The 49,131-nt window shown below is 49.3% G+C and carries 48 protein-coding genes (1 of these 48 only partly in view); 28 read left to right on the top strand and 20 right to left on the bottom strand.

Translation table 11 applies throughout. The features are described 5' to 3' along the window. The 4 genes from ACM5Q9_RS12255 to ACM5Q9_RS12240 form a co-directional block, all read left to right on the top strand. The coding region (locus ACM5Q9_RS12255) for a TnsA endonuclease C-terminal domain-containing protein (RefSeq protein ID WP_418145027.1) at positions 1–389 on the top strand (389 nt) is incomplete at its 5' end. Further along, a complete protein-coding gene (locus ACM5Q9_RS12250; protein ID WP_418145026.1) occupies positions 379–2,529 on the top strand; it encodes a Mu transposase C-terminal domain-containing protein in 2,151 nt (716 codons plus the stop codon). The genes ACM5Q9_RS12255 and ACM5Q9_RS12250, both read left to right, overlap by 11 nt. Positions 2,530–2,545: 16 nt before the next feature. Continuing rightward, a complete protein-coding gene (locus ACM5Q9_RS12245) occupies positions 2,546–4,183 on the top strand; it encodes a TniB family NTP-binding protein (protein WP_418145025.1) in 1,638 nt (545 codons plus the stop codon). Continuing rightward, positions 4,176–5,105: a TnsD family Tn7-like transposition protein gene (locus ACM5Q9_RS12240; RefSeq protein ID WP_418145024.1), complete on the top strand. Its 930-nt coding sequence runs from the start codon at positions 4,176–4,178 to the stop codon at positions 5,103–5,105. The genes ACM5Q9_RS12245 and ACM5Q9_RS12240 overlap by 8 nt, the downstream gene beginning before the upstream one ends. Positions 5,106–5,159: 54 nt before the next feature. On the opposite strand, the gene ACM5Q9_RS12235 is transcribed toward ACM5Q9_RS12240, so the two are convergent. From ACM5Q9_RS12235 to ACM5Q9_RS12220, 4 genes are read right to left on the bottom strand one after another with little or no spacing between them, the layout of a single operon-like run. After that, complete coding sequence (locus ACM5Q9_RS12235; protein ID WP_418145023.1) at positions 5,160–5,687, bottom strand: Mov34/MPN/PAD-1 family protein; 528 nt, start codon at positions 5,685–5,687, stop codon at positions 5,160–5,162. Next, positions 5,684–7,477, bottom strand: a complete 1,794-nt coding sequence (locus ACM5Q9_RS12230; RefSeq protein ID WP_418145022.1) for a ThiF family adenylyltransferase — start codon at positions 7,475–7,477, stop codon at positions 5,684–5,686. The genes ACM5Q9_RS12235 and ACM5Q9_RS12230 overlap by 4 nt, the downstream gene beginning before the upstream one ends. Continuing rightward, a complete protein-coding gene (locus ACM5Q9_RS12225) occupies positions 7,474–8,700 on the bottom strand; it encodes a nucleotidyltransferase (protein WP_418145021.1) in 1,227 nt (408 codons plus the stop codon). The genes ACM5Q9_RS12230 and ACM5Q9_RS12225 overlap by 4 nt, the downstream gene beginning before the upstream one ends. A 13-nt stretch (positions 8,701–8,713) precedes the next feature. Continuing rightward, entirely contained in the window at positions 8,714–10,360 is a 1,647-nt protein-coding gene (locus tag ACM5Q9_RS12220; RefSeq protein WP_418145020.1) for an SAVED domain-containing protein, read from the bottom strand. A gap of 301 nt (positions 10,361–10,661) precedes the next feature. Here ACM5Q9_RS12220 and ACM5Q9_RS12215 point away from each other — a divergent pair, with 301 nt between their 5' ends. Next, on the top strand, positions 10,662–11,714 hold the full coding sequence (locus tag ACM5Q9_RS12215; protein WP_418145019.1) for a transposase: 1,053 nt from the start codon (positions 10,662–10,664) through the stop codon (positions 11,712–11,714). Between the two features lie 486 nt (positions 11,715–12,200). Beyond that, positions 12,201–12,677: a hypothetical protein gene (locus ACM5Q9_RS12210; protein WP_418145018.1), complete on the top strand. Its 477-nt coding sequence runs from the start codon at positions 12,201–12,203 to the stop codon at positions 12,675–12,677. Between the two features lie 253 nt (positions 12,678–12,930). Here the strand turns inward: ACM5Q9_RS12210 and hemL are convergent, their stop codons facing one another. The 3 genes from hemL to thiD are packed head-to-tail and all read right to left on the bottom strand — an operon-like array spanning position 12,931 to position 15,663. Next, positions 12,931–14,208, bottom strand: coding sequence for a glutamate-1-semialdehyde 2,1-aminomutase (gene hemL / locus ACM5Q9_RS12205; RefSeq protein ID WP_418145017.1), 1,278 nt, complete (start codon positions 14,206–14,208; stop codon positions 12,931–12,933). Positions 14,209–14,213: 5 nt separating this feature from the next. Then, positions 14,214–14,876 (bottom strand): thiamine phosphate synthase, encoded by a 663-nt coding sequence (thiE, locus tag ACM5Q9_RS12200; protein ID WP_418145016.1) that lies wholly within the window; start codon positions 14,874–14,876, stop codon positions 14,214–14,216. Next, positions 14,869–15,663, bottom strand: a complete 795-nt coding sequence (thiD, locus tag ACM5Q9_RS12195) for a bifunctional hydroxymethylpyrimidine kinase/phosphomethylpyrimidine kinase (protein ID WP_418145015.1) — start codon at positions 15,661–15,663, stop codon at positions 14,869–14,871. Before thiD ends, thiE begins: the two co-directional genes overlap by 8 nt. A gap of 126 nt (positions 15,664–15,789) precedes the next feature. Between thiD and ACM5Q9_RS12190 the strand changes: the two genes are divergently transcribed. Genes ACM5Q9_RS12190 through ACM5Q9_RS12160 form a run of 7 tightly spaced genes read left to right on the top strand, consistent with a single transcriptional unit; the run spans position 15,790 to position 20,520 of the window. Next, a complete protein-coding gene (locus ACM5Q9_RS12190) occupies positions 15,790–15,954 on the top strand; it encodes a rubredoxin (protein WP_169293587.1) in 165 nt (54 codons plus the stop codon). Between the two features lie 36 nt (positions 15,955–15,990). Then, positions 15,991–16,572 carry a YqgE/AlgH family protein gene (locus ACM5Q9_RS12185; RefSeq protein ID WP_418145014.1) on the top strand — a complete coding sequence of 194 codons (582 nt, stop codon included), beginning with the start codon at positions 15,991–15,993 and terminating at the stop codon, positions 16,570–16,572. Next, complete coding sequence (ruvX, locus tag ACM5Q9_RS12180; protein ID WP_418145013.1) at positions 16,565–16,960, top strand: Holliday junction resolvase RuvX; 396 nt, start codon at positions 16,565–16,567, stop codon at positions 16,958–16,960. Before ACM5Q9_RS12185 ends, ruvX begins: the two co-directional genes overlap by 8 nt. Positions 16,961–17,002: 42 nt before the next feature. Beyond that, positions 17,003–17,527 carry a bifunctional pyr operon transcriptional regulator/uracil phosphoribosyltransferase PyrR gene (pyrR, locus tag ACM5Q9_RS12175; RefSeq protein WP_418145012.1) on the top strand — a complete coding sequence of 175 codons (525 nt, stop codon included), beginning with the start codon at positions 17,003–17,005 and terminating at the stop codon, positions 17,525–17,527. Then, a complete protein-coding gene (locus ACM5Q9_RS12170) occupies positions 17,520–18,473 on the top strand; it encodes an aspartate carbamoyltransferase catalytic subunit (RefSeq protein ID WP_418145011.1) in 954 nt (317 codons plus the stop codon). The genes pyrR and ACM5Q9_RS12170 overlap by 8 nt, the downstream gene beginning before the upstream one ends. Then, positions 18,470–19,765 carry a dihydroorotase gene (locus ACM5Q9_RS12165; RefSeq protein ID WP_418145010.1) on the top strand — a complete coding sequence of 432 codons (1,296 nt, stop codon included), beginning with the start codon at positions 18,470–18,472 and terminating at the stop codon, positions 19,763–19,765. Before ACM5Q9_RS12170 ends, ACM5Q9_RS12165 begins: the two co-directional genes overlap by 4 nt. After that, a complete protein-coding gene (locus tag ACM5Q9_RS12160) occupies positions 19,765–20,520 on the top strand; it encodes a lysophospholipid acyltransferase family protein (protein ID WP_418145030.1) in 756 nt (251 codons plus the stop codon). The genes ACM5Q9_RS12165 and ACM5Q9_RS12160 overlap by 1 nt, the downstream gene beginning before the upstream one ends. Before the next feature lie 86 nt (positions 20,521–20,606). On the opposite strand, the gene ACM5Q9_RS12155 is transcribed toward ACM5Q9_RS12160, so the two are convergent. The 7 genes from ACM5Q9_RS12155 to mpl all read right to left on the bottom strand — a co-directional run bounded on the left by ACM5Q9_RS12155 (position 20,607) and on the right by mpl (position 28,301). After that, positions 20,607–21,416, bottom strand: a complete 810-nt coding sequence (locus ACM5Q9_RS12155; RefSeq protein ID WP_418145009.1) for a symmetrical bis(5'-nucleosyl)-tetraphosphatase — start codon at positions 21,414–21,416, stop codon at positions 20,607–20,609. Positions 21,417–21,428: 12 nt separating this feature from the next. After that, positions 21,429–22,604, bottom strand: a complete 1,176-nt coding sequence (lptG, locus tag ACM5Q9_RS12150; protein WP_418145008.1) for an LPS export ABC transporter permease LptG — start codon at positions 22,602–22,604, stop codon at positions 21,429–21,431. A 154-nt stretch (positions 22,605–22,758) separates the two neighbouring features. Next, positions 22,759–23,541, bottom strand: a complete 783-nt coding sequence (gene mtgA, locus ACM5Q9_RS12145; protein ID WP_418145007.1) for a monofunctional biosynthetic peptidoglycan transglycosylase — start codon at positions 23,539–23,541, stop codon at positions 22,759–22,761. Next, positions 23,541–24,389, bottom strand: a complete 849-nt coding sequence (aroE, locus tag ACM5Q9_RS12140) for a shikimate dehydrogenase (protein WP_418145006.1) — start codon at positions 24,387–24,389, stop codon at positions 23,541–23,543. Before aroE ends, mtgA begins: the two co-directional genes overlap by 1 nt. After that, a complete protein-coding gene (locus ACM5Q9_RS12135; RefSeq protein ID WP_418145005.1) occupies positions 24,386–26,308 on the bottom strand; it encodes a ribonuclease catalytic domain-containing protein in 1,923 nt (640 codons plus the stop codon). Before ACM5Q9_RS12135 ends, aroE begins: the two co-directional genes overlap by 4 nt. A gap of 12 nt (positions 26,309–26,320) precedes the next feature. Beyond that, positions 26,321–26,902 (bottom strand): YqiA/YcfP family alpha/beta fold hydrolase, encoded by a 582-nt coding sequence (locus ACM5Q9_RS12130; RefSeq protein ID WP_418145004.1) that lies wholly within the window; start codon positions 26,900–26,902, stop codon positions 26,321–26,323. Positions 26,903–26,924: 22 nt separating this feature from the next. Then, entirely contained in the window at positions 26,925–28,301 is a 1,377-nt protein-coding gene (gene mpl / locus ACM5Q9_RS12125; protein ID WP_418145003.1) for a UDP-N-acetylmuramate:L-alanyl-gamma-D-glutamyl-meso-diaminopimelate ligase, read from the bottom strand. A 143-nt stretch (positions 28,302–28,444) separates the two neighbouring features. Between mpl and ACM5Q9_RS12120 the strand changes: the two genes are divergently transcribed. The 7 genes from ACM5Q9_RS12120 to ACM5Q9_RS12090 all read left to right on the top strand — a co-directional run bounded on the left by ACM5Q9_RS12120 (position 28,445) and on the right by ACM5Q9_RS12090 (position 34,311). Beyond that, positions 28,445–28,978, top strand: a complete 534-nt coding sequence (locus tag ACM5Q9_RS12120) for a TlpA family protein disulfide reductase (protein ID WP_418145002.1) — start codon at positions 28,445–28,447, stop codon at positions 28,976–28,978. Positions 28,979–29,067: 89 nt separating this feature from the next. After that, positions 29,068–29,508 carry a type II 3-dehydroquinate dehydratase gene (aroQ, locus tag ACM5Q9_RS12115; protein WP_418145001.1) on the top strand — a complete coding sequence of 147 codons (441 nt, stop codon included), beginning with the start codon at positions 29,068–29,070 and terminating at the stop codon, positions 29,506–29,508. Positions 29,509–29,565: 57 nt separating this feature from the next. Then, positions 29,566–30,018, top strand: coding sequence for an acetyl-CoA carboxylase biotin carboxyl carrier protein (gene accB, locus ACM5Q9_RS12110; RefSeq protein ID WP_418145000.1), 453 nt, complete (start codon positions 29,566–29,568; stop codon positions 30,016–30,018). 1 nt (position 30,019) lies between these two features. Continuing rightward, complete coding sequence (accC, locus tag ACM5Q9_RS12105; protein WP_418144999.1) at positions 30,020–31,372, top strand: acetyl-CoA carboxylase biotin carboxylase subunit; 1,353 nt, start codon at positions 30,020–30,022, stop codon at positions 31,370–31,372. 65 nt (positions 31,373–31,437) lie between these two features. Then, positions 31,438–32,355 carry a 50S ribosomal protein L11 methyltransferase gene (gene prmA, locus ACM5Q9_RS12100; protein ID WP_418144998.1) on the top strand — a complete coding sequence of 306 codons (918 nt, stop codon included), beginning with the start codon at positions 31,438–31,440 and terminating at the stop codon, positions 32,353–32,355. An 18-nt stretch (positions 32,356–32,373) separates the two neighbouring features. After that, positions 32,374–33,354 (top strand): zinc-ribbon and DUF3426 domain-containing protein, encoded by a 981-nt coding sequence (locus ACM5Q9_RS12095; RefSeq protein WP_418144997.1) that lies wholly within the window; start codon positions 32,374–32,376, stop codon positions 33,352–33,354. A gap of 12 nt (positions 33,355–33,366) precedes the next feature. Continuing rightward, positions 33,367–34,311 carry a carbohydrate kinase family protein gene (locus ACM5Q9_RS12090; protein ID WP_418144996.1) on the top strand — a complete coding sequence of 315 codons (945 nt, stop codon included), beginning with the start codon at positions 33,367–33,369 and terminating at the stop codon, positions 34,309–34,311. A 2-nt stretch (positions 34,312–34,313) separates the two neighbouring features. Here ACM5Q9_RS12090 and ACM5Q9_RS12085 read toward each other — a convergent pair whose 3' ends face one another. The 3 genes from ACM5Q9_RS12085 to gltX form a co-directional block, all read right to left on the bottom strand. Further along, positions 34,314–34,865, bottom strand: coding sequence for a YggT family protein (locus tag ACM5Q9_RS12085; protein WP_418144995.1), 552 nt, complete (start codon positions 34,863–34,865; stop codon positions 34,314–34,316). Positions 34,866–34,936: 71 nt separating this feature from the next. After that, positions 34,937–35,770, bottom strand: a complete 834-nt coding sequence (locus ACM5Q9_RS12080) for a histone (RefSeq protein WP_418144994.1) — start codon at positions 35,768–35,770, stop codon at positions 34,937–34,939. An 802-nt stretch (positions 35,771–36,572) separates the two neighbouring features. After that, positions 36,573–37,976, bottom strand: a complete 1,404-nt coding sequence (gltX, locus tag ACM5Q9_RS12075) for a glutamate--tRNA ligase (RefSeq protein ID WP_418144993.1) — start codon at positions 37,974–37,976, stop codon at positions 36,573–36,575. A 111-nt stretch (positions 37,977–38,087) separates the two neighbouring features. On the opposite strand from gltX, the gene ACM5Q9_RS12070 reads away from it, so the two are divergent. Further along, positions 38,088–40,553, top strand: a complete 2,466-nt coding sequence (locus tag ACM5Q9_RS12070) for a GNAT family N-acetyltransferase (protein ID WP_418144992.1) — start codon at positions 38,088–38,090, stop codon at positions 40,551–40,553. On the opposite strand, the gene ACM5Q9_RS12065 is transcribed toward ACM5Q9_RS12070, so the two are convergent. Further along, complete coding sequence (locus tag ACM5Q9_RS12065) at positions 40,554–41,234, bottom strand: alpha/beta hydrolase (RefSeq protein WP_418144991.1); 681 nt, start codon at positions 41,232–41,234, stop codon at positions 40,554–40,556. Between the two features lie 6 nt (positions 41,235–41,240). Further along, positions 41,241–41,786 (bottom strand): ribosome biogenesis factor YjgA, encoded by a 546-nt coding sequence (yjgA, locus tag ACM5Q9_RS12060; RefSeq protein WP_418144990.1) that lies wholly within the window; start codon positions 41,784–41,786, stop codon positions 41,241–41,243. 93 nt (positions 41,787–41,879) lie between these two features. Here yjgA and pmbA point away from each other — a divergent pair, with 93 nt between their 5' ends. The 7 genes from pmbA (at position 41,880) to erpA (ending at position 48,006) form a co-directional block, all read left to right on the top strand. Next, positions 41,880–43,220, top strand: a complete 1,341-nt coding sequence (pmbA, locus tag ACM5Q9_RS12055) for a metalloprotease PmbA (protein WP_418144989.1) — start codon at positions 41,880–41,882, stop codon at positions 43,218–43,220. 129 nt (positions 43,221–43,349) lie between these two features. Beyond that, positions 43,350–44,453 carry a TRAP transporter substrate-binding protein gene (locus ACM5Q9_RS12050; protein ID WP_418144988.1) on the top strand — a complete coding sequence of 368 codons (1,104 nt, stop codon included), beginning with the start codon at positions 43,350–43,352 and terminating at the stop codon, positions 44,451–44,453. Between the two features lie 302 nt (positions 44,454–44,755). Next, positions 44,756–45,184: a 50S ribosomal protein L13 gene (rplM, locus tag ACM5Q9_RS12045; protein ID WP_418144987.1), complete on the top strand. Its 429-nt coding sequence runs from the start codon at positions 44,756–44,758 to the stop codon at positions 45,182–45,184. Positions 45,185–45,193: 9 nt separating this feature from the next. Continuing rightward, on the top strand, positions 45,194–45,586 hold the full coding sequence (gene rpsI, locus ACM5Q9_RS12040) for a 30S ribosomal protein S9 (RefSeq protein WP_169293614.1): 393 nt from the start codon (positions 45,194–45,196) through the stop codon (positions 45,584–45,586). 205 nt (positions 45,587–45,791) lie between these two features. Beyond that, positions 45,792–46,847 carry an N-acetyl-gamma-glutamyl-phosphate reductase gene (gene argC / locus ACM5Q9_RS12035; protein ID WP_418144986.1) on the top strand — a complete coding sequence of 352 codons (1,056 nt, stop codon included), beginning with the start codon at positions 45,792–45,794 and terminating at the stop codon, positions 46,845–46,847. 14 nt (positions 46,848–46,861) lie between these two features. Next, a complete protein-coding gene (locus tag ACM5Q9_RS12030; protein ID WP_418144985.1) occupies positions 46,862–47,554 on the top strand; it encodes a DUF6776 family protein in 693 nt (230 codons plus the stop codon). Positions 47,555–47,637: 83 nt separating this feature from the next. Beyond that, a complete protein-coding gene (gene erpA, locus ACM5Q9_RS12025; RefSeq protein ID WP_418144984.1) occupies positions 47,638–48,006 on the top strand; it encodes an iron-sulfur cluster insertion protein ErpA in 369 nt (122 codons plus the stop codon). 106 nt (positions 48,007–48,112) lie between these two features. On the opposite strand, the gene nadB is transcribed toward erpA, so the two are convergent. Beyond that, positions 48,113–49,131: the 3' portion of an L-aspartate oxidase gene (gene nadB, locus ACM5Q9_RS12020; protein WP_418144983.1), read on the bottom strand. The gene runs 640 nt beyond the window's last position; only the last 1,019 of its 1,659 coding nucleotides appear in the window; its start codon lies off the right edge, out of view — the gene reads right to left on this strand; its stop codon occupies positions 48,113–48,115.

Raw genomic sequence — 49,131 nt, 5'->3', positions numbered from 1 at the left:
AAGAAATCAATTGTCCACATCATTTGATTTATCACTCGCAGTTACCCAAAACTAAAATTGCTAATATTCAGTGGATTCGGGATGCTGAGCTAAAACCAAAAGAGCTCGAGCCTTACCCAAATTTTTACAATGATTTCCAGCGACGCATGGGTAATGAATTGTTGGGAGGGCAATGCAATCAAAAAGAGTTATTAGCTAGTTATTGTGCTGCTTTTGATAGCCGTTATGGATTGGAGCATGGCACTGGGATTCGTATTGCGCGTATGCTCATGCAAAACCGGGATCTGATCCCTGATTTATCCTCTCCTGATATATCGCAGGAGCCCTTGAATAATTTCATTATGACTTCTAAACAGCTACGTGTTGTGGGAGGTCGTGATGCTGTTTAAGAACGATATATTTTTGTGTAATGGCAGTCAAATGCGCCTGCTTCATATCAATGAAGCGGGGATCGCGTGGGTGATTAATCTTGACGATAAGCTGGCTTGGCCAGAAAAGTGGTATCACTCGCAAATTCAAGACTACAAGCTAATTACGCCATCAACCACAACACCCTTTAATCCTAGTGATGCAAGTTTGAGAAAATGCGAAAAATTGTGGGAGCGGCTACAAAAATTATTAGATCGATACGGTTTTTCTTTATTTGATCCTTCTTCCAGAAAAGCATGTCTTCAAGAGCATGCAAAAGAATATAAATGCTCTATTAATTCGCTTTATAAAGACCTTCGTCGCTATTGGCAACGAGGGCAGACAAAATTGGCTTTGTTACCTGATTACCATTTATCCGGCCGTCCTAAACCGGTAGGAAAAGAAGTGGAGGGAGAAGAAAAACAGATATACGCGACGGTTGGTAGGGGTAGGAAACCAAAGCAGCAGCGAACTATTTTTCAAGTGTCTGAGCAGGATTGCCATCATTTCCACCAAGTGATTAAAAAAGAGTATCTGACTAATCAACAAATTTCTGTCGTTGACGCCTATGCTTCAGTAGTAAACCGGTATTACCGGTTTGTGGATGGAAACGGTGAGTTCCATGTTTGTCCTCTCGGAGAGCGTCCCTCTTTGAGGCAATTCAGGCGCTTTTTGTATGAGCACTACAATATCGAAGATCGACAGAGGAAACGTGAGGGCGATTCGGATTACGAGCTCCTGCATCGAAAAAAATTGGGCACTATTATGGCGGACTGTCTAGGCGTGGGACACTATTACGAGATTGATGCCACCATCGCTGATATTTATCTGGTCTCCAGCACTGATCCAACAAAAATCATTGGTAAGCCAACGCTTTATTACATTATTGATCGAAAGTCGCGATTGATTAGTGGATTTTATTTTGGGCTTGAAAACGCGAGTTGGAATGGTGCTTTGCAAGCCATATTAAGCATTGCAGAGGATAAGCAAGCTCTTTGTGCCCGTTATGGCGTGAAATACGATCCTCAGGACTGGCCTGCTCATCAAGTATTTCCTATGGAATTTTTAGCTGATCGAGGAGACATGATTTCCCACGCAAGTACTAATATTGTCGAGGGGTTGCAGGTGGCTGTTACCAACTTACCAGGTAGGCGTCCGGATTGGAAACCGGTTGTTGAAGCAGGATTCCGCCAAGCGCACAATGCTATTCGCCCGATTGCGCCAGCATACGACCCACCCTCCAATGCAACTCGTCGTCGTGGCAAGCATTATGAAAAAGATGCTTGTTTGACTGTTAAAGATTTCGGTCATTTGATGCTAAATGTGATTATTGCGCATAACCGCAGGGTAATGGGTTCTTATCCGCTTGACATCAAAGAGTTGAATGATGGCGTAAGTCCTTCTCCCATCTCGCTCTGGAATCACGGCATTGTTTCACGGGCAGGGGTGCTGAGCCGGTTTGCAGAACATACGGTCCGCTTTGCATTGTTGAGGAAGAAAAAGGCTTATGTGACCGCCCAAGGTATTGAGTTTGATGGTTGCTATTATAGTTGCTCGCAAGCTATTGCTGAGAAGTGGTTTGAAAGAGCCCGTGTAAAACGATTTGCCGTAACGGTTTCGTACGATCCTCGATTGGTTGACTCTGTTTACATCCACCCGTTGGATGGAAAGTCAGAGCCAATTGTCGCCACGCTAACAGACCGAAGCAGAAAGTATGCTGGGTTTAGTTTTGAAGAAGTTGCCTATTATGAAAGTCTGCAGGCGGAGGTTCGATATCAAGCTGAGCACAGCGGCCTGGAAAATAGTATTCATCTGAAAAATACCACTCAGCCTATCATTAACAAGGCCAAAGCAAAACTTAAAAATCAGAACCTTAAAGTCTCACGCACTGCCCGTCGAGCGGATATCAAACCGGTCAGGGAAGAAGAGCGTAAGCAGGAGCGTCAGCATATGGCAAAAATTGACGGTGGTAAAAATGAGTTTGAAAAACGGCAACAGGATACTTTCGATCCAGGGGGCAACCACTTGAAAGTTGCTCAAGGAAATCAGCGGTCAAATAATTCGGCGCCTTCTATGAGTGATATGGTTAAGGCAGCCAAAGAGCGTATGAACAATCAATAATTAATAAAGAAGAAATATGAATTTACTACCACATTCTGTTATTGCCAGTTATACCGAGCAACGTATTCCCCAATTCAAGCAAAATCCGCTTATTGAGGCGCTTCCACCCAGTATGAGTGAGGCGGATTTACTAGATGCACTGACATTGAAGCCTGATTTTGATCCAGAGCAGAGAGAATGGCCTAGTTCTGACCGCATTATGATGCTTGAGAGCTTACAGAATTTCATGGTTCCGATGCAGAATCATCTGGAGCTAGGTCAGGCGCTGGATGCGATGATGCGGACCGGATATGTGGGTCGTGCACCGAAAACCGCTGGTCATGCGGCAGTTTTTCAATCAATTTATAAGAATCAAGCTATGGGGAAAAGTTTTGCACAAACGGCCAATACCCGTACACCGCAGATTTCAACTTCCTTAATCGGAATTTCCGGGATGGGTAAGACGACGACAGTAAATCGTTGGTGCGCCCATATTCCTAAAGTCATTTACCACCCGGATTTCAATTTATACCAAATTCCTTACTTGCATGTCGAGATGCCCAGCGATGGCTCATCAATAAAGGGATTGGCGCATGGAATTTTACAGAAAATTGATGAACTGATTCCCGACGCCAATTATTATCAGCACTATGCCGCGAGGGGTAAGCCAGGGGCAGATACATTGATGCGAAGTGTGGCACGTGTAATGAATCTGCATCTAGTTGGCTTACTGATTTGTGATGAGGTGCAAAATCTTGATAACGCCCGAAAAGGCGGGCAAACGGTTATGACTGAATTAGTATCCGCTTGCAATGACTTGAAAGTACCGATTCTTTTCATCGGCACTAATAAAGCCGCTAAGGTGCTAAGCATGGATTTTCGTCAATCTCGCAGAGCTAGTGGCCATGGGCTTGCTCCTTGGGATCGGTTGTATCCCGGCACAGCTGGTGAGCCCAGCGAATGGGATGATTTTCTGAGTATTTTATGGCAATACCAATGGGTTAAAAAGCCGGTTCCTCTGGATCCTACTTTTAGTCATTATATGTATGAATGCTCGCAAGGAATTATTGACTTGGCGATTAAGTTGTTTAGCGCTGCCCAGGCTCGGGTGATTCTGGATGGTACCGAAAAGCTGGTGCCTGATCTCATCGTAGAGATTTTTAAGGATCAGTTTAAATTGATGCATCCCATGGTGGAAGCGCTTAGAAGTAATAATTTGGAGGCTTTATGCCGGTTTGATGATATTGCACCGCTCAACCTTCAGCATCATTTGGAAAACGCGAATAGAAAACTCAATCTTCAATCCTCCCCTTTATTTTCCGTAAAAGCCAGTGACAGCACGTTTACGCCAAGACTGGTGACGGGCTTAACAGCAATGGGCTTTGATCCTGAAGAATCACATAAAGTTGCTGAAGAAATTGCTCAAAATAATCCTGATGCTAGTTTAGCCAAAGGTGTAAAAGAAGCAGTTGCTGAAATGACTATGCCTAAACCGATACGTAAGACACGCGATAAAAAAATAGAGCCTATACAAGCAGATTTATTCGATGAACGTCCCTTGGATTATCGGCGGGCTATCGCGCATGCTTCGGCAGCGGGTACTACAATTATGGAGCAGCTACGAATCCTAGATATGGCGCCAATGCTTGAGGATATTATTCCAATCGATGTTTAATTTATCTCGCCCATTTTGCGATGAGTTAGTAGGGAGTGCTCTTCACCGCTCGGCCTGGCAGTTAGGCTTGTCTTATAAGCGGTTAATGAAAGTGCTGAGTAGCACTTATGGCCTTACTCCCTCAGTAGGCATTACGCAAGATAAGGCACTGGCAAAAGCTTTTGGAATGGATCTTGAAGAGTTAATTCAATATCACACGCTTTTACCCTTTACCGTAACTTTTTTGAACGATATCGAGAAAGACCAAATACTGCGTGATTTTCTGAAACCATATAATAAACCGATGCATGCATTTTCTATTGTCAAGAAAACAATTAAAACAATGACTTGGCTGCATTTTTGTCCTATGTGTAATATCGAAAATTTGCAGCGTTATGGTGTTGCGTATTGGCGTAGAGCTCATCAACTTCCAGGGGTGTTGGTTTGTGATATTCATGGCACTCTGCTTTATAAAAGTGAAGTGAGTATCTATGAAAAAGGGTCACTCCCACCCCCTGACAAAGCCTCGGGTTGCTTGGTGAGTGGTTTTGGGCTATCAGCTCAAATACTACAAAGTATTGCCAGTACTTCAGTATCCGTTTTGAATAATGAATTGTTAATTAAAAAATGGCCTGAGCACTATAGCTATTTTGTGATTACGTCTGCCTATTGCTTCAAAAACCCTGCTATGAGCAGGCGTGTGATCTCTGTTGATTTACAGAGTTTTTATGGCGAGGATTATCTTCAAACTCTTGGTTTGTTTTTTCCACTGAATCAACTTCATAAATGGCCAACAAAGATGCTTCTGTCATCTAAAAAAAGTTTTTCTCCTCTTAAGCACATTTTAATGATTGTTTTTTTAAAAACAAAAATGTGTCAGTTAAGGATTGATGTTGAGGAGAGAAGCCTTACGGCTAGGAGGGAAATAAGCAAAATAAAGTAGTTGGTTGGCCGGTGTAGTTGAAAATATAATGTTACTGGTCGCATACGGTTATATCTAATCAGCCTTGTTGCTTTTCAGATTAATGTTATTTCTACTTAGCAAATTCAATGGATTGGCCTCATGTAATATGAGGCCATCGTGTATCCAGATTGCTAGGCCCGTTGGAAAAGGAGCTGTCCCCAAAATGGCAAATATGATACCGCTCAATTGCCTTTTTGCTGCATGCGCATAGTCAGATGCGAGCTCTAAGTCCTCGTGAGAAGGAGTTGGTATTGGTTCTGGATGCGAATGCCACAACCCAATGCAATGCAGACCTTTGGTGAACATATTCTTGCGTTCAGCCATCGCTGAACCGGGGGGAAATTGAACTCTTGTCCGTTGAGTCCTTGCCGGCTTTAATAGTGTGGCTTTATCAACAATTATAGTGTCGGACGTAAGATTTCTCGAGTACAACTGGCCCACGGACTCCGTTCCTTTTCGTGATATTTGAACGTGCTGGGCGAGAAATTGGGTGACATGTTCAGGGACCTCTAGTTTCCATTGAGCACGAGCAATTTGATATTGGAGTGAATTTTCAATCATGATGTAGCCATTATTGAGCTGTAGTCTCTGGTTTGCATAATAGAATCATAGCGGGAACCATTCAAAGGGACAATTTTACGCAAAGGAATTTGCCCTTTAACCGGGAGATTGTCGTAGAAGGCTTTAGTTCTCACCCAACTCCATATTGTCGCTTGGGTGCATTGGTCGTCGAGAGTCGCTAGGATTCGTTCTGTAGCGAATGCAGCGGCTTGATTGACATCAGCTGCCCCATAGGGATGAAAACCGACTCCACAAGCAGGTAACTCTACCTTGATGTTAAAACTGGAAAAATCTGCGGCATTAATTTTTTCATCTGCAGGGTCTGATGCTGGCCAAGGATTATCAGCAAAGGTTAGTACTACATGCGCAGCTGAACAGAATGGCTCAAGCCATGCGTGCAGGACGGGGGTATCGCTGAAGGCGAGTGGTCGCCATTGAGAAAGTATTGTCCTCACGTTACTCTCTCCGCTGCATTCTACAATCAAGTCGTATTTTTTATGATTCTCTATCTGTGCTAACCAATCAGCAACATTTGCTTGGTATCCAGTGGCTTGAACTCCCGGTATATTTTGACGAAGTCTGGCAGCCAGTGCTTCAGCTTTGGATTGCTCAAGTGCAGCGAAGCCAAGAACATGTCGACTGACATTGGGACTATCAAAGCTTTCATTGTCAACAATGTCGAGGTTCCCGACACCAGCACGGGCAAGCAACTCTACGATAGGACTTCCGAGGGATCCGCAGCCAATGACAAGCACCTTCTTCTGCTGTCTTTTTTGGAACGGTTCAGCCGCATGGTCCCGTGTAAGGCACCAAGAGGGATCTATCCGTGTTGATTCCACAGGAGCTACCGAAAAACCACTACCCTTTGATATAAGGTGTTGCAGTGGATCAGGTGTGATTTGGTAGCAAAAGGGCACAGAGTCTCGTATTAAAACGATAATAAAAGGAGGTGCACTGTGGTGGAACGAGGCACGAGAGCCTCTTTTATTTTTTTTGCTAGGAGATGTCTTCTGTAACCAGGAACTTAAGTCTATTGCGTTTGAGGTTAGCTGAGAAATGAGGCGTTTGAGATCTATGAAATCTTGCGGCCAGACTTGAGGAGTCCAAGGAGTATTTTTTGGGAGCGGTACGAATAGTGCCTTTCCTTGGATTAGGGTTCCTCTGTTCCATCCATGGCGGTTTGCGATGGATGCAGGATCACCATTTTTTAAAGTGACGATTTGCCGGGTAATCGGGGTGCTGCTATCTGGTTGTTTCTTAACATAAGCGATCACCTCTCCTTCCACGTAATTGGTGATTGGTTTGAGGTCAAGGTATGTCCAGGTTGTTGAGCGTAATTTGCTTGCGGGTTTTTTGTATGTAGCGCAATAATTATTCCAATAGGAAAGACATTCCTTTTGAAATTCCTCTTGCACACGTTGAGGATCTGAGCATATCGGAATCCATTGTTCTTCAAAGCTTTGTATAATTCGGCAAACGGCTAATTTAGGGTCAGTATAATCATTTGGACTAGAAGTATCTGGTAGGCAGATGCTTCCGTCGTGCTCGACGTGAGGAAGCTTTAGAAAAAAATCCTTGCTTACATGAATTCTAGGAGGCTTGGCTGGAAAATTAGGAGGAAGCCGCAACTGTACCTCGGTATTTCCCAATGGTGGGTAGGAGGAGCAAAGTACCCACGTGTTTTGTTTATGACTATGCTTTCGGACAAGCCCAGCCGCGTGAGTCTCAAACCATGTATGGACCGACTGAATAGCTGTTTGGAAAGGAGTGAGAGCGTCTTTTGAGATCAACCGAGGGTTCCTTTTGATCCAGAGGGCACTACAGTGTTCAGATTTAGGGTTGAGTCGACTGCAAGCAGACCTCTCAGAATACCTCGCGGGACTTCTTCTTTTTCAGCCTTAATTCGTTCCTTCCATGCTTCTACACCATCGTTACCGAAGACGCTTCTGATTCGATCCTCATCGGCTGATTTAACCTCACCGAGCAGTAGAGCCTCAAGGTCTTCCTCAAGCCGCTTGTGCCATTGTTTGAATTCTCGGGAACGAAGGCCTTCATCGCTATTCCACCTGTCTGCGAAGTTCTCTGTAGGTAGCGTGGGATTAGCAATGATATATTTTTCATCGCGCTTAACAATGTAGTTAGGCATATCTTCTACAACGGCCAAGACGACCTCAATAGCAGATGTGAAACTATTATGGCGAGTATTGTAAAGGTGCTCAAATGCCCGTGTGGCAAGGGTAACAATAATGATGGAAATCGGTTGTACTTCTTTGTGTCTCTCGTCCGCATTCCAGTAAATGTTAGTGCGGTGTAGCTTCATAAGCTGTATGGCTCTTCGCAAAATATCATCAAGGCCGATTGTTTCATTCGGTAAAGGCTCTATGTGGGCTTCAGCCTTATATATTTCGTCAATGGCTAGGCGTTGGAACGTGAAACGCTTATTTGCATGTTCACAGAACCATTCAGCATAGTCTTTTGGGTTGGTCGGAGACCAGCGCGTATCAGGGTCCCTGACTCGAAGTGACGCCCCTGTAACTCTAAAAGGGTCAGGAATCGCTGGTGTAACATCAAAGTAAAAAGACTTTCCGGGATACCTTAGGCGCCAGCAGCGACGTTTTTCCTCAGGTGAGCCTGTCACGGATTCGTTGCCTTTGAGCGCCTGTCCAAAATCCTTGAACATGACTTCAGGGTCTGGGTTTTGTTTGTAGAGATAATCAGGTAGCTCAACTACGATGTCAAGGTCAAATTTTTCATTACTCCGGGGGCGAATAGTAGTCAGAGTTCGCATGGACCCTTGTGAATATACCTGAACGTCAGTGTACTCAAGTTGAAGTTTGGTGGCAATCTGGTGGCCGAGACGCTCGTAAGCGGCTTCAGCGTCAGCACGTACGTCTTTCGGTAGTTCCAATCGACCTAGGAGTCGGCCTATTAACTCCTCCCATGATTGGGTGGAGTTGTGTGCCGTCAGACTCTGGATAATCCGTTCTGATAACTTTGATGGGTTTTGTATCATTGGAGGTAACTCCTTATGGTTGAAGGGAGCAGGTGATTCTCGTTGGCGTAAGTGCCGTAACTTGAGAAGAGGTGATTTCTATGGAGGGAAGGAATGGTGCTTGAGGACCCCCAGTGGCTTCATGGCATATGAAAGGAGCATGGTGTCTTGCTTGCATTTTTTGGCCAATGACAAAAGATGCAGTTGCGGGAGCTCCAACGAAAAGATGAATTTTTTTGGCCTTAAATTTATCTTGGAGAATTTGTAATGCGTCGTTAATTTTTTTGCCGAAATGCTGTAGGTCCTCAGGGTGCGAGATGATATTTTGGTTGGGTTTGTCCACAAATACTTCCATGGTAGGTAAGAGCCACTCACCTTTCTTGTGACAATGCTCTGGTAGCCTATTAGGGTCAATTACGAAGGTTAGTGAGATCAGAAGGCATGCTTCTTCGCTATCAGCAGGGGCGCTTTTGAGTTCTTGCAATTTGTACTTTTCTGGTGTTGGAATCGGTGCCGATGTTGGCCATGCCCATCGGGTAACCAAGTCCTCGCCGACCTTATCGCGATGCGGTTGGAAGAGGTGGATGCCCCCGTTATCGCCAAAGATATGTCCGGCCAGAATCAAAATGGATGTCAGGTGCAGAGGAAAAACAGCAATTTCATCCCTGCCTGCACCGTTACGGCTTGCTCCATTTAGGTAGCGCTGTATGAAAGGGATTTCTTGACGTAACTTCTCAAAAAGCGAGCCCCAATAGATATCGGTTTGATCCTTGTAGAGGTGGGATCCTGGCTGAAACAGCGTTTCTGGTTCATCCTTCGTACTACGTAGTTTGCTATTCCAAAGAGCTTCTTGCGCCTCCCTTGACGATAGGTATGCCACTTGATTTCCAAGATTGCCTAGTATTGCGTATGGCTTCACCTCCCGGTATTGCAGCGTGTCTAGTAAACGAGAAACCTCGGCGATACTGGCATCACGGATAGCGCGTAATTTTTTGGTGGGGTATTCGGTTGGATTGACACGGTCAATGAGTCGATGACAAGAATCGCATAAGAGCAGGAAATTACTAGGGTCATCAGCAAGGCGTGCTGACTCTTCTAAAGAACCTCGGGGACCATCAGGTGATGATGCAACGATATGAGCAAAATAACTGAAATTTCCTTGTCGGCCAGTAGATGCGTGTGTTCGCAGGTCAACTCCGCATCCTGGAAACTGGCACCGCCATGCAGCTTGAGCTGCAACTATTTGCCGAGTAGCGGAGGATGCTTCGGCTTGTCTCCCCTTTAACTTTGATGTAGTAAGCTTTTGAGCATTTTTTTGCCAATCGGTTATAGTCTTAAGAGTGGGGGTAGAAAACTCGTCACATAAAATGACCTGTGCCTCTGTTGGAAGAGTGGATCCGATTGACCACAATAGTCGTTTTTCTCTGAGAAGAGGTTTAACAGCTGTTTTCGTTTCTTCTCCAAAATCACCATGTCCAATGTCACGCCACTCAGAAGCTTGATTTCCTTGAATCAGGGCCCGAGCAGTAAAGCTGTTTGCCACAATAAGGACTTGTTCTTGTCCTGGCCACGTTTCACGGAGTCTCCCTGAAAAACTCACATCATCAAGTCCATCACTTTGGATAAGGCATAGTTCTACTACTTGTGGGGCCGAGTCTAGAGAAGATTGATGGTTGTCCATTTCTTTCTTTTTTATCCTATTCGATTTTACTGTTTATACAAACAGGGCATTTATTTTTTACACTATATATGGTTATTTTTTTAATGTCAATGACTATATATGGTGTTTTTTTTTGGATCTGGTGAAGATTTAAATGAGTAGAGGTCCTTAATACTTAAAAATTAGTTTTCTTTTAAGCTTTCGCGGGGGCTGAAAAGCTTTTGAATTTAATGTGCTCAAGCTAATCTACTCTTTCCAAAAAAAACGGCTCAACTCACCCCAAATTTTCCTATACAACTCTATTACCATCATGGAGAGCTGTATGGGTTTTACTTGGGCCTTGGGCACGTCAGCGGATGATCCGCATACAATTGAAATAATTGATGAGCAGAAACAGTTAAGTTATGTAGGGCTTGATGCTTTGGTAAAAGAAGGCGTCCCTGCCGCAAAGAAGATGACTCGTTTGGTATTTGAGGGGGAGCTTTCTTCTTTAATGCTGTGTGCCGCCCACTACTACCAGGATGGGATGGGCATTAAATTACCAGAGGGGGCCAATAATCGCCATGAGGTTTTTACCTTCAACACAGAGAATGGATTAACTGGTTATGTACCGGTGCTGGTTTTAATGCGAGCCTTTTTTAAGCCCCACAAATTTGTTCTGCCTGCCGTATTCACCCCAGTTGGCGTTGATTTGCTTTCTTTTGTGAACTATGCAGAGTCGCCGCCTACCGTTGTGGTTGATGACAATAATCTCAGGCAACATGGCAAGCACTGGCATTGTGGACCTAATAAAACCAAATTGTTGTATTGGTTACAAATCTCAAAATCGGCAAATGGAATGGCTCAATCGGTATACAAAAATGCCCTGAGAAATAAATTGGGATTGCTACTTCCAAAAGGGCAAGTGCGCATCATTTTTCATGGTCAAAAGGCGGGGGATAAGTTCTATGTTTCTAAAGCAACTTTAATTTCCGTGAGCATAAGTGCTGAAGATAGCATTGCTTGTAAAAATGAAGAAATTATTTTCCATGCAATGGCAGACCCAGCTCAGAAAGCAACTGCTTCCATACGTAATATCACTATTCCTTTGCATTTAGATGGGCAGTCTGCCGTAAGTGATGATGAATGGGCGGTTGTTGAGCCTTTATTGAAAAGAGAAAAAAATGGTAGACTACGTCTCCCTCAGAGGGAGTTGTTGAATGTTGTCTTAAATAAATTGGCTTCAGACGTGTCTTGGAAAAAGGTGGCAAGAGGCGATTTTTCAATTACTGATTTAACTGCCGCATTTCGTAGATGGACTACTACGGGCAGATTTGAACTGGTTTTAGATTGTTTGAGGGGAATGAGGAGCAATAATAGGGTGTCAGCTCGATAGCAGAATATGTGAAAAGTTGAATTTGAGCATCCTTCCAGGAAAGGAAGATCATATTTTATGTGCCCTTAATCACCACTTTCTTCCCCTGGCAGTAAATAAGGCCCCTTTTATCCCGATTTAATGCTTAGTCTGGGCTCTTAGAGATTTCGTGTTTAATGGCACAATAATATAAACGTATAGAAGCAAAAATGGCCGTATTATTTTATACGGCCATTTTTTATTAAAATCAGGTTTAAAACTCAGACCATAACTTTAATGTAACTTTCAAAAATTTCAGGAGACAACCCGGAGCAGAACTTTAATGTCACTTGAAAAGAGGGATTTCAAAATTTCCTTATAAATCAAACATCCTCAGAGCAGAACTTTAATGTCATTCACCAATCTGGCCAGTGACATTAAAGCGCTGCACTGCGACAAATAGTCCTGCTCTGGCCATTGGGTGACAATAAGTTATGTCCCGAAAGGGGATTGTTTTTATATGACTATATGTGTGACAGTTATGCGGATGCCCAAGACCGGAAAAACGGTATTTGTCCCATGAGTGCGGAATATATAGAGAAGGTCAATGAGAAGCGAAAACAGCAGGGCTTCCAACCACTGGATTCGGTGGGTATGGCTGTTTCAGACGAAACCATGCAAGCATGCCAACAAGAGGCTAGGGATGAGCTCAATAAGCGACGAACCCGGGTTGACGAAATTTTGTTTTATAAGTGGGATCCCATTGGGCTTTCCGGCTCAAATGGCCCCAGGGACGAATATTCTGCTTATGTGGCCGGAATAATAGAGCGGGTGTGCAAAAGAGCCTCTCCCGAAGCCCTCGCTAAACACCTGACCTATCTTTCTGCGGAAGTCATTGGGATCGGGGTAGATGAAGAACGGGATAAGTCCGTGGCTGAGTTGATCTATGCCGTGGTGCTTGGAATGGAATATTATCCGGATTATGAAGTGATTGCGATTGATTGAGTTGCTTATTCTTTAGCGTCATCTTCATCGGGTGATCGTTTCAGTTGTAGCCTGGTTTTTTAGTGCCACCTTTTGCCTCACCATCAAGCAGTCTGCTTGGCTTAACGACTCTTTATATGGGCTGAACGTGTCAGGCAAATCGTCAAAAGCAAGTGCAGAAACACAAAAATGACCGCATAAAATCATGCGGTCATTTTTGTTTGAAGCCGTGGGTGAGGTTTCAGGGCAGAACCTGAAACCTATTCACCACTAATTAAATAGCGGCAAAGGCCTTTTCAGCCGCTTCCAGCGTTTGCGCAATGATGCTGTCATCGTGTTTGGCCGATACAAAGCCCGCCTCAAACGCAGACGGTGCCAAATGAACGCCCTGGTCCAGCATGGCATGGAAAAATACCTTGAAAGCATCAATATTGGAGTCAGACACTTCAGCAAAGCTGGTCGGAATGCTTTCGCGGAAATACAGGCCGAACATGCCGCCTACCGAATCGGCGCAGAATGTGACGCCGGCTGCCTTGGCACGCTCGCTTAAGCCCTCAACCAGTTTTTTGGTTTGCGCGGCCAGGTTTTCATAAAAGCCGGGGCGACCCAGGATGTCCAAAGTGGCCAGGCCGGCGGCAACGGATACCGGGTTGCCGGAAAGCGTACCTGCCTGGTAAACCGCACCTAATGGTGCAATGTGTTTCATGACATCTGCACGGCCGCCGAAAGCGCCAACGGGCATGCCACCGCCAATGACTTTGGCCAGGGTGGTCAGGTCGGGGGTGACGCCGCTTAAGCCTTGCACGCCTTGCGGACCGGCACGGAAACCTGTCATGACTTCATCAAAAATCAGCAGGGCACCGTATTGCGTGCACAATTCACGCAGGCCTTGCAGGAAGCCGGGAGCTGGCTTGATCAGGTTCATGTTGCCGGCAATGGGCTCAACGATAATGCAGGCAATGTCATCGCCATGCTGTTTGAAGGCTTCACTAACGGCATCAAGGTCGTTGTAGTCAAGCACAATGGTGTGTGTCACGAACTCGGGCGGTACGCCAGCTGACGTGGGGTTGCCAAAGGTGAGCAGGCCAGAACCGGCTTTCACCAGCAGGCTGTCGGCATGACCATGGTAGCAGCCTTCAAATTTAATGATTTTGGCGCGACCGGTAGCGCCACGGGCCAGGCGAATGGCGCTCATGGTGGCTTCGGTGCCGGAACTGACCAAACGGACTTGTTCGATGGAAGGCAGGCGCTTGATAATGGCTTCTGCCAGCAGGGTTTCGCCTTCGGTGGGAGCACCGAAAGAAAGGCCATTAACGGCGGCGTCCTGAACGGCTTTGACAACTTCAGGGTGGGCATGCCCCACAATCGCAGGGCCCCATGAACCCAGGTAGTCAATATATTGCTTGCCATCGGCATCCCAGATATAAGCATCACGGGCTTTGCTGATGAATCGCGGTGTGCCGCCTACCGAGCGGAAGGCACGGACGGGCGAGTTGACACCGCCAGGAATTGATTTGGCGGCGCGGGTAAAGAGTTCTTCGTTACGTGACATGAGATTCAGTTTTCAAAAAGGTTGGAAAGGGCCTTGGCCGTATTGCGGATGTCGGCTTGTTCAAACAGGCCGGAAATAACAGAGATGCTGTCCGCACCGGCCTGGATGACGCTTTTGGCATTATGAATGTCGATGCCGCCAATACCAACCAGGGCGGGCCGTGGTGAGCGGTTTGGCAACAATTGCCTGGCAGCCGGAAAAAGATCCAGGGAAGCTTTTTCAGCCTCAGGTTTGACCCGTGAGTCAAACAGTGCGCCAAAGGCAACATAGTCCAGGTCTTGGGCAATGGCCTGTTGGGCTTTGTCCAGTTGATTGTAGCAGGACACGCCAATCAGCAACGGTGCCTGTCGGTTGTGGCTGGCGGCTTGTTGCCGTACAAACTCCGGTGCTGCGTCTTCGCGGCCCAGGTGAACGCCGTCTGCGTTAATCGCCAGCGCCAGCTCCCAGTCGTCATTAATGAAGAAAAGCGTATTGTGTTGCTTGCAGATGTCAGCGACCCTAGCGGCTTGCTTAAGGGCGATTTCAAACGGGGTGTTTTTGCGGCGCCATTGAAGGACGTTCATGCCACCTTCACAGGCCTGCTCAATGGCTTTATATAGTTTTTCGATGTCATCCCAGGCAGGGGTAATGCCATACAGGCCCCGGGGGAAACGCAGTTGTTCAGTCATGGTCAAATTGGTTCGGCATAGGTTTGCCCATGCCTAATGGGTAGCAGTGTTCAAGTATTGAGTGAGCATATTGTATTGCTTTTTCAGAGGCCTGCAAAACGGGTAGGCCTTTTGCCAGGTAACAGCAAATGGCTGCGCTCACAATGTCTCCAGCTTCAGGGTGACGGTTCGGGTAGGTGGCGGCAACTAATTGGGAGCTGTCTTGGCTATACAGGGTATTGGTGGTTTGCCGCTCATTGGCGGTTTGCCCCAGTAACAGGCAATGCCTGGTACCTTGCCCAAGCATGTCTTGGATAAAATCTTGTGTGTTGGTGTGGTCCTCGCCAGCCCACTGATTGATATAGGTGTGATCAAGGACCACCGTGTGAGCCTGGGGTAGCAACAAGTCCTTGACGGCATTGATGATGTCTTCTATGTCTTCGGGGTCAGGGTCGTTAAGCGCGTTGAAAAAAGTTTTGCCAAGATAAACCACCAAAGGTGCCGTATCGTAATCGGCTGCGATTTGGGCAATGATGCTGACCGTTTCCGTTGAGCAAAAGCCATTGGCATTGATGGCCTGGACGGCACAGTCTTCCAGCAGGCATCGCGCCTGATTGTTTAATACCTCCGGGTCAACCGGATGGATTGATTCGATGGCGACGGTATCTTGTACGGCCAGTGCCGTTATAGTGGCAAGCGGGTGGCATTCAAGACGGTTTGCGGTAATCGCTCCGGCAGGCAGGCCGGACCGTCCGCTAGGGTCAAAAACATTGAAAAATAATACGGTTGCGGGTAAGGAATTGGACACAATCTGGCTTTGTTTCTGTACTATTGAGATTATTGGATTGTAGCCATTTTCGATAAATTGAATCTCGGGAATGATTTCAAACTAAAATTAAGCTTTTATTTTCATTTATTGTTGGAAAGTATCTTTATGCGCACATGGATGTGTTTGATTTGTGGTTGGGTTTATGATGAAGAAGCCGGGTTGCCGGAAGAGGGTATTGCACCGGGAACCAAATGGGAAGATGTGCCGCCAAACTGGGTCTGTCCCGAGTGTGGTGCCCGCAAGGAAGATTTTGAAATGATGGAAATCTGATAAACAGTCAAAACGGCAAAATCCAGGGAGTCAATCATGGAAGAACAGTCAGTGTCCCCAGCCCCCGGCTTCATGAGCATGGCCAATCAGTTCCTGATGGCCATGCCTTCACAAAACGCCAACCTTTTTGAAGGTGGGGTGGTTTATGTTTGCGAGCATTCCGAACAGGGTGCCTTGGGTTTGCTGCTAAACCGGCCTACTGATCTGTCTGTGAAAACCCTGCTCGAACGGCTGGAGCTTGAAATCAATGAAGACCAGCCCAAGGGGGTGGTTTTTTATGGTGGTCCGGTCCAGACCGACCGGGGGTTTGTGTTGCATAGTCCGGTACGTAATTATCGCTCAAGTGTTGTCCTCGGAGACATGGCCCTGACAACTTCCCGTGATGTCCTTGAAGATGTGGCCAAGGGCAAAGGCCCCGAAAAAGTGTTCATATCGCTGGGTTATTCGGGCTGGAATGCCGGGCAACTGGAACAGGAAATCGCTGATAATGCCTGGCTCAATGTAGAGGCAGACATGTCTGTCATTTTTGATAAGGCACCAGCAGAACGCTACGTGGCGGCTTTGGCTTTGCTGGGCATAGAGCCCTCTTCCCTTTCCGGTGAAGCCGGACATGCCTGAACAGACCTTCCTGGCCTTTGATTTTGGCCTGAAAAAAATTGGCGTTGCAATTGGCAATAGCCTGACCAAAAGTGCCCGTCCGCTTTGTATTCTCAGGCCTGCAACCAAACAGGCCCGTTTCGAGCAAATTACCCAACTAATGAATGAATGGCAGCCCGATTGTGTCATCGTTGGTCTGCCACTTACGCTTGATGGCCAGGAACAGCCCGCTTCGCAGCAAAGCCGGCGGTTTGCCAACCAGCTTAACGGACGTTTTGCTGTCAGGGTCGAAATGGTGGATGAACGGGGCTCCAGCCTTGAGGCACAGGCGTATTTAGGCAACAATAATGATGACGATGCATTGGCCGCATCCATCATTTTGCAACGTTATTTCGATACGCTGGCGTAAAATAATAAACAAACATGATTTTGACAACTACAGGAAGAAATAATGGAGTTAACCCTACCTAGAGCAGAAGACTTGTATGCGAATATGAAAGCGGGCATTGAAGAGCTTCTTGGGAAACTTGATCCTGATTTGGTGCATCTGGTTGGTATTTATTCGGGGGGGGCCTGGCTGGTGGAAAGGTTGCAGAAAGACCTTAAGCTGGGCAATCCTTCCGGTGTGATCAATACCAGCCTGTACCGGGACGATTTTCATAAAATCGGCCTGCATTCACAAACTTTGCCCAGCTCCATCCCTTTTGAGGTAAATGGCAAACATATCATCATGGTGGATGATATTTTGTATACCGGACGCACCACCAGGGCTGCCATTAACGAGCTTTTTGATTACGGGCGACCGTCTTCCATTTCCCTGGCCGTATTAATCGACCGCGGCGGACGCGAATTGCCGGTGTCACCCAATGTATGCGGGGGGGTGATTCCACTTGAGAAAGGAACAAATTTTGTACTTTCACAAAATGAACAAAGATTATTTGATATTGATTTAAAAAAGGAAAACGTCGGTGCATAATCCTCAGCTTAATCGACACGGAGAGTTAACGCATTTACTGAGTACAGAGGGATTGCCCAAAGATATTCTTACTCACATACTTGATACGGCACAAACCTTTGTTCCCCTTGCAGAACGGGAAGTCAAGAAAGTGCCGCTGTTGCGTGGCAAAAGTGTTTTCAACCTTTTCTTCGAAAATTCAACACGCACCAGGACAACTTTTGAGATTGCGGCAAAGCGCTTGTCGGCAGATGTATTCAACCTGAATATCAATGCCTCATCTACGGCCAAAGGCGAGTCCCTGCTGGACACCATCAGTAATTTGACGGCCATGCAGGCCGATATTTTTGTGGTCAGGCACGAAGCCAGCGGTGCGCCTTATCTTATCGCCCAGCATGTCGAACCGCATATTCATGTGGTTAATGCGGGTGATGGCCGTCATGCACACCCCACCCAGGGTCTGCTTGATATGTACACGATCCGTCATTTCAAGAAAGACTTCTCCAATCTAACGGTCGCGATTGTCGGTGACATCTTGCATTCACGGGTTGCCCGCTCTGATATTCACGCGCTGACCACACTGGGGGCGGCCGAAATCCGTGCAATTGCTCCACTGACCCTGTTGCCGGGCGGACTTGAGCAAATGGGGGTTCGCGTATTTACCAGCATGGAACAAGGGCTGAAAGACGTGGATGTGATCATCATGCTGCGCCTTCAAAACGAGCGCATGAAAGGGGCGCTCTTGCCTTCTTCGCAAGAGTATTTCAAGCATTATGGCCTGACACGTGAAAAACTGGCTTATGCCAAACCTGATGCGATTGTCATGCATCCCGGTCCCATGAACCGCGGGGTTGAAATTGATTCCTCTGTTGCCGATGGCGATCAGGCGGTCATTCTGAACCAGGTGAATTTTGGTATTGCAGTCCGGATGGCTGTTATGAGTATTGTGGCAGGAGCTAGTCAGTGAAAATCTTGATTAAAAACGGTCGTTTGCTTGATCCCAAAAACGGCATTGACCAAATATGTGATATTTCAATCGCCTCCGGACGTGTGGTTGGTATTGGCCCGGTCGATCCGGCTTTCGAGGCAAAGCGGGTGATTGATGCCCAGGGCCTGGCGGTAGTGCCTGGCCTTATCGACTTGTCTGTCAGGTTGCGTGAGCCGGGTTTTGAGCACCGTGCAACGCTTGAGTCCGAGATGAATGCATCTTTGGCAGGCGGTGTGACCAGCCTGGTCATTCCTCCTGACACTGATCCGGTTCTTGATGAGCCGGGACTGGTTGAAATGTTGAAGCATCGCGCTAAACAGCTTAACCAGGCAAACCTGTATCCATTAGGTGCCATGACGCAGGGCTTGAAGGGCGAAATCATTACTGAAATGGCCGAGTTGACCGAAGCCGGCTGCGTGGCTTTCTCCCAGGCGGTGCATCCGCTGATTGATTACGGCGTGCTGTACAGAACCATGCTGTATGCCAAAACTTTCGACTATACCTTGTGGTTGTATCCCTTTGATGCCTCGTTGTCCAAAGGTGGTGTGGCGGCCAGTGGCGCGTTTGCTTCCCGTACGGGTCTGGCTGGCGTTCCGGTGCAGGCCGAGACCATTGCCTTGCATGTCCTTTTTGAATTGCAAAAAAGTACTGGCGTGCGTTTGCACCTTTGCCGAGTTTCAAGTGCGGCCGGGCTGGATCTGGTGCGCAAGGCCAAGGCAGAAGGCTTGCCAGTAACTTGTGATGTCTCTATCAACCAGATTCATCTGATTGACCAGGATATCGGGTTCTTTGACAGTAACTATCGACTGGATCCACCACTTCGTTCACAGCGTGACCGTGATGCGATTCGTCAGGGCCTGGTGGATGGCACGATTGATGCCATTTGTTCCGACCATACGCCTGTTGATGACGATGGCAAATTACTGCCGTTTTCCGAGGCAGAGCAGGGCGCAACCGGTGTGGAACTGTTGTTCTCGCTGGTTTATAAATGGGCCATTGAAACCAAAACGCCCCTGTTGGATGCGTTGGCCAAAATCACTACCCAACCTGCGGATATTCTGTTGTCCGGTGCCCCGGCCTTGCCACCTTGCGGTCATTTGGAAATTGGTGCGCCTGCCGATCTGGCCCTGGTTGATCTTGATGCTGAATGGGTGGTTAATCGTGAATCGATTTTCAGCCAGAGCTGCCATACCCCATTTTTTGGTTATGAATTGCCAGCCAAGGTCAAAATGACATTGGTGGGTGGACGGGTTGTGTGGGAGTCAGCTTGATTTTTCGTTTTATCCGCTTTGGCATTAGGGCTCCCGCACTGATCCTGTTACTGGCGTTTGGGATATGCACTTCATTCCTGTTGTTTCCATTACTTAAACAGGCAGCGCGCGACAGCATCATCCGGTACTGGTCGTGCTGCCTGATGAAGGTTTGTGGCGTGCGGGTTATTGTTGAAGGGCAGCCCATCCTGAAAGGTGCAGTTATGTGGGTGGCCAACCATGTTTCATGGATTGATATTTTCATCCTGAACTGTTGCCGTAGCACCTCGTTCATTGCCAAAAGTGAAATCAGGAAATGGCCGGTGATTGGCTGGTTGGTGGCCTCGGTCGGTACAATCTTCATCGAACGAGGCCAGCGTCATGCCATTTCCCGGGTAAGCAAGTCAATCCTTGAGCTTTTCCGGCATGATGCTTGCGTTGGCTTATTTCCCGAAGGAACAACCTCGGATGGGCTGGACATGCGCTCTTTGCATACCAGCCTGTTCGAACCACCGCTTAGGGCGATGGTACCCATTCAGCCGGTGGCGCTCGTGTTCATGCAGCATGGCAAGCGAAGTGGTGCCATGGCGTTTGTGGGTGAGCAAACCCTGGTCAATAATATTTGGCATTTACTCAGTTCGCGGGATGTTCTGGTTTATATCCGCTTTCTTGAGCCGCTTAATCAGGCGGGCGAGCCGGTAGAGGCTACCCGTACGGAAATTGCCGCTACCATTCGTACGTCAATCATTCATGAGCTGAAAAAAGAGCTGTCCTGACGCATTGCAGTAAAACAATAAAAAACCACTATACCGGTTAAGCCGGAATAGTGGTTTTTTTATGATGTAGGCGGATGATTGCAAAATCAGTTTTTAGCAGCAATCTGTATCAGCTTTCTGTCGCTCAGCCGAATGGCGCTTAACTTGCCGCCCCACACGTAGCCGGTATCCAGGGCAATCAGGTGCTCACGCAGCAGCAGTCCCAGGGTGGACCAATGGCCAAAAATAATGTTGTCTTCAACCGTTTTGCGACCAGGTACCTCGAACCAGGGGATCAGGCCTTTGTCGCTGCCAGGCGCTTCTTTGGAGGCAAAATCCATATGGCCTTTTGTGGTACATAAGCGGATCCGGGTCAAGGCGTTGATAATGACCCGTAGGCGTTTTGAGCCTTCAAGCGATTCCTTCCATTGCGATGGTTCATTGCCGTACATGAATTGCAGGTTTTTCTTCCAGTCGCGTGAGCGCAAGGATTCGGCTGCTTCGTTGGCCAATCGCAAGGTAGTGGCTAGGTCCCATTTGGCCATGACGCCTGCATGCACCATCAGGTGCTCGTGGTCGTAATGGGCCAGCGGCCGGTGCCTGAGCCAGTTGATCAAGTCTCTCGCATCATTGGCGTTCAGGATATCGTTGATGGTGTCTGATTTGTTTTGTCGCCGGATACCCGCGTAAACGGCCAGCAAATGCAGGTCATGGTTGCCCAGGATGCATACGGCCCGGTCACCCAGTTCAATCAGGCGCCTTAGCGTGCGCAAGGATTCTGGTCCGCGGTTGGTCAGGTCGCCGGCAAACCATAATTCGCAGTTGGGGTCCTCTTTTATATCGGGGTGTTCAAGCAGTGCATCAAGGGCCGAGCAGCAGCCTTGCAAGTCGCCGATAGCCCAAATGTTTTTGTCCATAAATTAACCTTGTTATTTTGTTTTTTTCTTGCCAGTTCCGCTTGTATGGTTTTTGGTGGTTCGCTTGGCTTCCATAAAGTATAAAGCCATCAAAGCGATGGCCAAGCCAAGGATATTGGGCGCCAGCGCGGTTGTCCAGGCTGGCAGGTTGTTTAACATGCCCAGGTTGAGTGACAGTTGGTTGAACATGAAAAAGCCCACACCGAGCAAAATGCCCATGAATACTTTTGCGCCAACACCACCGCTGCGGGTTTGAATGAAACTGATGGGCGCGGCTATCGTCATCATGACCAGCAAGGTGAAAGGATAACTGCCTTTACGCCATAACGCGACAAATTGCCGGCTGGTTTGCAAATTATTTTCATCCAGGTAGGTAATGTAATCAAGCAGGGAAACCACAGACATCTTCTCCGGTTGCAATTCGCCGGCCAGAAGGCGGTCTGGCGTCAGGGTGGTTTCCAGGGTCAAGGAGGGGATAAACACAATTTTTGCCACCGCCTTGACCGGATCATTGGGATTAGCCAGGGCTTCTTCGGCCTTGACCGTGCTTTGGGTTTGTGAAACATCGTTCAGGGTCAGGAGGTTGTCCTTGAAAAAACCTTTTGGTGCCTGAGAGAAATGCAGGAATTGTCCGCTTGTTTTGTCATATGTGATGATGCGGATATCCTGGACGTTGCCATTGTCTTGCATTGCACCAATATTGATGACCCGGGCATTGCCCTGGGGATCGGGTTCGCGGAACCAGTAACCACTGCTCATGCGTCCGCCCTTGGCCTTGCCCAGGAGTTTAAGGCTCAGCTCGCTGGTTTTGACTTCTGCGGCAGGGGCAAGAAATTCTGACAACACCAGGGCACCGCCCATGATGGGAATGCAAATAATCCAAAGCATGAGGAGCAGCTTGGCACTGCTGACACCGGACACCCGCAAAATAACCAGTTCATTGCGTTGTGCAAGGCTGGCTAGGGCCATGGTTGCCCCGATCAGCAGCCCGATAGGCAGCAAATCATAAAGCCGTGTAGGTATTTGCAGGGCTTCCAGGTAGAGCAGGGACAACAGGGAAAAATTGTCGTTGATTTTATCCAGCTCGTCGATCAGGGAAAAAAAAGTAAACAGGCCAAGCAACACTAGCAGGACAGCGGTAGTGGCTCGGTATATTTCACTGGCAAGATAACGACGGGCAGTATGCATGTAAGCAGGGGTAAAGAAAATTATGGATAAATTATAAGGAGTTGCTTTGATCCTGAGGGTTCGTATCGTAAGCAACTGGCTTGAATTGTAACTTTTAAATGGGTGGCCAGTGCATCCTGTATGCAAGCAAGCGTTAATTTTTGCCAATGACCGGTTATGGCGTGTCGGGAATTTGTGCCGACTTCATTCTTGCCTGTATGGTTCGGGTACGTGATTGCACATAGCGGCTGCCGATGTTTGCACCGTAGACCCTGGGATTCGGTAACAGAACTGCCAGTTGGGCCGCCTGTTTTTGGCTAAGCTTGTTGGCATTGGTTTTGTAATAATGCTGGCTGGCCGCCTGTGCGCCGAAAATGCCGGTGCCCCATTCGGCCAGGTTCAGGTACAGTTCCAGAATGCGTTCTTTGGACATGACCGTTTCTAGCATGAAGGTAATAATCAGTTCTTGCCCTTTCCTGAGATAACTGCGGTCATTGGACAAAAACAGGTTTTTTGCCAGCTGCTGTGAAATCGTAGAGCCACCACGGATTTTATTCCTGCCTTTGTCGCTTTGGGCTGTGTTGTAGCGCCAGGCTTGCCGGATGGCATCCCATTCAATTCCTTGGTGAGCGACGAAATTGGCATCTTCCGAGGCAATCACCGCTTTTTTCAGGTTGCTGCTGATTTGCGCGTAATCCACCCATTCATGGCGAATCGGTACGGGCGGGTTTTGCCTGGCAAGGATTGCTTGCTGCTGGTTCATGATGGCGCTGCTCCATGGGTTGAAGATGCTATACCAGCAAACCCACAGGAATAACCAAAGCTGATAAAGAAGCACCAGGCCCAACAGGGTGCCTGCCAGCTGCAACAGCGTCCTGGCAACGGATTGTTGCCGGACTGTTTGCGGGTATTGCCGTAAGCCCGCCAGCAGGGACTGAAGCCAGGGCAGTGCAGACATTAGCCCGCCAGCAGTTCTTGGCGCAAGGCTTCTAGAACCGGAGCCGGATTGATGCGGACCTGATTCCAGATGAAGAAGCTTTCCGCACCCTGGTAAACCAGCATCCCCAGACCATCTGAAGTGAGGGTAGCGCCATCTTGGCGGGCCTGCTGCAGGAAGGGCGTGTCGTTTTCGGGTGTGTAAACCATGTCGTAGGCCAGGCTGTTGTTGGTAAACAGGCCAGTAGGCAGCGGCAGGGCATTTTGCTGCAGGCTGCTGGACGTGGCGTTGATCACGAGATCCCATTGGCCCTGGATTTGCTCAAAACCACCGGCTGACAAGACACCTGCGTATTGGGGCAGGTCCGTCAGGCATTGCTGAACCAGTTCGCTGGCTTTGGTGGCGGTACGGTTAACAATAAGCAATTGGCGGCAGCCGGTTTCAAGCAGTGGCAAGATAACGCCCCGGGCTGCACCACCCGCACCCAGCAACAGGATTTTTTTATTTTCAAGGCTGATGCCCTGGCGCTGGATATCATTGACCATACCGATGCCATCGGTATTGCAGCCGTGCAAATGACCACTTTTCATCCAGAGTGTATTGACCGAACCGGCCAGGCGGGCACGCGGGGACAAATTGGCCTTTGCCAGTTCATAAGCCTGCAGCTTGAAGGGAACGGTAATGTTCAGGCCTTTGCCGCCCTGTTCAAAGAAAGTTTTTACGGCGATTTCAAACCCGTCAAGCGGTACCAGTATTTTTTCATAGTGAATGTTCAGGCCGGCCTGCTTGGCAAACAGAGCGTGCAAGCGCGGCGAGTAACTGTGCTTGATGGGGTTGCCCATGACGGCGAAATTCAGGGGTGTGTTCATGACTGGCTGGCCTCTGTTGCATGGGGTTCGGATTCGGCTTGCTCAACTTGTCCAACATACTGGCAATCCAGGGTCAGCTCAAGCAGGTTGTTACCCATTAAATCGATTTCAACTATCGTGCCGCGTTCCAGTTCGGGCATGCCATTGATTTCGGTCACAAAGGGGGCATTGTTGAAGCGTACCAGGTTGTCGCGCAATACCGTGGCCTCAACGCGGGTAATTTGCTGCTGTTCAAACCAGCGCAGGCACCAGAAGCGTTCAAGACGGCTCTGGAATTCGCTCCACAGTGTGTATTGGGATTCGAAGGCACCGATAATCGCATACAGGTCGGCATCTTTGGGCTTGAAGGGGGCGACCAGGCGGGCCGAGACACCATGCTGGGCGGCAGCGATGATTTGGCTTTGGTTGATCAGGTCGACATAGCGCCTGAGCGGAGAAGTGCACCATGCATAATAGGGCACGCCAATGGTTTCATGGGGCAGGGCGTGGGTGGACATGCGCGTGCGACCGGCTTGCTGCGACCTGAAAATACCAGGCAGGCCCGTGTTGTTCAGGAAACCTGCCCATTGGGTATTGGCCAGCAGCATGTATTCGGCAACGATCAGGTCTAGCGGGGCATCGCGACGACGGGGTGCCAGGTTGATCACTGAATCGGGATTGTCCGCCGGGCCATCCAGCACAAAGGTATATTCAACCCGGTTATTGTTTTCGGGTTTGCCGCGGATCACTTCCCGTGCCGCTTTCAGGTGTTGCCCCAATTTCCACAGAGGCCTGAACAGGAAGGGGTAAGGCATGGGCAGGCTTTCGTTTTCCAGTGCTTCGACGGTGATCAGGGGGTCGATCAGGTTGGTGCGTAGATTTTCCTGCACGCAGACCTTTTCAAGCCGGGTTTCCGAGGCAAGTATTTCACCGGTATCAATATTGGCCCTGATATATAAGGAGACGGCCGGTGTGGGCTTGCCCGCAACCAGCGAAAACGTGTTGATGACGGATTCCGGCTGCATCGGGATCTTGTCACCGGGCATGTAGACGGTGGACATCCGGTCGCGGGCCATTTTGTCCAGTTCCGAATCGCGCTCAACCATCAGGGCGGGGGCGGCAATATGAATGCCAATCCGATATACGCTACCGCTTTCCTGATGTACCGAGAAGGCGTCGTCTATCTCGGTGGTGAACAGATCGTCAACGGAATAAGGTTCTACATCGGCCAGCGGTAAATCGGGCAGGTCGGGCAGCGTAATATCCTTGAACTGTGTGCCTTTGGGAAAGTTCAGGCCCAGGAATTTCTCACGATGTATGGCCAGCGGGTGCGGATAAACCTGAAGCCTTAGCAAGAGCTGTTCAACGGTTTCTCCGGTTTCTGCCAAGGCCTGGCTAAAGGCTTTCCATTCAAATGTGTTTTTATCCGGTTTGGCCAGGAACGTGTGAATGACAGGCTTGAAGGCCTCTGGCACGATGCCTTGCTTGAGTGCTTCAATCCAGGCGGCCTGCTGCTCGGCCTGTTTTTGTTTTTTCTCAACGGCCGCCAAGGCCGCTTTTAAAATGTCAGGGGGTGCCGGACGGTACTGGCCCTTGCCTTTGCGATGAAAATACACCGGCGCGCCATGCAGGCGCAGCAAGAGGGCGGTTTTTTCCAGCACGCTGGGTTCATGTCCGAAGTAGTCCCGTGCCAGTTCCTCTACCTGGAATTCTGCTTGGGGGGCACACTCCCACAGGAATTCAAGGTCGATGTCTTCGGCCAATTGCTGGGCATCTTCCAGCAAAGTGACTGGATTTTGATTATCGAAAAAGAAAATCGTGTTGTTGCGTTTTATTTTGCTTCTTTTCCCGGAGGCCGATTCCACTTGCAAGGAGGTGTCGGCTTCAGACAGGATTTTTTCCGCTTTAAATTGACCGTTGTCTTCAAAAACCACGTACATTGAGTTTTGTTCCTAATTGTTTAAGGCAAAGTCCAGGACCTGGGGAATATATTTTTCAAAATCTGAAAAACCGTGGTCCCCACCGGGAATAATTAATTGTTTTGCGCCAAGATAGCGATTTTGCATTTCCTGCCAGTCCAGCACTTCGTCAGCCATGCGGGCCAGCAGGAAAAATTTTTCCGGATGCCTGATTTCCGGTACGAACAGATTGGCCAGCTCCCTGATATGCGCCGCTTTCAGTTCGAAGGGTTCATCGCTATGAAAGCACGTCATGGGGCCAAGTTGGGTGGACAGGTCTCGCGAGGCATAAATACATGGGTTGACAAGGACTGCCTTGCAATCAAGTTCGTTGGCCAGCCAGGTTGCATAGTATCCGCCCAGTGATGAACCAATCACGGTAAGCTGGTGAATGTCCTGGCCCTCGCTGAGCTGGCGAGCGGTGGCCAGGGCCAGTTCAATGGCCTGTTTGGGCGAAACCGGCAGGTCCGGGCCAGCGAAGGCATGGCTTAACCCCCGGCTGGCCATTGCCTGTTGCATGAGCTGTGATTTGGCCGATAAAGACGAAGATCGAAAACCATGTAAATACAGAATCATATGAAAAAAGGCGGCAAAGTGATCAGGTAAATTTTTGTTGCAGGGCGGCAATCAGTTTATCGTGAAATCCGCCAAAGCCGCCATTGCTCATGATGAGAATATGGTCGCCTGGTTGTGCCTGTTGCATGACTGCAGTCGTCAAATCCTCAAGATTCTCGTGGGCGCTGGCCCGTTCCTGCATGCCGGCAAAAACGGTTTTGGGATCCCAGCCCAAGGCATGTTTGCCTTCTTTGGCACCAAAGCAGAAAACAAGGTCGGCTTGCGCCAGTGACTCGGGCAGGCGGGCTGCCATGGTACCCAGTTTCATGGTGTTGGAGCGGGGTTCAAGCACGGCCAGAATGCGTTGTTGGCCAACCTGGTTACGCAGGCCTGCCAGCGTGGTTTCGATGGCGGTGGGATGATGGGCAAAATCGTCATACACATGGATATCATGGACGTTTGCCCGCAGCTCCATGCGCCGGCGGATGCCCTGGAAACAGTTCAAGGCAAGGGCAGACTGTTCTGCGGAAATGCCGATATGATGGGCGGCGGCAATGGCAGCCAGGGCATTGTTCATGTTATGAATGCCATTGTGTTGCCAGTTGATGTGAGCCACAACCTGGTTCTGGTAAATAATGTCAAAACGGGTGCCGGCGGCATCATGATTGGCATATTGCCAATGGGCGCCGGGACCAAAGGTGTCGGTGCCAGACCAGCAACCCCGAGCCAGTACCCGTTGCAGGGCTTCATCTTGGGCAGGATAAATAATGCGGCCCGAGCCTGGAACCGTACGCACCAGGTGATGAAATTGGGTTTCAATCGCAGCCAGGTCGGGGAAAATGTCGGCGTGGTCAAATTCCAGGTTGTTCAGGACGGCGGTACGGGAGTGGTAATGAACAAATTTCGAGCGTTTGTCGAAAAAGGCAGTGTCATATTCATCGGCCTCAATCACAAAATACTTGTTTTCAGGATTGAAGCGGGCAGATACCTGCAGATCGTGGGCAATGCCGCCAATCAGGAAGTTGGGTTTCAGGCCGGTGTGTTCAAGAATCCATGCGAGCATGGAGCTGGTGGTGGTTTTGCCATGGGTGCCGGCGACGGAAAGCACGTGTTGTGACTGAAGCACATGGTCGCCCAGCCATTGGGGGCCCGAGATATAAGGCTTGCCTTGCTCCAGAATGGCTTCCATGAGCGGATTGCCTCGGGAAATTACGTTCCCGACGATGAACAGGTCGGGATTCAGTTCCGTCTGGCTGGCATCGAAACCTTCGATCAGTTCAATGCCCTGTTCTTGCAACTGGGTGCTCATGGGCGGATAAACGCCTGCATCACAACCGGTCACTTTGTGACCTGCCGAGCGGGCAATCAGGGCAAGACCGCCCATGAATGTACCGCAAATACCTAGAATATGAATATGCATAAAACTCTCCTGCCGGTATTTTAAGTGTTTTCTGCCGCTAATCTTGCCGAAAAAACGCTGAAAAGATTAAAAGATGATTTGGCTCATGGAGCCGGACGGCGATCTGTGTTAAAAACAGTCATTGTTTTAAAAGCGGAATTTCAATGAAACGTAGAAACATGCTAAAAATGGCAGGCGGTTTCCTGCTGTTATTGCCAGCTGTCAGGGCCATGGCGTTGCAGGCCGGCAGCTCTTCTGAAATTGACGATGTGTCAGCAGAGGCCTTGGCCAATCTGTTTGACCTTTCCGTTCCTGACATGACCGGGCAGGCACATACCGTTCGGGAATATACCGAAAAGCCGCTGGTGCTTAATTTCTGGGCCACCTGGTGCCCGCCTTGCGTCAAGGAAATGCCCGATCTTGAGGCCTTGCACCAGGCTTATCCGGATGTCAATTTTGTGGGCTTTGCCGCTGACACCGAACGCAACATGCGCAAATTCGAAGAAAAAGTCAAAGTTTCCTATCCCCTGCTGGTCGCCGGCATGGGTAGCATTAGCCTAATGAAAAAGCTCGGTAACAAATCGGGTGGTTTGCCGTTTACCCTGATCTTTGAAGCCGGTGGCAAACTCAGGTACAAAATTCTTGGCCAGATTAAAAAAGATGAGCTTGAACAAATACTTAAAACACTTTCAAGCTGATTTCGAATATGCAAGAATATGATAATTTAATAGACAAAAGCAAGAATTTAACGTTAAATACGAGTTTATTTGTTTGTATAATATGTTAAATGACTCGAAACTTGCTTATTATTAACGGGCCCAACCTTAATTTGCTTGGTACACGAGAGCCTGAAATTTATGGCAGTCTCACCTTGGTTGATATCAACCGTGAACTGGCAGAAACGGCCGCCAGCTTGGGCGTGCGCTGCGAATTTTACCAAAGCAACCATGAAGGTGGTCTCGTCGATCGCATTCAGCAGGCCATGGGCAATATCGATTTCATTATTATCAATGCCGGTGCCTATACCCATACCAGTGTAGCCATTCGCGATGCCTTGGCCGGAGTCAATATTCCGTTCATCGAAGTGCATATTTCAAATGTGCACCAGCGCGAAGCATTTCGTCACAATTCTTACCTGTCAGACAAGGCTGTCGCAGTCATTTGCGGCCTGGGGGCTTACGGGTACACGGCAGCCATGTATTATGCGGCAAAACATTATTTAAAATGACGTTTGCGTTTATCATTGCAAACCGACTTAACTAAACACCTCCAACCGGAAATTGTTATGGATCTTAGAAAACTAAAAACCCTTATCGACCTTGTTGCCGAGTCAGGAATCGCTGAATTGGAAATTACAGAAGGCGAAGGTAAAGTTCGTATCGTCAAATTCTCGCAAGTGCAACCCGTTGCACCCGTTGCTGCGCCAGGTGCAGCCGTGGCTGTCGCACCTGTTGCCGCCGCACCTGCCGCAGCGCCTGCAGCCAGTGCCGAACCGGTCATTACCGGCCACATCGTCAAGGCACCTATGGTGGGCACTTTCTACCGTGCACCCAATCCGAATGCACCCGCTTTCGTTGAAGTGGGCGCCAGCGTGAAAGAAGGCGATTCACTGTGCATTATCGAAGCAATGAAGCTGCTGAATGAAATTGAAGCGGACAAAACCGGCGTTATCAAGGAAATTCTGGTTGAAAACGGCGAACCTGTTGAATTTGGCCAACCTCTCTTCGTGATTGCCTGATATGTTTGAAAAAATTCTTATTGCGAATCGTGGTGAAATTGCACTGCGAATCCAGCGGGCATGCCGGGAACTGGGAATCAAAACCGTTGTCGTGCATTCCGAAGCTGATCGCGATGCAAAATACGTGCGGCTGGCTGATGAGTCTGTCTGCATCGGTCCTGCATCGCCCCAGCAAAGCTATCTTCATATGCCGGCCATTATTTCAGCCGCCGAAGTCACCGATGCTGAAGCCATTCATCCCGGTTACGGTTTTTTAGCTGAAAACGCCGATTTTGCCCAGCGTGTCGAGCGCAGCGGTTTTGTTTTTATTGGCCCGCGTCCTGAAACCATTCGCATGATGGGAGACAAGGTCAGCGCCAAAAAAGCCATGATTGAAGCGGGTGTGCCGGTTGTTCCCGGCTCTGAAGGTGCCTTGCCTGACGACAATGAATACGTGTTGAAAACGGCCCGTGAAATTGGCTATCCGGTTATCATCAAGGCTGCCGGTGGTGGTGGCGGTCGTGGCATGCGGGTTGTCCATACCGAAGCCGCGCTGTTGACGGCTGTGCAAATGACCAAGGCCGAAGCCCAGGCAGCTTTCAATAACCCTGAAGTCTATATGGAAAAGTATCTCGAGAACCCAAGGCATATCGAGATCCAGGTATTGGCTGATGGCCACAAGGAAGCGATTTGGCTGGGAGAGCGTGATTGCTCCATGCAGCGCCGTCACCAGAAAGTCATTGAAGAGGCACCGGCACCTGGCATTCCCCGCAAGCTGATTGAAAAAATCGGTGAGCGCTGCGCTGATGCCTGCCGTCGCATTTCATACCGTGGTGCAGGTACGTTCGAATTCCTCTATGAAAACGGTGAGTTCTATTTCATTGAAATGAATACCCGTATTCAGGTTGAGCATACCGTTACCGAGTGTATTACCGGTATTGATCTGGTCCAGCAGCAAATTTTCATTGCCGCCGGCGAACCGTTCAAGCTGAAACAAAAGGATATCCAGTTCAGGGGCCATGCGCTTGAATGCCGTATCAACGCCGAAGATCCTTACTCGTTCATGCCAAGCCCTGGCCTGATTACCAGCTGGCATACACCGGGTGGTCCTGGCGTAAGGCTTGATTCCCACGTGTTTACCGGTTACAAAGTGCCGCCAAACTACGACTCCATGATTGCCAAGTTAATCACTTTTGGCGATACACGGGATCAGGCAATTGCCCGCATGAAAATTGCGTTGTCTGAAATGGCGGTAGAGGGTATTCAAACCAATATCCCGTTGCATCGTGATCTTATGTCCGATACCAATTTTGCTGACGGTGGAACCAGTATTCACTATCTGGAACACAAGTTAAGCGAACGTGGTAAAGCATAAGTTTGCAATGTTTCGAACAAATAGGCCGAGATTATTCTCGGCTTAATTCATAATAAGGAAAAATGATGCGTGAGCTGGTGCTGATGTGTGCCGAAAATGACGCTGAGCAACTGTCGGATCTGTTGCTTGAAGAGGGTGTTTTGTCGGTTTCGGTTGAAGATGCCGATCGCGATACGGATATTGAACAGCCTTTGTTTGGCGAACCGGGTACCGAACCGGAAGTGCAGGCCTGGAAACATAACAGGGTGGTGGCACTGTTGCCTGATGACATTGAACCCGAGGCCCTTCTGGCGCAATTGCAGGCGCAAACCGGGGTGGATTACACCGCTAACAGCCTGTTGCGTGAAGTGGCCGATGAGGACTGGGTAAGGCTGACACAATCACAGTTTGATCCGATCCAGATTGCGGGCCGGATCTGGATTGTACCCAGCTGGCACAAGGATAATCCCATCGTGCCACAAGGGTCGCCCGAAAATGGCCAGCAAAACATTCTGGTCGAGCTTGATCCTGGCCTGGCTTTTGGCACCGGCAGCCATCCCACCACCCGTCTTTGCACCGAATGGCTTGAGGCTTGCCTGCCCGCCAATGTGCAGGTCCTGGATTATGGTTGTGGCTCAGGCATTTTAGCTATTGTGGCCAAAAAGCTGGGTGCGGCACAGGTTGTTGGTGTCGATATTGATGAACAGGCAGTTCAGTCAGCCCATTACAATGCGCAGGCCAATGATGTTGAAATTGACGTTTGCCTGCCTGATGGATTGGCAGCGGGTACTTTTGACGTGGTAGTGGCCAATATTCTGTCAAACCCGCTGAAAGTACTGGCACCCATGTTGGCTGGCCGGGTTGCACCTGGTGGTCACCTGGTTCTGTCTGGTGTGTTGGAGCGCCAGGCCGATGAAGTGGCACAGGCTTATGCACCCTGGATTAAAATGAGTGTTTGGCGCAGCCATGAGGGTTGGGTTTGCCTACATGGCCAGCGGGCATAAACACAAGGAATCACTCCGATGAGAACCCGTTGCACGAAATGTGAAACCATTTTCAACGTTACCGAAGAACAGCTTGCCTTGCGGGATGGCCTGGTTCGTTGCGGCATTTGCAAGAATGTTTTTAATGGCCAGGAAGCCCTGCTGCCTGAAGAGGTGGATGACTTTCCGGTTCTTGAGCATGAACAAGCGGTATGGCCTGAAGAACCGGTCGTTGCGGGGCATGAAGTTAGCAATATTTATCCTGAAAATAATCGGGAAACCAGGAAACCGGATCTGGCGGAACAGCCTGAGCCATCCGTGTTGCAAGATGAGCCCGATTTTCATATGAGTCATGATGCTGGCATTTACGGCAACGAGTCAAAAGAGCCCCGTTTAGGTGGCCAATCCTGGCAAGATGAACCTGAGCCCATTATTCTTCATAACGAGCCGTCCGGGATTTATGATCATGAACCCCTGAGGATGGATGTCGATGACACGGAAAATTATGTGGCCGACAGTTATCAGCCGCGTAATACCAGTATCTTCTGGATTCTGGGCATTTTCCTGGGGATCATTGCGCTGATTGGGCAAGGCCTGGTGGTGTATCGTAACCAGCTGGTTAACATTGCGCCTTCCCTGCGTCCAACCCTGCAGCATATTTGCCAGGTGACTGGTTGTGAACTGGGCTCGGATAAAAACCTGGCCAGCCTGCAACTTAAAAACTGGGTTCTCAAGCCTGATTTGGCTGCCAAACCCCAGGAAGGGGTGACCGCCTTGCGTTTGCAATTTACCCTGCGCAATAACGATGCCAGGGCACAAGTCTGGCCTTTGCTGGTCATCCATTTAAAGAACCAGCAGGGGCTGATTGAAATTACCAAAATCCTTGAGCCCCAAGAATATGTGCAAGCCAACCTGCTTGGGCAGAAATTCCAGCCGGGTACCGAGGTCTTCATTAATGTGCCGCTTGCCGTTTTCAATGTGGCTGTGTCCGGTTTCGAACTTAGTTTAGTTTATCCATAAGGTTTAATTGTCATGAGTAATGCAGTACTGGTATGCGGTTCTGTCGCGTTTGATACCATTACCCTGTTTGAGGGACGTTTCAAGGATCATATTCTTGCCGAACATATAAAATCGCTCAGCGTCTCTTTCTTTGTGCCAACCATGCGCAAAGAGTATGGCGGTTGCGCGGGAAATATTGCCTATAACCTGCGCATGCTGGGTGGCAACCCGGTGCCGGTTGCTACAGTGGGCAAGGATGCTGCAGAGTATTTGCAGCGCATGCGTGACATGGGTATTGATACGCGTGCCATCAAGGTTTTGCCTGATGCCTTTACGCCCCAGTGCCATATCACGACAGACCTCGATGGTAACCAGATTGCCGCGTTTCATCCCGGTGCCATGATGCAGTCGGCAGACAACGACATCAGTCAGGAAAAGGCGGTGTGGGGGATTGTGGCACCCGACTCAAAAGATGGCATGTTTGCCCATGCTGAAAATCTGAACAAAGCCGGCATTCCATTTATTTTTGACTTGGGTCAGGCCATGCCGCTTTTCGAAAAGGCAGATCTTGAACGTATGCTGGGCCTTGCCCATGTGCTTACTGTCAATGATTATGAAGCATCGGTAATTGAGCAACGCATGGGAAAAACCATGGCGCAAATTGCCGAGCACCTTGAAGCAGTGGTGGTTACCCGTGGTGCCGAAGGTTCGGATCTGTATCATGATGGCAGCCAGATCGCCATACCGCCGGTAAAAGCGGAAGCCGTCACCGATCCTACCGGTTGTGGTGATTCACATCGTGCAGGCTTGCTGTATGGCTTGTCGCAGGGCTGGGGTTGGGAAGATTGCTGCCGTCTGGGCAGTTTGATGGGGGCCATCAAGATTGCTTCGCAAGGCCCCCAGAATCACTTTTTAAGCCGTGAAGAAATTTCTTCACGTTTCATTAGTGCATTTGGCACGGCATTGCCGGCCTTGTAACGCTACCCGAACATCAGGTGCTGTAAAACAATTTGCAGCACCTGGGTAATCAGTATCAGCACCAGCGGAGAAAAATCAAAAGCGCCGGTGCTGGGCAGCAACCGCCGGATCGGACTCAGCATTGGGTCTAGCAGGGCCCTTAGCAACGGCATGATGGGTGAAGCGGGGCTGACCCACGATAATATTGCCTGTAAAATACACAGCCATAAAACCAATGTAAGTGCCCATTTGATGGTCATGAAAAGACCAACCAGGGGCAGGGTTGCCAGCGTTGTCTGGATGTAGACATTGGCCGGTGTGAGCGAAAAAACCAGGAAAACATGCAACATTGAACAAACCCATGCAAGCACAAGGCTGGTCCAGTCTATTTTGTTGCTGGTCGGGATTATTTTGCGAACAGGCTGAACCAGCCAGTCGGTTGCTTTATAAACAATCATGACATAAGGATTGAAGGGGTGAACCCTGGTCCAGAACACCCAAGCCCTGACTAATAGGGCAGAAACAAACAGGGAAAAGAAGGTCCCGAGTAAAAAACTAAGTATTGAATTGATCATATAAAAATAAAAACCGAAAAAAAACCGTCTAAGTGTTTAATTTAGACGGCTTTTGCAATTACTTCAACCTATTATGGGCGATTGCCGGTTGGGAATGGCCAGGATGAGTTGCTATTGCTGCCTGTTTTGGCGGCAGCGTCGGCGGTTTTTTTGCTGGCAGCTGTTTTTTTCACTGCCGCTTTTTTGGCGGCGGGTGCTTTTTTGGCTGCGGCAGTTTTGGTGCCTGTTTTGGCAGCTGTTTTGGCGCTTGCTTTGGGCGCGACGGCAGCTTCTGTCTCTGGGATTTCAGCGGCAACGGTTTTTTTCGCTGGTGCGGCTTTAGCAGCGGTTGCTGCTTTTTTTGCCGGTGCTTTTGTGGCGCTTGCCGCTTTCTTGGCAGGTGCTGCTTTAGTAGCCGTTACTGCTTTTTTGGCGGGCGCTGCCTTTTTGGCTGCTACTGCTTTTTTTGCCGGTGCAGCTTTGCTTGCTGTTGCTGCTTTAGTGGCTGTTGCTGTTTTTTTTGCGGGTGCCGCTTTCTTGGCGGGTGCGGCTTTAGTGGCAGCTACTGCTTTTTTAGCGGGTGCCGCTTTAGTGGCTGCAGGTGTTTTTGTGGCAGGTGCCGCTTTTTTAGCGACGGCTGTTTTCTTCACTGCTGCGGTTTTTGTAGCGGTGGTTTTTTTTGCTGCCACTGTCTTTGTGGCGGGGGCAGCTTTTTTAGCGGCTGCTTTTTTGGCAGGAGCGGCTGTTTTACTAACAGGTTTTGCAACGGTTTTTTTAGCAGCGACTTTCTTGACGACTGTTTTGGTCACGGCTGGGGTTTCAGCTGCAACGGTTTTTTTAACGGCGGTAGCTTTTTTGGCTACCGTTTTGGTTGCAGCGGTTTTGGCTGCAGGTTTCTTGACTGCTTTTTTGGCTGCTGTTGCCATGGCAATACTCCTTGGAAAAGGGTCCGGATATGAAAAAAATTAAATACATCTGTACAGATATAATTTCAAGGTCAAAGTATAAATCCGGCAACGGATAACTCTACTTCCTTTGTAGCACCATTTGATATATTCCCCGCATTCAGTGCGGAACATTTCAAATGGTTATAACGACAAATTATTTTATTTACCGTTATAACCGCAAGGGTAACTCATTACGCCATTTAACGCACGAAATACTTTTGAAATAATGACCAAAGGAAATGAAATAATTGTTATCAATATTAAGACCTTAGCGGTTAATCAAATCGTCAAAAACAATTTTAAAAGGCAGAAAAACAGGATTGACTGTCTTGGTGGTGGGCGTAAAAAAATGGCAAGCCTTGTTTTGGCCAAATGAATCAAGCGTGAAAAACCGGTTTTTTTTATGGCATAACGCTTGCCCTGCAAACCGGTGCTTTTGTGAAAGCATTGAAAATAAAGGCTTATGGCTTGCTTGAAGGTTTTTTTGTGGTTTTTTGCAATGCGCAAACATCGTTCCGCAAGTGCCAAATGTCATTGGCCCGGCCGCTGGTTGCCGAAAGGTTTTGGTGGGTATCAGGCGTCCTGTTTTTTTCGTTTTGGGGAAGAAAAAAATTCTGCCTTTTGTTTGAAGCATAAAAAAACGATTGGCGAAAAACCAACAAAACCGGTTTGGCATTTGACTGGATGTATAAAAAAACCGCGTTGCCCAAAGTCGTGCACAGAGGGTTCTGTGACTTTGGGTGAATGCGGTTTTTTTACCGGCTATTGGCCTGTGAGAACGCTATATGGCGTTTTGCAGGCGTTCAAGAACGGTGCTCTTGCCAATGATGGCCAGTACGGCGCCAATTGATGGCGTTTGTTTCTGGCCGGTTACGGCTAGGCGCAGGGGGATGCCCAGCATAGGCATTTTGATGCCATGCGTGTTTAAGGTTTCCTTGATCAGGGCATCCAGGGCTTCGGTTGTCCAGCTTTCCAGCTTGCCTGCATTTTGGGCAAAGTCGGCCAAAATGCGTTTGGCATCTTCAGTCATGAACTGGGTTTGCAGTTCTTCGGAAGCGGGCTGGAAGGGGGCGCAGAACAGCATGGCGCTGTCAGCCAGTTGCTCAAGTGTTTCGGCACGATCCTTGAACAGGTTCAGGACGGCTGTCATGTCCAGGTTTTGTGTTTGGCCGCCGCGGGCATGAATACGCGGCAAGACGTGCTCTAGCAGTTCGCTGTCGCCCAGTGCCTTGATGTAATGCGCATTGACCCAGTTGAGTTTTTTAGGGTCCCATTGGGCGGCGGACTTGGATAGGTTGCGGGTATCAAACCATTCAACCAGTTGTTCACGCGAGAAAATTTCATCATCACCGTGGCTCCAGCCCAGGCGGGCCAGATAGTTGATCATGGCTTCGGGCAGGTAACCCTGCTTGTCATAGTCCATGATGCTGACTGCGCCATGGCGTTTTGACAGTTTCTGGCCATCGGGGCCCAGAATCATGGGGACGTGTCCGTACTCGGGAATGGGAGCGCCCAGGGCTTTCAGGATATTGATCTGGCGCGGTGTGTTGTTGATATGGTCATCACCACGAATGACGTGGCTGATGCGCATGTCCCAGTCATCAACCACCACGCAGAAATTGTAGGTGGGCGTGCCGTCGGGGCGGGCAATGATCAGGTCGTCAAGCTCGGCGTTTTCAATGGTGATGGTGCCCTTGAGCATGTCATCCCAGGAAACGGCGCCTTCGGTAGGGTTTTTGAAACGCACAACCGGTTTGCGGCCTTCGGGAACCGGCGGCAAGGTTTTGCCAGGTTCAGGGCGCCAGGTGCCGTCGTATTTGGGCTTCAGGCCCTTGGCCTTGGCACTTTCACGCATTTGCTCAACTTCTTCAGGCGTGCTGTAGCAATGGTAGGCAGTGCCATCAGCCAGCATTTTGGCGATGACCTCTTTGTGGCGCTCGGCGCGTTGCATCTGATAGAAAGGACCTTCGTCGGCTTCCAGCGACAGCCATTGCATACCGTCAAGAATGGCCTGTACCGCTTCCGGGGTGGAGCGTTCAAGGTCGGTATCTTCGATACGCAACACAAAAGTGCCTTTGTGATGACGGGCAAAAGCCCACGAGAAAAGTGCCGTCCGTGCGCCACCCAAATGGAGATAGCCGGTAGGGGATGGGGCAAAACGGGTTCTAACAGAGGAAGAGGTCATGGATAGTTAAAACAGTTAAGTAATAGTAAAAGAAGAGGCAAGACAGTTTACAATGACTTTGCAGGCTTCAGAAAAACTTCATTTTAACTTAACATTTTTGTGAGTGGACATATGCTGCGTCATCGCCTCGCCTCCATCTTTGAGCCAAGATCGTTAATAGTGATTTCAGATGTCTCTTTGCCGGTCTGCGAATCGGTGCCGGCCTACCTGGTGCGCAACACCACCCTGATGCGATTTGATTCGCCAGAGTCATTTGCACAGCTGGCAGATAAAGAGCAGATTGAAAGTGAAGAAAGAAAAGATCTGGCTGTGTTGTGCGTGCAGCCTGACAGCCTGCAAATGGTTTTGTCATTCCTGGAGCGCAGGCCAGCGCGCGCCATGATTCTGCTGCCGACCATGATTGTTGATGATGACCCCCTTGAGATTCGCCAGTTCGTGCTGGACTGGGCCAGGCGTCATGATTGCCTGTTGCTGGGGCCCCGTGCGTTCGGGATCCAGCGTCCCCACCTGAATTTGAACCTTAGCAAGCATCCAATCCTTTCGCATCAGGGCCGGGTGGCCGTTGTCTCACAATCTAGGTTGCTGCTGATGTCGGTCATGGATTGGGCCAATGATGTAGACCTGGGGTTGTCTGCAGCCATTTCGCTAGGCGAGGTCATTGATGTCGACCTGCCTGAAATTATCGAGTACCTGGCCACCGATACCCGTACCGACAGTATTGCCCTGTATATGGACAAGCTCGGTTCCGGACGCGAACTGGTTAGTGCCATTCGCATGGCCTCCAGCGTTAAGCCGGTGCTGGTTTTACGCGCTGGACGTGCAAGTCCCGAGCTCAAGGGAAATGACGCCGTCTTCGATGCGGCCATCCGACGCGCCGGTGCAGTTCGGGTGGGTTATTTTGTCGAGTTGTTTGCCGCCCTGAAAGCGCTGTCTTATGCCCGTCGTCCCAAAGGCGGGCGAATCGTGGTTTTTGGCAATAGCCGTGGTTCAACGTCCTTGACCTTTGATGCAATGGGTGCCAGCAGCGCCTTGTCCAAGGCATCCTTATCATCAACCACTGTGCGTGACTTGCGACATATTTTGGGAAATGGCGCCATTGTCGGCAATCCGGCCATCAGTTATGCGCCCCTTACCGGTGAGCAGCTTATTGACAGCCTGAAAGTGCTGGTGGATGACGCTGGTGTTGATGCGGTCATGGTCATGCTGGCCCCCGATGAGCTGGTGGACATGCAGAAGCTGGTGGAGCAGCTGGCGGCTTATGCCCGCAAGGCGCTCAAGCCCATTGTGACCAGCATCCTAGGTGAGGCCACTATGCGGCCGTTTCGACGGCTCCTTAACCGTGCCGGCATGCCCGCTTTCAGGACACCGGAAACGGCGCTTGGGGCCATGATGTCGTTATGTGATTATTTCTATAACCAGCAACTGTTGCACCAGCTCAGGATTCCGCAGCCTGATTCCCGGCCTGCCGACATTACGGCTGCCCGCGCCTTGCTGGATACTGCCCTTAAGGAAAACCAAACCACGCTTGAGCCACCGGAAGCCATGCGCTTGCTGGACTGCTTTAATGCCGGGATATCCTGGGATGAAGACGAGCAGGATGAGCAGTTTTCTGTTGAAGACGGGGTGCCTGCGGTGATGATTCAGGTCCAGCGGGATCCCATTTTCGGGCCATGGATACGTTTTGGCGAGGGCGGGCACAAGGTGGTGTTTTCATCTCGCGACAAGGGGCTTGATTTGCCGCCCCTGAATGCTTATCTGGCAGGCCAGCTCATCAAGCGCAGCCGGGTATGGCGCCAGGAACTGGAAACCTACGTAGAGCCGCACATATTCGTGAAACTGCAGCGTATCCTGGAATCGGTTGCTGATCTGGTTAGCGAATTTCCCTGTATTCAAACGCTGGAAATCAATCCGATCATCCTGGGTTACCGTGAAGTCCATGCAAGGGATGTCAGGATCGTGCTTGATGAAGAGGCAGCGGGTGTTTCGCCACGGGAGTCCGGCTATGATCATATGGCGATCTTTCCGTACCCGCATTACCTGATTGAAAACAGGCGTTTTGATGATGACCTGGAATGGGTGTTGAGACCGATCCGCCCAGAAGATGCCGAAGCCTTGCAAGCCTTTATCCGCGGCTTGTCCGAGAAGTCGCGCTACATGCGTTTTGTGTCGATGATGCGTGAATTGACGCCTAAAATGTTAAGCCGTTATACCTATGTAGACTATCATCGTGAACTGGCGCTGGTGGCTACCATTCAGGTGCCTAACGAGGCCAACCGTGGCTTGCCACGGGAAGAAATTATTGGTCTGGCGCACTATCTGCGCAATGCCGATGGCGTGGGGGCCGAGTATGCCCTGGTGATTGGTGATGGTTGGCAAAAGCGCGGCTTGGGCAGGACACTCATGAGCAAGCTGATCCAGGCTGCCCGCAAACAGGACCTGGCTTACATAGAGGGTGTAGTGCTGGCCAACAACAAGCCGATGCTGCATTTAATGACCAGCCTGGGCTTGCAAAATGATCCCGATGAAGAAGACCCTTCAATGCGAAGGGTCTGGATGGCGTTAAATCAGGAAGACTGATCAGGCCATATGGTTCTGGATGAAGGCGGAGATATCCCGTATTTCTTCAAGGCAAACCGAATGCTGCATGGGGTAGGTACACCATTGGAGGTTCCGGTAGCCCAGTTCTTCCAGCTTTGCCTTGCTTTTTAGTGCACGCTCGGGGACAACGACCGGGTCTTGGGTGCCGTGTGCCATGAAAATCGGAATATCAATATTTGCCTGGCTGCGTTCCGCCTCAGTTTTGGCTGCCAGGGGCAGAAAACCTGACAGGCAGATCAGGCCCGCCAGTTTTTTGGGGTGGCGCAGGCCGGTTAACAGGGCCATGGCGCTGCCTTGCGAGAAGCCGGCCAGGAAAATGTTTTCGGTAGGGATGCCGCGTTCATTTTCACGGGCAATCAGGGCTTCAATCGCCAGTTGCGCTTCCCTAAGACCGGGTTCGTCTTCCGGGCCGTTAATACGATCCAGGGAAATAATATCAAACCATGCAGGCATGGCAATGCCATTGTTCAGGGTAACCGGGCGAACAGGGGCATTGGGGAAAACAAAACGAATGCTGGAAGGTTTGGGCAGCCTAAGCTCGGGAACGACCGGGACGAAATCGTTGGCATCGGCACCCAGGCCATGCATCCAGATAATCGCGTGCGTGATGTGATTGCCCGTATTGATTTCAAGGCAATCGAGCAGTACTTGATCTGACATGTTGGTTTATTCCCCGGTTGTTAAAATAGACTTGAGCGCCTGAAACAGGGCACGATAATGTTTTTTTTGTGGTTCCTGGGTTTCTGCCAGGGTATTGTTGGCAGCCTGCTCTTTGCGGGCTGCACGAATAAGCGCCCTGAGCTGCTGGATATCCACCTGGGGATATTCGGAAAGCAGGACCGTTAATTCTTCATCATTGGCAAGCAGGCGGTCACGCAGGGTTTCCAGCCGGTGCATATGGGCAGTGATGGCTTTTGAGCCGTTTTCCCAGACGTCCAGTTGCTCGCGAATGGCATCGGTATCCGCATTGCGCATTAATTTGCCGACATAATGAATTTGGCGGCGCTTGCCTTCCCGGCCGCTAATTTTTTGGGCGGTTTTAATGGCATCTAGCAGTTTTTCGTCAAGGGGTAATTGCTTGACTTTGTCATAAGGCAAGTCTATGACTTGTTTGCCCAGATCCAGAATGGCATGCAGCTCTCTTTTTATTTGGGATTTGCTGGGCCGGTCGTAAAAATCGTTGTCGTCCTGATCTGTTTGGTCGGTATGCATAAATAAAATCGAAAAATGGTTGATATTTGGATATCATAACCGTGTATGCGATTACAGTCATAATGAACAGAACAACTACTTATATTTTTATCTATGAATCCTAATAGTCAGTCTAATTTTGAAGAACTGGTTCAGCTGGCGCTGAAACATGCCGGCAAGCTGGGAGCAAGCAGTGCCGCAGCCGAGGTCTCCGAGTCTAGTGGGCTTGCCGTATCTGTTCGCAAGGGCAGTGTTGAAACGGTAGAGCAAACCAATGACCGTTCCCTGGGGGTGACTGTTTACGCAGGACAAAGCAGGGGCTCTGCCTCCACCTCGGATTTGTCAGGCAAAGCGATTGCCGAAACGGTAGAGGCAGCCTGGAATATTGCCAAATATACTGCGGCCGATCCGGCAGCAGGTTTGCCCGAGCCCGAATTGCTGGCTACCCATTTGCCAGACCTGGCCTTGCATAAAAGCTGGGATATTTCCGCTGATGAAGCCGTTAAGCTGGCCATCGAGGCCGAGCAGGGCGCCTTGGGGTATAGCAAGGAAATCACCAATTCCGAAGGTGCTTCCATTGATATCAGTGAAGGGCGTTTCGTGTTTGCCAATTCGCTGGGATTCATGGGGGGCTACCCTTATTCGCGCCATGGCCTTTCTGTGGCAGCCATTGCTGGCAAGGGTGATCGCATGCAAAGGGATTACTGGTATACCTCAGATCGCTATCCAGAAAGGCTTGCCAAGGGGCATGATGTGGGTGTGTATGCGGCCCAGCGTGCCTTGTCCCGTTTATCCGCCCGTAAAATTCCAACTGGAAAATATCCCGTTCTGTTCGAGGCGCCACTGGCCCTGGGCTTGATTGGGGCGTTAACCCAGGCCATTAGTGGTGGCGCGCTGTACCGTAAATCAAGCTTCCTGCTGGACTCCCTGGGCCAGCAGGTCATGGCGGGTCATGTTCAGATTCACGAAGATCCCTACATTCCGGGCGCCATGGGCAGTTCCGCCTTCGACGATGAAGGCGTCCAAACCCATGCCCGCGATCTGGTGCAAGACGGGATTTTGCAGGGTTATTTGTTGTCAAGCTATACCGCTCGCAAACTGGACATGCAAAGTACGGGCAATGCAGGTGGCTCGCATAACTTGCTGCTAACGTCCACGCTTACCGAATCCGGTGATAATTTTGAGGCCATGCTGAAGAAAATGGGTACCGGCCTGTTGGTTACCGAGTTGATTGGCCAGGGTGTCAATTATGTAACCGGAGACTATTCCCGTGGTGCGTTTGGCTATTGGGTGGAAAACGGGCAAATCCAGCATGCCGTGCAGGAAATTACGATTGCCGGAAATCTGAAAGACATGTTCATGCAAATGGTGGCTGTTGGTAACGATGTGATTACGCGAGGCGCCAAAACATCAGGTTCTATCCTGATTGAAAGCATGGCGGTTGCGGGTAGTTAAGCGGTAGGCAGCGGTTATGCCCGGTTTTAGGGAAAACCACTAATTCTGCTTGCCGTCCCAAGCCAGGGCGGCAGGTTACTATTTATCGTATAAAATTTTTAACGTTTAAAACGTTTGGAGAAATAAAATATGCAACGTCGTTCGTTTCTTAAAAAAGCCGGTATGGGCATGGTGGCGGGTACCGCTGCAGTTGGTGCACCGGCACTGGCCCAGGAAAATCCCAGCATTAAATGGCGTATGGCTTCCAGTTTTCCACGTAGCTTGCCTGCACTGTTTGGTACCTCTGAAAAATTCGTCAAATATGTCAATGAAGCCACCAATGGCCAATTTGTAATTGATGTTTTCCCGGCCGGTGAAATTGTGCCTGCCCTGCAAGTCATGGATGCCGTGTCCAACGGTACCGTTCAGGCGGGTCATACTTGCGGCTACTACTATTTTGGCAAGAGCCCTGCTTACTGCTTTGATACCGCCGTGCCTTTTGGCTTGACCGCCCGCCAGATGATGGCCTGGATTCTTGAAGGCAACGGCAAGACTTTGCTGCGTGAATTGTTCGCGCCCGTCAATATCGTCAACTTCCCGCTTGGCAACACAGGCGTACAAATGGGTGGCTGGTATCGCAAGGAAATCAACTCCCTTGAAGACCTGAAAGGCCTGAAAATGCGTACGTCCGGTTTTGCCGGAGAAGTGTTGGCACGCCTGGGTGTGATTCCCCAGCAAATTGCCGGCGGTGATATTTATCCTTCTCTGGAAAAGGGTACGCTTGACGCAGTTGAGTTCGTGGGTCCTTATGATGACGAGAAACTTGGCTTCAATAAAGTGGCTAAATACTACTATTACCCAGGTTTCTGGGAAGGTGGCCCGCAAGTGTCCGCTTATATGAACAAAGGCGAGTTTGAAAAACTGCCCAAGAATTACCAAGCAATTGTTGAAGCGGCATGCATGTACGCGACGGCCAACATGACAGCGGTTTATGATGCCCATAACGCTGGTGCGCTGCGTCGCCTGATTGCCGGTGGTGCCGTTCTTAAAGAGTTCCCCAAAGACGTGCTTGACGCTGGCTTCAAGGCATCGGTCCAGTTGTACAAAGAGTTTTCTGACAAAGACCCAATGTTCAAGAAAATCCATGATGACTATATGGCTTTCCGTGATGACCTGGCCCCCTGGTTTAACCTGGTAGAAGGCTCTTATACCCGTTACCTGGCTTATGCGATTGCACAAAGCCGTAAAGCTTAATCTGGCTAAAGGCAAAATGCCGCTGTAGCTTAAGAAAAGAAGCTGCCCATACAAAATACAACAATAAGCAAGGCTTGTATGGGCGGTTTTTCATAAAATTCAATTCTATTTCATTGTTTTTATTGAAAAAATAAAAACATAGTGTTAACATTATCGGCTAACCCAGAACTGTACGGCTGAAAAGTAAGGTTTTACTTGTTTACAATAACGGCCTGGCAGCATCCGGTGAATACAACCGGAAATTGGGCGTACCGGGCACGGCACAAGCCTGCCCTTCAATTTTTTATTTAGGAATAACTATCATGAAGACCTTTGTGGCAAAGCCGCATGAAGTCAAACGTGACTGGTTTGTTATCGATGCAAAAGGTAAAGTCCTTGGTCGTGTAGCCAGCGAAGTTGCACGCCGTTTGCGCGGTAAACATAAACCCGAGTTCACCCCTCACGTTGACACCGGCGATTATATTGTAATTATCAATGCTGCCGATATCGTTGTTACCGGTAAAAAGACAGAAGACAAAAAATACTTCCGTCACTCTGGTTACCCAGGCGGTATTTACGAAACGAACTTTAAAAAGATGCAAGAGCGCTTTCCAGGCCGTGCACTTGAAAAAGCCGTTAAAGGTATGCTGCCCAAAGGTCCACTGGGCTACGCCATGATCAAAAAACTCAAGGTGTATGCTGGTGCCGAACATCCTCATACTGCCCAGCAGCCTAAACAGCTGGATTTCTAAGGATAAATCATGATCGGTAATTGGAATTATGGAACAGGCCGCCGCAAAACTTCAGTGGCTCGTGTTTTCTTGAAAAAAGGTACAGGCGCTATCGTTGTTAACGGTAAACCTGTTGATGAATATTTTGCCCGTGAAACAGGCCGCATGGTTGTTCGTCAGCCTTTGGTCCTTACAGAACTCACCGAAGCATTTGACTTCCACGTCAATGTTCACGGTGGTGGTGAAAGCGGTCAGGCTGGTGCAATCCGTCATGGTATTACCCGTGCCCTTATTGACTATGATGAAACATTGAAATCATCACTGTCCAAAGCGGGTTATGTAACCCGTGACGCACGTGAAGTCGAGCGTAAAAAAGTCGGTTTCCACAAAGCACGTCGTCGCAAACAGTTCAGCAAACGCTAATCTGTTTACGAATCAAAAAAAGACCGCTTATGCGGTCTTTTTTGTTTGTGGCTGCAGATGTTTGTGCTGTGAAACACAGTGAAGCAAAGCCAGCATGTAATTTTCAGGCAAGTTGAACCAATTTCGTGTAAAAACACTCATAATGTGGTGCAATAACCGTTTAGAAAACGTTTAAGCCCATATTCAATTAACAAAGGATTTAACAATGGCATCTTCTTCCGCCCAGATCAAGGTTGGCATAGTCGGTGGTACTGGATATACCGGCGTGGAATTACTGCGTCTTTTATCTGCACACCCCAATGCAAGGCTTCATGCAATTACCTCGCGCAAGGAAGAAGGCATGCCGGTTGCAGACATGTTCCCCAACCTGCGCAAGCATGTCGACCTGGCTTTTTCCGCCCCTGAAAATGCCGCACTGTCAGAGTGTGATGTGGTTTTCTTTGCAACGCCTCATGGCGTCGCCATGGCCCAGGCCCGTGCCCTGATTGATGCTGGTGTAAAAGTGATTGACCTGGCTGCCGATTTTCGTTTGCAAGATACTGCGGTTTTTGAGAAATGGTACAAAATGCCTCACGCCTGTCCCGATGTGTTAAAAGACAGTGTTTATGGTCTGGTTGAGCTTAACCGCGAAAAAGTGGCTGGAGCACAGGTCATTGGCAATCCCGGTTGCTATCCTACTACCGTGATCCTTGGGCTGACTCCCTTGCTTGAAAAAGGCCTGGTCAATGTGGACAACATCATTGCCGACTGCAAATCGGGCGTGTCCGGAGCGGGCCGTAAAACCGAAGTGGGTAGCCTGTTTTCCGAAGCCAGTGACAACTTCAAGGCTTATGGCGTCTCAGGCCACCGCCATCACCCGGAAATTGTCGAGCAACTGGCGAAAATTGCTGGCCAGCCGGTAGGCCTTACCTTTGTGCCTCACCTGGTGCCCATGATCCGGGGTATGTTGTCCACCATTTATGTAAAAATCAAACCTGAAGCCATGGATACCGATTTTCAGGCATTGTACGAGCAGCGCTACCAGCATGAAGCGTTTGTTGATGTCATGCCCGCTGGCAGCCTGCCGGAAACCCGTTCGGTTCGCGCCTCCAACCAGTTGCGCATTGCCTTGCATCGTCCAGGTAACGGAGATACCTTGATTGTGGTGGTCGTACAGGATAACCTAGTTAAAGGTGCAGCCGGCCAGGCAGTACAAAACATGAATGTGTTATTTGGTTTGGATGAGCAAACAGGTCTGAATCAAGTGGCTATTCTCCCTTAAGGGGCCGTAAAACAATGGCAGCACGTATTTTTCTTTTGGCCGTCGGTGTCGTGGTCGGAGCAACCAGTAGCTATTACATTACCCAAAATGTCGTTCAGCGCAAAATGCTGGGTATGGAAAACGAACAGATCGCATTGCTGACTGATAAGGTCAAACAGGGAGAATTGCAGATCCAGTCACTGCAGGGCAAACTGGATGCGGCCAATGCACAAATGGTAGTAGACAAGGGTACGATTGTTGAATTTAACCGGCAGGTCTCGAAGCTTCAGGATGAGTTAAGCAGAAGTACCGAGGAATTGCTGCGCTATGAGCAGCTTATTCCTTCCAAAAGCAATATGCACGTGAGCGTCAGGGAGTTTGATGCGGTCAAGGAAGGTGCCCGAATCCGTTACAAGGTAATGCTAACGCGCACCCAGAAACAGCCGCCGGTTTTCAATGGGCGACTGCACTTTGAGGCCAAGGGCAAGATGAATGGCAAGGTCACAACCGTGGTCCTTAAGCCTGAACCGGTTACCAAGCCGGAAGGAAACGGTAAGTCGTCAACAGAAAAGGCGGCCAATAATGTCCTTAATTTGAAGTTCAGCAGAATTGAGCTGGCGCAGGGCTTGCTGGTTATTCCTGACGGTTTTACCCCCGAAAGCATCACCCTGAAAGTGGTAGAGGGTAAAAATACACGTGTGACACGTACGCTAAAGCTTAAGTCTTAGTTTGTGGTTATGCTAAAATAGTTTTGTTATAGGCATGTCTGCCTGTTTTATTTGGGTGACTGTATCTCACCAGGAGTAAGTATATGAGTAGCGTTTTAGAGTCAGTAGACTTGCAGGCTCCTCCAGTGCCATTGGTTTTCACCGATGCGGCTGCAGCTAAAGTCAAAGATTTGTTAATCGACGAAGGTAACCCTGATCTCAAACTGCGTGTCTTTGTGCAGGGTGGTGGTTGTTCAGGTTTCCAGTACGGTTTCACTTTTGATGAAGTCGTCAACGACGACGACACTTCTATCGATAAAGACGGCGTTCAGTTGTTGGTAGATCCCATGAGCTTCCAATATCTGGTGGGTGCCGAAATCGATTACAAAGAAGATATTGAAGGGTCTCAGTTTGTCATTCGTAACCCGAATGCCCAAACAACTTGTGGCTGTGGTTCTTCTTTTTCGGTTTAATTGCCTAAACGGTAATTTTTCCCTTATGCCATGCTGGACATAACATCTGGCGTGTATAAATAAAAAAACGGGCCCGTGTGCTTTACACGGGCCCGTTTTTTATGGTTCAGGAAAAAACCGGTGACAGCACGGTAGGCTTAGCGGTTTCGGCCTTATTTGGGTAGTCGGTGGTGTAATGCAGGCCCCGGCTTTCTTTGCGTGCCAGTCCGCATTGCAACATCAGGCAGGCAACATCCAGCATGTTATTTAGCTCTATTTCATTCAAGTTTGAGTCTTGTAAACAATTGGATGCGGAAAAATGGGCTACTTTTCTACTCGTTTCCACGCTTCTGCTTGGGAATGCATAATCTTTTGCCACACTATTGTTGAGTAATTGTGCTTTCCATGACTTCAGTTGGCTTAATGCCGTCTGCATGCCGGCATCATTGCGCACAATGCCAAAACACTGTGTCATCAGTTGTCTTAGGCTGTTTTTGTTTGGCGCATGGCTGGCTTCTGGCTGGCTGTTGCTTGCCGGTGCAGGGCTGATATGAATGGTATGCTCATAAACCGCAGGTGTTTCCCAGGGCAGGCCGGCCGTAATGCTATTGGCAATACTTCTGCCGGTCACAATGCATTCCAGCAAAGAATTGCTGGCTAGGCGATTGGCGCCATGCAGGCCGGTGTAAGCCGTTTCGCCGGCGCAATAAAGTCCCTTCAGGTCTGTTTGCCCATTGCGATTAACCAGCACGCCGCCGCAGGTGTAATGGGAGGCCGGGGCAACCGGAATGGGGGTGGTGCAAATATCAAGCCCGTGTGACAGGCAGGTTTCATGAATCATCGGGAAATGATGCAAAATCTGCTCTTTGGGTTTGTGGGAAATATCCAGCAAGACATGGCTGGTGCCGTTTTTCTTCATTTCTGATTCAATGGCCCGTGCAACGATGTCGCGCGGTGCCAGTTCAGCACGTTTGTCGTAGCTGGGCATGAAGCGGCTGCCGTCGGGGCGCAGCAATACGCCTCCTTCACCCCGTACCGCTTCTGAAATCAAAAAAGTGGGCGCATTGGGTAGTGCGAGGGCGGTTGGGTGAAACTGGATAAACTCCATATTGGCTACCCGGCAGCCGGCACGCCAGGCCATGGCAA

Origin of the sequence: Advenella sp. RU8 (assembly GCF_048381675.1) — a bacterium.
GTDB lineage: Bacteria > Pseudomonadota > Gammaproteobacteria > Burkholderiales > Burkholderiaceae_B > Advenella.
Note: the sequence above shows the minus strand (reverse complement) of the source record. Positions and strands in the feature narration are given on the sequence as shown.

Coding starts and splice junctions, on each gene's coding strand:
- ACM5Q9_RS12185 (WP_418145014.1), top strand. CDS start 15,991: ATGGAAGAACAGTCAGTGTCCCCAGCCCCCGGCTTCATGAGCATGGCC.
- ACM5Q9_RS12065 (WP_418144991.1), bottom strand. CDS start 41,234: ATGTCAGATCAAGTACTGCTCGATTGCCTTGAAATCAATACGGGCAAT.
- ACM5Q9_RS12240 (WP_418145024.1), top strand. CDS start 4,176: ATGTTTAATTTATCTCGCCCATTTTGCGATGAGTTAGTAGGGAGTGCT.
- ACM5Q9_RS12155 (WP_418145009.1), bottom strand. CDS start 21,416: ATGGACAAAAACATTTGGGCTATCGGCGACTTGCAAGGCTGCTGCTCG.
- accB (WP_418145000.1), top strand. CDS start 29,566: ATGGATCTTAGAAAACTAAAAACCCTTATCGACCTTGTTGCCGAGTCA.
- ACM5Q9_RS12070 (WP_418144992.1), top strand. CDS start 38,088: ATGCTGCGTCATCGCCTCGCCTCCATCTTTGAGCCAAGATCGTTAATA.
- gltX (WP_418144993.1), bottom strand. CDS start 37,976: ATGACCTCTTCCTCTGTTAGAACCCGTTTTGCCCCATCCCCTACCGGC.
- ACM5Q9_RS12135 (WP_418145005.1), bottom strand. CDS start 26,308: ATGTACGTGGTTTTTGAAGACAACGGTCAATTTAAAGCGGAAAAAATC.
- aroE (WP_418145006.1), bottom strand. CDS start 24,389: ATGAACACACCCCTGAATTTCGCCGTCATGGGCAACCCCATCAAGCAC.
- ACM5Q9_RS12190 (WP_169293587.1), top strand. CDS start 15,790: ATGCGCACATGGATGTGTTTGATTTGTGGTTGGGTTTATGATGAAGAA.
- pyrR (WP_418145012.1), top strand. CDS start 17,003: ATGGAGTTAACCCTACCTAGAGCAGAAGACTTGTATGCGAATATGAAA.
- ruvX (WP_418145013.1), top strand. CDS start 16,565: ATGCCTGAACAGACCTTCCTGGCCTTTGATTTTGGCCTGAAAAAAATT.
- ACM5Q9_RS12220 (WP_418145020.1), bottom strand. CDS start 10,360: ATGGACAACCATCAATCTTCTCTAGACTCGGCCCCACAAGTAGTAGAA.
- ACM5Q9_RS12120 (WP_418145002.1), top strand. CDS start 28,445: ATGAAACGTAGAAACATGCTAAAAATGGCAGGCGGTTTCCTGCTGTTA.
- ACM5Q9_RS12090 (WP_418144996.1), top strand. CDS start 33,367: ATGAGTAATGCAGTACTGGTATGCGGTTCTGTCGCGTTTGATACCATT.
- ACM5Q9_RS12215 (WP_418145019.1), top strand. CDS start 10,662: ATGGGTTTTACTTGGGCCTTGGGCACGTCAGCGGATGATCCGCATACA.
- ACM5Q9_RS12085 (WP_418144995.1), bottom strand. CDS start 34,865: ATGATCAATTCAATACTTAGTTTTTTACTCGGGACCTTCTTTTCCCTG.
- ACM5Q9_RS12245 (WP_418145025.1), top strand. CDS start 2,546: ATGAATTTACTACCACATTCTGTTATTGCCAGTTATACCGAGCAACGT.
- ACM5Q9_RS12250 (WP_418145026.1), top strand. CDS start 379: ATGCTGTTTAAGAACGATATATTTTTGTGTAATGGCAGTCAAATGCGC.
- prmA (WP_418144998.1), top strand. CDS start 31,438: ATGCGTGAGCTGGTGCTGATGTGTGCCGAAAATGACGCTGAGCAACTG.
- ACM5Q9_RS12235 (WP_418145023.1), bottom strand. CDS start 5,687: ATGATTGAAAATTCACTCCAATATCAAATTGCTCGTGCTCAATGGAAA.
- erpA (WP_418144984.1), top strand. CDS start 47,638: ATGAGTAGCGTTTTAGAGTCAGTAGACTTGCAGGCTCCTCCAGTGCCA.
- ACM5Q9_RS12050 (WP_418144988.1), top strand. CDS start 43,350: ATGCAACGTCGTTCGTTTCTTAAAAAAGCCGGTATGGGCATGGTGGCG.
- thiE (WP_418145016.1), bottom strand. CDS start 14,876: ATGACTGAACAACTGCGTTTCCCCCGGGGCCTGTATGGCATTACCCCT.
- ACM5Q9_RS12095 (WP_418144997.1), top strand. CDS start 32,374: ATGAGAACCCGTTGCACGAAATGTGAAACCATTTTCAACGTTACCGAA.
- rpsI (WP_169293614.1), top strand. CDS start 45,194: ATGATCGGTAATTGGAATTATGGAACAGGCCGCCGCAAAACTTCAGTG.
- aroQ (WP_418145001.1), top strand. CDS start 29,068: ATGACTCGAAACTTGCTTATTATTAACGGGCCCAACCTTAATTTGCTT.
- pmbA (WP_418144989.1), top strand. CDS start 41,880: ATGAATCCTAATAGTCAGTCTAATTTTGAAGAACTGGTTCAGCTGGCG.
- rplM (WP_418144987.1), top strand. CDS start 44,756: ATGAAGACCTTTGTGGCAAAGCCGCATGAAGTCAAACGTGACTGGTTT.
- hemL (WP_418145017.1), bottom strand. CDS start 14,208: ATGTCACGTAACGAAGAACTCTTTACCCGCGCCGCCAAATCAATTCCT.
- ACM5Q9_RS12030 (WP_418144985.1), top strand. CDS start 46,862: ATGGCAGCACGTATTTTTCTTTTGGCCGTCGGTGTCGTGGTCGGAGCA.
- mtgA (WP_418145007.1), bottom strand. CDS start 23,541: ATGTCTGCACTGCCCTGGCTTCAGTCCCTGCTGGCGGGCTTACGGCAA.
- ACM5Q9_RS12080 (WP_418144994.1), bottom strand. CDS start 35,770: ATGGCAACAGCAGCCAAAAAAGCAGTCAAGAAACCTGCAGCCAAAACC.
- yjgA (WP_418144990.1), bottom strand. CDS start 41,786: ATGCATACCGACCAAACAGATCAGGACGACAACGATTTTTACGACCGG.
- lptG (WP_418145008.1), bottom strand. CDS start 22,604: ATGCATACTGCCCGTCGTTATCTTGCCAGTGAAATATACCGAGCCACT.
- argC (WP_418144986.1), top strand. CDS start 45,792: ATGGCATCTTCTTCCGCCCAGATCAAGGTTGGCATAGTCGGTGGTACT.
- ACM5Q9_RS12210 (WP_418145018.1), top strand. CDS start 12,201: ATGTGTGACAGTTATGCGGATGCCCAAGACCGGAAAAACGGTATTTGT.
- ACM5Q9_RS12130 (WP_418145004.1), bottom strand. CDS start 26,902: ATGATTCTGTATTTACATGGTTTTCGATCTTCGTCTTTATCGGCCAAA.
- mpl (WP_418145003.1), bottom strand. CDS start 28,301: ATGCATATTCATATTCTAGGTATTTGCGGTACATTCATGGGCGGTCTT.
- ACM5Q9_RS12225 (WP_418145021.1), bottom strand. CDS start 8,700: ATGATACAAAACCCATCAAAGTTATCAGAACGGATTATCCAGAGTCTG.
- accC (WP_418144999.1), top strand. CDS start 30,020: ATGTTTGAAAAAATTCTTATTGCGAATCGTGGTGAAATTGCACTGCGA.